General features: G+C 60.7%; 57 protein-coding genes and 1 tRNA gene (2 of these 58 running past the window's edge). 18 read left to right on the forward strand and 40 right to left on the reverse strand.

Annotated features, from left to right (window positions below; all coding sequences use genetic code 11):
* A protein-coding gene (locus ASD50_RS00715; RefSeq protein ID WP_056234739.1) for a M23 family metallopeptidase crosses the window boundary here: on the forward strand, positions 1–1,137 show its 3' portion. It extends 831 nt beyond the left edge of the window; the window shows 1,137 of its 1,968 coding nt (coding positions 832–1,968); its start codon lies beyond the left edge, outside the window; the stop codon is at positions 1,135–1,137.
* A 24-nt stretch (positions 1,138–1,161) separates the two neighbouring features.
* Here the strand turns inward: ASD50_RS00715 and ASD50_RS00720 are convergent, their stop codons facing one another.
* The 8 genes from ASD50_RS00720 to ASD50_RS00755 all read right to left on the reverse strand — a co-directional run bounded on the left by ASD50_RS00720 (position 1,162) and on the right by ASD50_RS00755 (position 14,335).
* Positions 1,162–2,727, reverse strand: a complete 1,566-nt coding sequence (locus ASD50_RS00720; protein WP_056234744.1) for an MFS transporter — start codon at positions 2,725–2,727, stop codon at positions 1,162–1,164.
* A gap of 83 nt (positions 2,728–2,810) precedes the next feature.
* The gene (locus tag ASD50_RS00725) at positions 2,811–4,271 is read right to left on the reverse strand and encodes a L,D-transpeptidase family protein (protein ID WP_056234326.1); all 1,461 of its coding nucleotides are present in this window, start codon (positions 4,269–4,271) and stop codon (positions 2,811–2,813) included.
* 378 nt (positions 4,272–4,649) lie between these two features.
* The gene (gene clpB / locus ASD50_RS00730) at positions 4,650–7,262 is read right to left on the reverse strand and encodes an ATP-dependent chaperone ClpB (protein WP_056234330.1); all 2,613 of its coding nucleotides are present in this window, start codon (positions 7,260–7,262) and stop codon (positions 4,650–4,652) included.
* A gap of 231 nt (positions 7,263–7,493) precedes the next feature.
* Positions 7,494–8,315: a DUF4167 domain-containing protein gene (locus ASD50_RS00735; RefSeq protein ID WP_056234333.1), complete on the reverse strand. Its 822-nt coding sequence runs from the start codon at positions 8,313–8,315 to the stop codon at positions 7,494–7,496.
* Positions 8,316–8,621: 306 nt separating this feature from the next.
* Positions 8,622–9,515 (reverse strand): peptide chain release factor N(5)-glutamine methyltransferase, encoded by an 894-nt coding sequence (prmC, locus tag ASD50_RS00740; protein WP_413813861.1) that lies wholly within the window; start codon positions 9,513–9,515, stop codon positions 8,622–8,624.
* Positions 9,512–10,588, reverse strand: coding sequence for a peptide chain release factor 1 (prfA, locus tag ASD50_RS00745; RefSeq protein WP_056234340.1), 1,077 nt, complete (start codon positions 10,586–10,588; stop codon positions 9,512–9,514). The genes prmC and prfA overlap by 4 nt, the downstream gene beginning before the upstream one ends.
* Positions 10,589–10,729: 141 nt before the next feature.
* A complete protein-coding gene (ptsP, locus tag ASD50_RS00750) occupies positions 10,730–13,000 on the reverse strand; it encodes a phosphoenolpyruvate--protein phosphotransferase (RefSeq protein ID WP_056234343.1) in 2,271 nt (756 codons plus the stop codon).
* Between the two features lie 81 nt (positions 13,001–13,081).
* Positions 13,082–14,335, reverse strand: coding sequence for an aspartate kinase (locus tag ASD50_RS00755; RefSeq protein WP_056234346.1), 1,254 nt, complete (start codon positions 14,333–14,335; stop codon positions 13,082–13,084).
* Positions 14,336–14,545: 210 nt separating this feature from the next.
* On the opposite strand from ASD50_RS00755, the gene ubiG reads away from it, so the two are divergent.
* Positions 14,546–15,295: a bifunctional 2-polyprenyl-6-hydroxyphenol methylase/3-demethylubiquinol 3-O-methyltransferase UbiG gene (ubiG, locus tag ASD50_RS00760; RefSeq protein WP_056234349.1), complete on the forward strand. Its 750-nt coding sequence runs from the start codon at positions 14,546–14,548 to the stop codon at positions 15,293–15,295.
* A gap of 3 nt (positions 15,296–15,298) precedes the next feature.
* Here the strand turns inward: ubiG and ASD50_RS00765 are convergent, their stop codons facing one another.
* The 5 genes from ASD50_RS00765 to ASD50_RS00785 all read right to left on the reverse strand — a co-directional run bounded on the left by ASD50_RS00765 (position 15,299) and on the right by ASD50_RS00785 (position 18,660).
* Positions 15,299–16,198, reverse strand: a complete 900-nt coding sequence (locus ASD50_RS00765) for a DMT family transporter (protein ID WP_056234352.1) — start codon at positions 16,196–16,198, stop codon at positions 15,299–15,301.
* An 81-nt stretch (positions 16,199–16,279) separates the two neighbouring features.
* On the reverse strand, positions 16,280–16,705 hold the full coding sequence (locus ASD50_RS00770) for a DUF1178 family protein (protein ID WP_056234357.1): 426 nt from the start codon (positions 16,703–16,705) through the stop codon (positions 16,280–16,282).
* Positions 16,702–17,565, reverse strand: a complete 864-nt coding sequence (locus tag ASD50_RS00775) for a carbon-nitrogen hydrolase family protein (protein ID WP_056234360.1) — start codon at positions 17,563–17,565, stop codon at positions 16,702–16,704. The genes ASD50_RS00770 and ASD50_RS00775 overlap by 4 nt, the downstream gene beginning before the upstream one ends.
* Before the next feature lie 9 nt (positions 17,566–17,574).
* On the reverse strand, positions 17,575–17,844 hold the full coding sequence (gene grxC, locus ASD50_RS00780) for a glutaredoxin 3 (protein WP_056234363.1): 270 nt from the start codon (positions 17,842–17,844) through the stop codon (positions 17,575–17,577).
* Positions 17,845–17,874: 30 nt separating this feature from the next.
* Positions 17,875–18,660 (reverse strand): ComF family protein, encoded by a 786-nt coding sequence (locus ASD50_RS00785; protein WP_056234367.1) that lies wholly within the window; start codon positions 18,658–18,660, stop codon positions 17,875–17,877.
* A 54-nt stretch (positions 18,661–18,714) separates the two neighbouring features.
* On the opposite strand from ASD50_RS00785, the gene ASD50_RS00790 reads away from it, so the two are divergent.
* Positions 18,715–19,593: a methyltransferase domain-containing protein gene (locus ASD50_RS00790; protein ID WP_056234370.1), complete on the forward strand. Its 879-nt coding sequence runs from the start codon at positions 18,715–18,717 to the stop codon at positions 19,591–19,593.
* Here the strand turns inward: ASD50_RS00790 and ASD50_RS00795 are convergent.
* The 6 genes from ASD50_RS00795 to ASD50_RS00820 form a co-directional block, all read right to left on the reverse strand.
* Positions 19,590–19,766: a Flp family type IVb pilin gene (locus ASD50_RS00795; protein WP_056234373.1), complete on the reverse strand. Its 177-nt coding sequence runs from the start codon at positions 19,764–19,766 to the stop codon at positions 19,590–19,592. The genes ASD50_RS00790 and ASD50_RS00795 overlap by 4 nt on opposite strands.
* 132 nt (positions 19,767–19,898) lie before the next feature.
* A complete protein-coding gene (locus ASD50_RS00800; RefSeq protein ID WP_056234376.1) occupies positions 19,899–20,210 on the reverse strand; it encodes a hypothetical protein in 312 nt (103 codons plus the stop codon).
* Between the two features lie 116 nt (positions 20,211–20,326).
* Positions 20,327–20,749 carry an 8-oxo-dGTP diphosphatase MutT gene (mutT, locus tag ASD50_RS00805; protein ID WP_056234379.1) on the reverse strand — a complete coding sequence of 141 codons (423 nt, stop codon included), beginning with the start codon at positions 20,747–20,749 and terminating at the stop codon, positions 20,327–20,329.
* Complete coding sequence (locus ASD50_RS00810; protein WP_056234382.1) at positions 20,746–21,552, reverse strand: GNAT family N-acetyltransferase; 807 nt, start codon at positions 21,550–21,552, stop codon at positions 20,746–20,748. Before ASD50_RS00810 ends, mutT begins: the two co-directional genes overlap by 4 nt.
* Positions 21,521–22,762, reverse strand: coding sequence for a bifunctional glutamate N-acetyltransferase/amino-acid acetyltransferase ArgJ (argJ, locus tag ASD50_RS00815; protein WP_056234385.1), 1,242 nt, complete (start codon positions 22,760–22,762; stop codon positions 21,521–21,523). The genes ASD50_RS00810 and argJ overlap by 32 nt, the downstream gene beginning before the upstream one ends.
* A gap of 174 nt (positions 22,763–22,936) precedes the next feature.
* Complete coding sequence (locus ASD50_RS00820; RefSeq protein WP_056234747.1) at positions 22,937–23,851, reverse strand: peptidylprolyl isomerase; 915 nt, start codon at positions 23,849–23,851, stop codon at positions 22,937–22,939.
* Positions 23,852–24,105: 254 nt separating this feature from the next.
* Here ASD50_RS00820 and secA point away from each other — a divergent pair, with 254 nt between their 5' ends.
* Both secA and ASD50_RS00830 read left to right on the forward strand, forming a co-directional pair.
* Positions 24,106–26,832 (forward strand): preprotein translocase subunit SecA, encoded by a 2,727-nt coding sequence (gene secA, locus ASD50_RS00825; protein ID WP_056234388.1) that lies wholly within the window; start codon positions 24,106–24,108, stop codon positions 26,830–26,832.
* Between the two features lie 358 nt (positions 26,833–27,190).
* Positions 27,191–29,347, forward strand: coding sequence for a diguanylate cyclase domain-containing protein (locus ASD50_RS00830; protein WP_056234391.1), 2,157 nt, complete (start codon positions 27,191–27,193; stop codon positions 29,345–29,347).
* Positions 29,348–29,374: 27 nt separating this feature from the next.
* Here the strand turns inward: ASD50_RS00830 and ASD50_RS00835 are convergent, their stop codons facing one another.
* The 7 genes from ASD50_RS00835 to ASD50_RS00865 form a co-directional block, all read right to left on the reverse strand.
* On the reverse strand, positions 29,375–30,253 hold the full coding sequence (locus tag ASD50_RS00835) for a 3-hydroxybutyryl-CoA dehydrogenase (protein ID WP_056234393.1): 879 nt from the start codon (positions 30,251–30,253) through the stop codon (positions 29,375–29,377).
* 103 nt (positions 30,254–30,356) lie between these two features.
* Complete coding sequence (locus ASD50_RS00840) at positions 30,357–31,286, reverse strand: electron transfer flavoprotein subunit alpha/FixB family protein (RefSeq protein ID WP_056234397.1); 930 nt, start codon at positions 31,284–31,286, stop codon at positions 30,357–30,359.
* 27 nt (positions 31,287–31,313) lie between these two features.
* Positions 31,314–32,063, reverse strand: coding sequence for an electron transfer flavoprotein subunit beta/FixA family protein (locus tag ASD50_RS00845; RefSeq protein ID WP_056234401.1), 750 nt, complete (start codon positions 32,061–32,063; stop codon positions 31,314–31,316).
* Positions 32,064–32,271: 208 nt separating this feature from the next.
* Positions 32,272–33,042, reverse strand: a complete 771-nt coding sequence (locus tag ASD50_RS00850) for a rhomboid family intramembrane serine protease (protein WP_056234404.1) — start codon at positions 33,040–33,042, stop codon at positions 32,272–32,274.
* A gap of 28 nt (positions 33,043–33,070) precedes the next feature.
* Entirely contained in the window at positions 33,071–33,652 is a 582-nt protein-coding gene (locus ASD50_RS00855; RefSeq protein ID WP_056234407.1) for a cob(I)yrinic acid a,c-diamide adenosyltransferase, read from the reverse strand.
* 31 nt (positions 33,653–33,683) lie between these two features.
* The gene (locus ASD50_RS00860; RefSeq protein ID WP_056234411.1) at positions 33,684–33,875 is read right to left on the reverse strand and encodes a twin transmembrane helix small protein; all 192 of its coding nucleotides are present in this window, start codon (positions 33,873–33,875) and stop codon (positions 33,684–33,686) included.
* Between the two features lie 22 nt (positions 33,876–33,897).
* Positions 33,898–34,767, reverse strand: coding sequence for an SDR family oxidoreductase (locus tag ASD50_RS00865; protein WP_413813858.1), 870 nt, complete (start codon positions 34,765–34,767; stop codon positions 33,898–33,900).
* Between the two features lie 45 nt (positions 34,768–34,812).
* Between ASD50_RS00865 and ASD50_RS00870 the strand changes: the two genes are divergently transcribed.
* Positions 34,813–35,667, forward strand: coding sequence for a YihY/virulence factor BrkB family protein (locus ASD50_RS00870; RefSeq protein WP_056234419.1), 855 nt, complete (start codon positions 34,813–34,815; stop codon positions 35,665–35,667).
* On the opposite strand, the gene ASD50_RS00875 is transcribed toward ASD50_RS00870, so the two are convergent.
* Positions 35,634–36,524 (reverse strand): DMT family transporter, encoded by an 891-nt coding sequence (locus tag ASD50_RS00875; protein WP_056234424.1) that lies wholly within the window; start codon positions 36,522–36,524, stop codon positions 35,634–35,636. The genes ASD50_RS00870 and ASD50_RS00875 overlap by 34 nt on opposite strands.
* Positions 36,525–36,794: 270 nt before the next feature.
* Between ASD50_RS00875 and ASD50_RS00880 the strand changes: the two genes are divergently transcribed.
* Positions 36,795–37,079, forward strand: coding sequence for a hypothetical protein (locus tag ASD50_RS00880; protein ID WP_056234751.1), 285 nt, complete (start codon positions 36,795–36,797; stop codon positions 37,077–37,079).
* Here ASD50_RS00880 and gluQRS read toward each other — a convergent pair.
* Positions 37,054–37,959, reverse strand: a complete 906-nt coding sequence (gluQRS, locus tag ASD50_RS00885) for a tRNA glutamyl-Q(34) synthetase GluQRS (protein ID WP_056234427.1) — start codon at positions 37,957–37,959, stop codon at positions 37,054–37,056. The two genes, ASD50_RS00880 and gluQRS, sit on opposite strands and share 26 nt — an antisense overlap.
* A 72-nt stretch (positions 37,960–38,031) precedes the next feature.
* On the opposite strand from gluQRS, the gene ASD50_RS00890 reads away from it, so the two are divergent.
* Both ASD50_RS00890 and ASD50_RS00895 read left to right on the forward strand, forming a co-directional pair.
* A complete protein-coding gene (locus tag ASD50_RS00890) occupies positions 38,032–38,673 on the forward strand; it encodes a DNA-3-methyladenine glycosylase family protein (protein ID WP_056234430.1) in 642 nt (213 codons plus the stop codon).
* A gap of 126 nt (positions 38,674–38,799) precedes the next feature.
* On the forward strand, positions 38,800–39,357 hold the full coding sequence (locus ASD50_RS00895; protein ID WP_056234434.1) for an HNH endonuclease: 558 nt from the start codon (positions 38,800–38,802) through the stop codon (positions 39,355–39,357).
* A 19-nt stretch (positions 39,358–39,376) separates the two neighbouring features.
* Here the strand turns inward: ASD50_RS00895 and ASD50_RS00900 are convergent, their stop codons facing one another.
* Both ASD50_RS00900 and ASD50_RS00905 read right to left on the reverse strand, forming a co-directional pair.
* Entirely contained in the window at positions 39,377–39,895 is a 519-nt protein-coding gene (locus ASD50_RS00900; RefSeq protein ID WP_056234754.1) for a disulfide bond formation protein B, read from the reverse strand.
* Between the two features lie 27 nt (positions 39,896–39,922).
* Positions 39,923–40,510, reverse strand: a complete 588-nt coding sequence (locus ASD50_RS00905; RefSeq protein ID WP_056234437.1) for a YqaA family protein — start codon at positions 40,508–40,510, stop codon at positions 39,923–39,925.
* Between the two features lie 176 nt (positions 40,511–40,686).
* On the opposite strand from ASD50_RS00905, the gene ASD50_RS00910 reads away from it, so the two are divergent.
* Together ASD50_RS00910 and ASD50_RS00915 are read left to right on the forward strand one after the other, a co-directional pair.
* Positions 40,687–40,771: transfer RNA gene (locus tag ASD50_RS00910), tRNA-Leu, on the forward strand.
* A 519-nt stretch (positions 40,772–41,290) separates the two neighbouring features.
* On the forward strand, positions 41,291–41,593 hold the full coding sequence (locus tag ASD50_RS00915) for a hypothetical protein (RefSeq protein ID WP_056234440.1): 303 nt from the start codon (positions 41,291–41,293) through the stop codon (positions 41,591–41,593).
* Between the two features lie 83 nt (positions 41,594–41,676).
* Here the strand turns inward: ASD50_RS00915 and ASD50_RS00920 are convergent, their stop codons facing one another.
* Genes ASD50_RS00920 through ASD50_RS00935 form a run of 4 tightly spaced genes read right to left on the reverse strand, consistent with a single transcriptional unit; the run spans position 41,677 to position 44,303 of the window.
* On the reverse strand, positions 41,677–42,324 hold the full coding sequence (locus ASD50_RS00920) for a CDP-alcohol phosphatidyltransferase family protein (RefSeq protein WP_056234443.1): 648 nt from the start codon (positions 42,322–42,324) through the stop codon (positions 41,677–41,679).
* Complete coding sequence (locus tag ASD50_RS00925) at positions 42,311–42,715, reverse strand: hypothetical protein (protein WP_200952362.1); 405 nt, start codon at positions 42,713–42,715, stop codon at positions 42,311–42,313. The genes ASD50_RS00920 and ASD50_RS00925 overlap by 14 nt, the downstream gene beginning before the upstream one ends.
* Complete coding sequence (locus ASD50_RS00930; RefSeq protein ID WP_056234448.1) at positions 42,712–43,662, reverse strand: phosphatidate cytidylyltransferase; 951 nt, start codon at positions 43,660–43,662, stop codon at positions 42,712–42,714. Before ASD50_RS00930 ends, ASD50_RS00925 begins: the two co-directional genes overlap by 4 nt.
* Before the next feature lie 2 nt (positions 43,663–43,664).
* A complete protein-coding gene (locus ASD50_RS00935; protein ID WP_056234450.1) occupies positions 43,665–44,303 on the reverse strand; it encodes a lysophospholipid acyltransferase family protein in 639 nt (212 codons plus the stop codon).
* Between the two features lie 263 nt (positions 44,304–44,566).
* Here ASD50_RS00935 and ASD50_RS00940 point away from each other — a divergent pair, with 263 nt between their 5' ends.
* The 7 genes from ASD50_RS00940 (at position 44,567) to ASD50_RS00970 (ending at position 51,030) form a co-directional block, all read left to right on the forward strand.
* Positions 44,567–45,763 (forward strand): ABC transporter substrate-binding protein, encoded by a 1,197-nt coding sequence (locus ASD50_RS00940; RefSeq protein WP_056234455.1) that lies wholly within the window; start codon positions 44,567–44,569, stop codon positions 45,761–45,763.
* A gap of 263 nt (positions 45,764–46,026) precedes the next feature.
* Positions 46,027–46,893, forward strand: coding sequence for a branched-chain amino acid ABC transporter permease (locus tag ASD50_RS00945; protein WP_056234757.1), 867 nt, complete (start codon positions 46,027–46,029; stop codon positions 46,891–46,893).
* Positions 46,894–46,897: 4 nt separating this feature from the next.
* The gene (locus ASD50_RS00950) at positions 46,898–47,881 is read left to right on the forward strand and encodes a branched-chain amino acid ABC transporter permease (RefSeq protein ID WP_056234458.1); all 984 of its coding nucleotides are present in this window, start codon (positions 46,898–46,900) and stop codon (positions 47,879–47,881) included.
* Complete coding sequence (locus ASD50_RS00955) at positions 47,878–48,657, forward strand: ABC transporter ATP-binding protein (protein WP_056234463.1); 780 nt, start codon at positions 47,878–47,880, stop codon at positions 48,655–48,657. Before ASD50_RS00950 ends, ASD50_RS00955 begins: the two co-directional genes overlap by 4 nt.
* 3 nt (positions 48,658–48,660) lie before the next feature.
* Positions 48,661–49,383, forward strand: coding sequence for an ABC transporter ATP-binding protein (locus ASD50_RS00960; RefSeq protein ID WP_056234466.1), 723 nt, complete (start codon positions 48,661–48,663; stop codon positions 49,381–49,383).
* A gap of 9 nt (positions 49,384–49,392) precedes the next feature.
* A complete protein-coding gene (locus ASD50_RS00965; RefSeq protein WP_056234469.1) occupies positions 49,393–50,148 on the forward strand; it encodes an aspartate/glutamate racemase family protein in 756 nt (251 codons plus the stop codon).
* A gap of 177 nt (positions 50,149–50,325) precedes the next feature.
* Positions 50,326–51,030: a GntR family transcriptional regulator gene (locus tag ASD50_RS00970; protein WP_056234472.1), complete on the forward strand. Its 705-nt coding sequence runs from the start codon at positions 50,326–50,328 to the stop codon at positions 51,028–51,030.
* Positions 51,031–51,060: 30 nt separating this feature from the next.
* Here ASD50_RS00970 and ASD50_RS00975 read toward each other — a convergent pair whose 3' ends face one another.
* From ASD50_RS00975 to ASD50_RS01000, 6 genes are all read right to left on the reverse strand, one after another.
* Entirely contained in the window at positions 51,061–52,083 is a 1,023-nt protein-coding gene (locus ASD50_RS00975) for a phosphatase PAP2 family protein (RefSeq protein ID WP_056234475.1), read from the reverse strand.
* 110 nt (positions 52,084–52,193) lie between these two features.
* Positions 52,194–53,477, reverse strand: coding sequence for a GNAT family N-acetyltransferase (locus ASD50_RS00980; protein WP_056234478.1), 1,284 nt, complete (start codon positions 53,475–53,477; stop codon positions 52,194–52,196).
* A complete protein-coding gene (locus tag ASD50_RS00985) occupies positions 53,477–54,880 on the reverse strand; it encodes a lipopolysaccharide biosynthesis protein (RefSeq protein ID WP_056234760.1) in 1,404 nt (467 codons plus the stop codon). Before ASD50_RS00985 ends, ASD50_RS00980 begins: the two co-directional genes overlap by 1 nt.
* A gap of 94 nt (positions 54,881–54,974) precedes the next feature.
* The gene (locus tag ASD50_RS00990; protein ID WP_056234481.1) at positions 54,975–55,271 is read right to left on the reverse strand and encodes a GNAT family N-acetyltransferase; all 297 of its coding nucleotides are present in this window, start codon (positions 55,269–55,271) and stop codon (positions 54,975–54,977) included.
* Between the two features lie 66 nt (positions 55,272–55,337).
* Entirely contained in the window at positions 55,338–55,637 is a 300-nt protein-coding gene (locus tag ASD50_RS00995) for a GNAT family N-acetyltransferase (protein WP_056234486.1), read from the reverse strand.
* On the reverse strand, positions 55,634–56,126 hold the 3' portion of the coding sequence (locus ASD50_RS01000) for an alpha/beta hydrolase (RefSeq protein ID WP_056234489.1). 137 nt of this gene lie beyond the right edge of the window; only the last 493 of its 630 coding nucleotides appear in the window; the start codon falls outside the window, past its right edge; the stop codon is at positions 55,634–55,636. Before ASD50_RS01000 ends, ASD50_RS00995 begins: the two co-directional genes overlap by 4 nt.

Raw genomic sequence — 56,126 nt, forward strand, 5'->3', positions numbered from 1 at the left:
CGCGATGACAAGAACATTACCGATGCCTTCGCCGACTCCGGCTACACCGGCGAAGACGCCACTGGCATGGCCAATGCGATCAGCAAGCTTCTGAACGCACCTGCGCTGAAGGCCGGAACGGTGCTGCGTGTCGGCATCGAGGTTCGCGGCGATGTTGCGACCGTGGTGCGCACAGGCGTGTACGACCGGACACGCCACATCGTTACCATCGCCCGCGACGACCGCGGCCAGTACGTACCGGCACAGGAACCGGAGACGAATCCGGAACTGGCGACCGCTTTCGATGATTCGCCGCCGGTCGTGGTCCGCGGCAACCTGCCCAGCGTTTACGACGGCATCTACCGCGCTGCCTATTCCTATGGCATGTCCAAGGAAATGACGCAGCGCCTGGTCCGGCTGCTTGCCTCCAACGTCGATTTCCAGTCCCGTTCCAGTCCGTCGGATCGTCTTGAAGTGCTGTTTTCGCAGCCTGACGGCGAAGACGAGGCTTCGGACGATTCGGAGCTTCTCTATGTATCGGCCACGATCGGCGGCTTTACCCGCAACTTCTACCGCTTCCAGTTGCAGGATGGAACTTTCGACTACTTCGACGAGAATGGCAGCAGCGCGCAGCAGTTCCTGCTCCGCAACCCGCTGCCCAATGGCAGGTTCCGTTCCGGCTTCGGCGCGCGCCGGCATCCGATCCTTGGCTATGTACGCATGCACACCGGCGTCGACTGGTCGGCGCCCGTCGGCACGCCGATCATCGCGGCCGGCAACGGCATCATCGAAAAGGCAGGCTGGGCCGGCGGCTATGGCAAGCAGATCATCATCCGTCATGCCAACGGCTATGAAACCTCGTACAACCACCAAAGCGCGTTCGCCAAGGGAATGGCACCCGGCACCCGCGTGCGGCAGGGCCAGGTTATCGGCTATCTCGGCCAGACCGGCCTCGCCACCGGTCCGCACCTTCACTACGAGTTGATGGTCAACGGCACCAAGGTGGACCCGATGCGGGTCCGCTTGCCGGTCGGCAAGGTTCTCAAGGGCGACGAACTTGTCACCTTCAAGCGCGAGCGCGAGCGCATCGACGATCTCCTGAAACAGGAAGACAAGGACCAGTTGAAGGTCGCGAGCGCCACCAAGACCGAAGGCTGATTCGCCAACTGAAGCGCGATCCGGCTAAGGATGGCGATCCTGCGCCCAATTTCGCCAAGGCAAGGCACTGCCCGGCACGCTGACCCAGGCGACAATGGCTGAGACGAAGCACAAGCCCGCCGTTGCCCACGCGACCGCCGAAAAAGCAAAATCGCTGGCAGCAATCCGCGCCGCGTCGAGACTTTCCCCAATGGCAGCGGTCAAAGGTTCCCCGAAGCCCGGCATGCCGGCAACGCCTTGCGGTCCGAGCGCCCAGCCATAGGCCCAGGCCGCGACCGAGCCCATGGCCGCGACAGCCATCAGACCGCCGATACGCGAAACCGCATTATTGATGCCGGAAGCCGCACCCGTATCCCGATCTTCGACCGAGGTCATGATCGCCGTCGACAACGGCGACACCACCAGCGCCATGCCGATGCCCATGACGACCATGAAGGGGAAGATGCCGAGCCAGAAATCGCGGATACCCATTCCAACCGTCACGGCCGAACCAGCAAATGCCAGTGCAACGAGCAGGCTGCCGGCAGCGATTGGAAAGCGTGGCCCGGCGCGATCCGACAGGTTCCCGACCGGACCCGACAGGATCGCAATTGCCACGGATAGCGGCACGAATGTGAAGCCGACCACGGCTGTGTTCAGCCCCCACCCGGCGATGAGAAGCATGGGCAGGTAAAACAGGATGGCGGACAGCGAAAAATACAGGAAGAAAGTCGCGATATTGGCGCCCGAGAACGCGCGGTTGGCAAACAGGCCAAGCTCGATCATCGGTTCGCGTTGGCGTCGTTCCCACCAGATGAATGCGATGAGCACGAGGAGCCCCGCCACCACCGCAGTGAGGCTATGGCTTGCCGCACCGCTTGCGCTTTCGCTGCTCATCGATGTCAGCCCGTAAGCCATCGAACCGAACGCCGCAGTCGCCAGCACCGCGCCGCCGAGGTCCAGCGAGCGCTTTTCCGTCGGCACGTCGTCCGGCACTTTCGTCAACAAAAGGAAGATCGCCAGGCCACCCAAAGGCAGGTTGATGGCGAAGATGGCGCGCCAGATGCCATCGCCGAACGCCGACAAAACCAGGCCGCCAAGGATCGGGCCGAGCGAAGTGGTCAAGGCCGAGGCGGCGGCCCATATTCCGATGGCCCTGCCCCGTTCCTTTTTCGGATACGCCTTGGCGATGATGGCGAGACTGCAAGGCACCATGATAGCCGCGCCGATGCCCTGAATGGCCCGGCATGCAATGAGCACGGCAGGATTGGGCGCCACGACGCAGGCCATGGACGCGGCAACGAAGAAGGCGATCCCCACCGAGAAAACGCGGCGCAGCCCGAATCGGTCACCTGCCGTGCCGCCTGCAAGAATGAGCGCCGACAAGGTCAGCGCATAGGCGTTGGAAATCCACTGCGCCTCGACAAGGCTGGCCCCGAGGTCGGCCCGGATCGCGGGGATGGCGATGGCCAGTACGGAGCCGTCAATGAACCCGAGCGCCGATGCCAGGATTGCTGCAATTAGTACGAACTTGCGCTGGCTCTGCGGGCAAAACGACCGTTCCGCCGAACCGGTCGGGGGTGAAACCGCATCAGTTGCAGGGGTACCGATTGCATCCCACACGATTAGCCCCTCAACGGTTCCCCGGCAATCAGGCCACATCCGGCAGGGGCCCGCATTTCCGGATAATTCGGTCAGTCCACGAACTCGACCGTAACGCCCGGCTTCACCAGCTTCGCCAGTTCCGTCGCATCCCAATTGGTCAACCGGATACAACCGTGGCTTTCGGTCTTGCCGATCTTGGAGGGTTCCGGCGTGCCGTGAATGCCATAGGTCGGCTTGTCGAGGGCAATCCAGATCGAGCCTACCGGGCCGTTGGGGCCGGGAGGAATGGTCAGGACCTTGTCGTTGTTGCCCTGCTTGAAATTGAGATTGGGGTTGTAGGTGTAGTTCGGATTCACGGCGATGCGCGAAACGGCGTGAATGCCGGAAGGCGACGGCGTGTCGGTCGAACCGATGGTTGCCGGATAGGCCGCGACCAGACTGCCGTCTTCGCCATAGGCGAAAACCTGCTTCTTGGCCTTGTCGGCCAGAATCCTTGCCACCGGCTTGCTGACCAGCCTGCCGAAATTGGCCACCTTGATGATCGTGCCGGGCCTGTTGAAATTCACTCCCGGATTGATCGCCTTCAGATAATTCTCGTCCATGTGGAAGCGTTCGGCGATCGCTTCGGTAACCGAGGTGAACGCCATGCGCTCAAGCTTGGCCTTTTCACTGTAGTCGTCTGGAACCGAAGCGACATAGGGGCCGGCGGCATCTTCGGGCGTGATGGTGTAGGAGGCAAAGGCATCGCCGCCGCTATTTGCCAGCGCCTCGGTGATACCGACCGCATCGGTGGATTTAAGCTGGTTGCCGGTGATTTCACGGTAAGCGGCAAGTGCCTTGTCGACATTGGAGCCGAAACGTCCGTCGATGACGCCGGGTGAGGCGCCGGCGCGGTCGAGCAGGACTTGCAAGGCAGCGATTTCTTCTCGCGCGCCGATCGACAGAGAAGAATCGACCTTGGCCGCCGAACCCGGTGCGATGGGCTCTGTTATTGTCTCTTCCGGTTGTGCCGGCTGGATGGATGCTTCTTCAAGCTGCTTCGGCTCGACGGGTTGCTCGCGCGTCACCTGAGGCTCATCAGGTTCCGTGGCATTTGGATAGGTCTGACGAGGCGCTTGCGGAAATACATCCACCGAGTCGTTGCCATAGGGATCGTATTCATCGACAGGCGGCGCGATCACGCGCCCCTCTTCTTCCAATTGACGACGCCGGAACCGCGCCATGTCCTCCGGATCATCGAGATAGTAACGATCTTCTCCGGGAGGTTCCCGGTCGAGCTGCCTCGCCTGCTGGCGTCGCAACGCGCGCCGGTCGAGCCGCGTCTGAGGGGGTTGAACCGCTACAACTTCGCCGGTGACGGCATCGACGATGACGCGGTTTCCACGGCCGTCATAATAGACTTCATAGTCGCCGTTCTGGGCAACAACGATGGCGCCGCCAGAATTCACGGGACCTGCGGTGCGCGGGTCATCGGCATTTTGCGAGGCGGTCGCACTGGTCGAAAAAAGCGCCGCAGCCACTGCTGATAGCGAAAAGATCATGCGCAACATGCAGGCCAAGCTCTCCGGTGCATTTCGTGCCGCTCAACTTGAGCGGTTAAAGAACTAGGTCGTGAACTCATAAATCTGGTCGAAATGGTGTGAGGCCATCTGTTCGGATATGCGAAGAAAGAGCGCAGGAAATGTCATTCATTTTCAAGCTCTTTCGACAAAGTAGCCGGACAGATGGACCACATCGCCTTTCGCGACTCTCCTCGCATCTTTTCGCCGTTCCTGGCGCCATTTCGATCACATTTATGAGTCCACGACCTAAGGTGAGCGAACACCTTAAAAACCAGCCATCCAGATTAAGGTTCCAACATGAACCGGGCATGAAGATGGCCGCATTGCTGCGGCCATCTGGTATGACATCACCTTGTTGCGCGGAGCTTACGCGGCCTTTTCGGCATCCTCGACCACGGTCGGCTTGGAACGGAAGTTCAGCCGGTCCGACCCCGCCGTCACCTTCACAGTCGAACCATCGAGGATATCGCCGCCGAGGATTTTCTCAGCGAGCGGGTCCTGCAACTCCTTCTGGAGGACTCGCTTGAGCGGGCGCGCACCGTAGACCGGTTCATAGCCCTTGCCAGCCAGCCAATCGATCGCATCGGCATCGAGGTCGAGATGGATCTTGCGATCGGCAAGAAGCGCCTCCAGCCGCTTGAGCTGGATCTCGACAATCCTGTCCATGTCCTTGCGGCGCAGCCGATGGAACAGGATGATCTCGTCCACGCGGTTGAGGAACTCAGGCCGGAACGACGCCTTGACGACGTTCATCACGTCGTCGCGCACGAGATCGACGTCCTGGTCTTCGGTCAGGTTGACCAGATACTCCGATCCAAGATTCGAGGTCATGACGATCAACGTGTTGCGGAAATCGACCGTGCGGCCCTGCCCATCGGTCAGGCGTCCGTCGTCCAGAACCTGCAACAGCACGTTGAAGACATCCGGGTGCGCCTTCTCGATCTCGTCGAACAGCACGACCTGATAGGGCCGGCGCCGGACGGCTTCGGTCAAGGCACCGCCTTCCTCGTAGCCGACATAGCCGGGAGGAGCACCGATGAGACGCGACACCGAATGCTTTTCCATGAACTCCGACATGTCGATGCGCACCATCGCGCTCTCGTCGTCGAACAGGAACGAAGCCAGCGCCTTGGTGAGTTCGGTTTTGCCGACGCCGGTAGGCCCGAGGAACATGAACGAGCCGATCGGCCGATTCGAGTCCTGCAAACCGGCGCGCGCACGGCGGACCGCCTTCGAAACGGCCTGCACCGCCTCGCCTTGGCCGACGACACGCTTGCCGATCTCGTCTTCCATGCGCAGGAGTTTGTCTCGCTCGCCTTCCAGCATCTTGTCGACCGGAATCCCCGTCCAGCGAGACACGATGTGGGCAACGTGGTCGGGCGTGACAACCTCCTCGACCATGCCGCCGCCCTGGCCGTCGCGCGCCTCGGCTTCCGTCAACTGCTTTTCCAGCTCCGGTATCCTGCCATAGGCAAGCTCGCCAGCGCGCTGGAACTCACCCTTGCGCTGGGCAATGGCCAGTTCGTTGCGTGCCTCGTCCAGTTCCTTCTTGAGATCGGCGGCAAGACCAAGCTTCTGCTTCTCCGACTGCCACTTGGAAGTCAGTGCGGTCGATTCTTCCTCAAGGCCGGCGAGTTCCTTTTCCAGCCGCACGAGCCGGTCTTTCGACGCCTCGTCCTTTTCGACCTTCAGCGCCTCGCGCTCAATCTTGAGCTGCATGATGCGGCGGTCGACCTCGTCCAGCGCTTCCGGCTTGGAATCAACCTGCATACGAAGCCGCGAAGCTGCCTCATCGACAAGGTCGATGGCCTTGTCGGGAAGGAAGCGGTCAGCGATGTAGCGATTCGAAAGCGTGGCCGCCGACACGAGCGCCGAATCGGAGATACGCACCTTGTGGTGCTGCTCATATTTCTCCTTCAGTCCGCGCAGGATCGACACCGTGTCTTCGACAGTCGGTTCATCGACAAACACCGGCTGGAAGCGGCGAGCCAGCGCCGGATCCTTTTCGACGTGCTTGCGATATTCATCGAGCGTGGTCGCGCCAACGCAATGCAGTTCGCCGCGCGCCAGGGCAGGCTTGAGCAGGTTCGACGCATCCATCGCACCGTCAGCCTTGCCCGCGCCGACCAGCGTGTGCATCTCGTCGATGAACAGGATGATGCCGCCAGCCGCCGACGTGACTTCGGACAAAACGGCCTTCAGCCGCTCTTCGAATTCGCCACGGTACTTCGCGCCGGCAATCAGCGCGCCCATGTCGAGCGCCATCAACTGCTTGTCCTTGAGCGATTCAGGCACGTCACCGTTAACGATGCGCAGTGCGAGACCCTCGGCAATCGCCGTCTTGCCGACGCCGGGTTCGCCGATAAGAACAGGGTTGTTCTTGGTACGCCGCGACAGGACCTGGATGGTGCGGCGGATTTCGTCGTCACGGCCGATGACCGGATCGAGCTTGCCCGCGCGGGCGTCGGCAGTGAGATCGCGCGCATATTTCTTCAGCGCATCGTAGCCCTGTTCCGCACTTGCCGAATCGGCGGTGCGGCCCTTGCGCATATCGTTGATGACCTGGTTGAGCGCCTGCGGCGTCACCCCGGCCTTGGTCAGGATGTCAGCCGTCTTTGCCGACTTCTCCATGGCCAGCGCCTGCAAAAGGCGTTCCACGGTCACGAAACTGTCACCGGCCTTCTTGGCGAGATCCTCAGCGGTCGAGAAAACCTTCGCGAGCGGCTGCGCCAGGTAAAGCTGGCCGTTGCCGCCTTCGACCTTCGGCAACGAATCGAGCGCCGCATCGCCGCTGACTTCAACGTCGCGTGCGCGGCCGCCGGCCCGCTCGATCAGCGAAGCCGCGAAACCTTCGTCATCGTCGATCAGCGCCTTGAGGATGTGTTCAGGGGTAAACTGCTGGTGATTGCGGTTGAGCGCATACTGCTGCGCGGACTGGATGAAGCCGCGCACGCGCTCTGAATATTTCTCTAGATTCATACTTGTCTCCTTCCATCACCGGCCCGCTTTGCGGCACCGGATCAGATTGCGGTGACGAACCCGCCCAATGGGCCGGGTCCAGTTCTCGACTGATATGGTACACGAACCCCGCCGCCTCAAGAAGCCGGCAGGCCCACGATGTGAAAATCTCGCCTGCGGCCGCAATGAAGCCTCAAAAACAAAACGGCGGGGATTTCTCCCCGCCGGATACGCTGTGCATATGCACGAAAATCAGGACTCGGAAACCGCAGCTTCAGGCTCGGCTGAGTTGCCGGCGGCTTCATCCGCGCTCACGCGCGGGCGGCGCGGGCGACGCGGACGGCGCGGCGCGGCTTCCTCGACGGGAGCCGCGTCATTGAGTTCCGCCTGGGCGGCCAATGCCGCCGGCCCGAGGTCCTCGACCACGACCGCCTCAACCGGCTGGGTTTCTTCGCCGGGTGCCGCCTCGGCTTCAGGCTGGGCTGCACTGCGTGGACCGTCCTGTTCATTGCGCTGGCGAAATTCACCGCGCTGGCCATTCTGGTTGTATCCGCCCGGGCGGCGCTCGCGGTGGCGTCCGCCGCCATTTTCGCGATTGCCGCGATTTTCGGCGGCGTTCTCGGAGTTGAGCGCGACTTCTGCCGGCGTGCCTTCGATGACGGGCTGAGGACCGGAACCGTTGTTGGCCGAAACCTGGGTTTCGTTGCCATTGACGTTGCCGTCGAATTCCTCGCGCTCATCTTCGCCGTCATCGTCGAAGTCGTCGCGGTTGTGCTGGACCTGCTGGATCGGCATCTGCGCCTGGGCAGCCGCGATGATGCGGTTGTAATGTTCTGCGTGCTGGAGATAGTTCTCGGCCATCACCCTGTCGCCGGAGCTCATCGCGTCACGGGCAAGAGCGGCATATTTCTCGGCGATCTGTTGGGCGGAACCGCGGATTTTAACGTCCGGGCCGTTGCTCTCGTAATTGCGGCTGAGAGGGTTGGGACCCTTGCGATTGTTGTTGTTATTGTTGTTGCCGCCGCCATTGTTGTTGCGACCGCGCATGCGTCTGTTCTGCTGTTGTGGCCTCATCAGACTCTCTTCAGTTTGAATATCTTGAAAAATCCATCGCGAAAGGCGGCGCTCATGCAGCCAGCCGTTTCGTCATCCCGCCGGTGTTCGCCCGCATCGATTGCGTTGGCGCCACGTGCCATCCTGTCCTGGTCACATAACACTTGCCGGACGATTCCCGCACGAAGCTCTAGCGTCACTTGCACAAGAGGGCAGCTATTTCCAAGGGAACCGAACCGCTAGGAGCACTGCCAGCTTCGTCTCATCCGGTTGCGGCGACCCTATATACATTCCCAAAGCTTGCCAAGCGTTATTTCGTCGCGGATATCAGCCTTTTTGCGGACGGGTAAACACCAGCACGCGATCATTTCCGCCCAGGTCGGCAAGCGCCTGAAACCCGGCGAAGCCGGCCTGTTCGAACAGCCGGGTTACATCCGCCTTCTGCTTGCTGCCGATTTCGACCGCGACGATCCCGTCCGGTTCCAGATGGTCTGCACTTTGCCTCGCAATGACGCGATAGGCCTCGAGACCGTCCGTCCCGCCATCCAGCGCGCGAAGCGGATCGAAGGCGCGGACTTCCTTTTGCAAGGTTTCGATTTCGCAGGACTCAATATAGGGAGGATTTGAGGCGATTACATGGTACCGCCCCGAGATTTCCTCAAACCAGTCGGACCTGACTGCCGTGAACCGGCCCGAAAAACCAAGCGCACTGGCGTTGGATCGGGCGGTTGCCAGCGCACCTTCGGAAATGTCCGCCGCGGTCGCTTCGGCCCGCGGTTCGGCGCTCAACAGCGCCAGCGCGATTGCTCCGGTGCCTGTGCCAAGGTCTAGAATGCGACACGTCCCCTCCCGCGCGGCAATCGCCTTCACGAACGGCAGCAAGGCATCGACAAGGGTCTCCGTATCGGGTCGCGGCTCCAGGGTGTCAGCCGACAACGAAAGACGAAGACCGTAAAACTCTCGAAACCCTAGTATGCGATGAACCGGCTCGCCTGCGATCCGTCGCTCCAGGGCATTATCGATCGCCGCAACGGCGTTCGCACCGATCCCACGATCGGGATCGACAATGGCGTCGGTGCGCGACGTGTCGGAAAAATGCTCGACCAGAAGCCGCGCATCCAGCGCCGCGTCATCGATCCCCGCAGCGGCGAGACGCGCGCGGGCCGCACGGTGGATCGCCGCCAGCGTCGCCGCGCTATTTTCGGGTAAGAACAGCGTCAGCCCTCGGAAATATCGGCAAGAAGCCTCGATTGATGGTCGGCGATCAATGCATCGACGATTTCGTCGATCTCCCCCATCATCACCCGGTCGAGCTTGTAAAGCGTCAGGTTGATTCGGTGGTCGGTCACCCGGCCTTGCGGGAAGTTATAGGTGCGAATGCGCTCCGAACGATCGCCTGAGCCAACCTGGGCCTTGCGCGATTCGGAGCGTTCCTCATCGGCCCGGCTGCGCTCCAGGTCGTAGAGGCGCGCACGCAGTATCTGCATGGCCCGCGCCCGGTTCTGGTGTTGCGACTTTTCCGCCTGCACGACCATGATGCCGGTCGGCAAGTGCGTGATGCGCACGGCAGAGTCCGTCGTGTTGACGTGCTGCCCGCCAGAGCCCGATGCACGCATCGTGTCGATGCGGATATCCTCGGGCCGGATATCGATATCCACTTCCTCCGCCTCCGGCAGCACGGCGACGGTCGCAGCCGATGTATGGATGCGGCCTTGCGCCTCCGTCTCGGGAACGCGCTGCACCCTGTGCGCGCCGGATTCGAATTTCAGATGGGCAAACACGCCCTTGCCTGACACCGCGGCAAAAATTTCCTTGTACCCGCCAACCTCGCCTTCGCTGGCCGACACCGTCTCGAAGCGCCAGCCTCTGGATGCCGCATAGCGCTCGTACATGCGATAGAGATCACCGGCGAAAAGCGCGGCTTCGTCGCCGCCCGTACCGGCGCGGATTTCCAGTATGGCGTTGCGGTCGTCGGCGGCGTCCTTGGGCAGCAGCAGGATCTGGATGTCCTTCTGCAACGCCTCGATGCGCTCTCGGACGCCCGGCAAATCGGCTTCCGCCAATTCTCGCATCTCCGCGTCCGTCGCCTTGTCCGCCAGCATTGCAGACAGGTCGGATTCTTCCTGTTCGGCTGCCCGCAACTCCCGGATCTTGGCGACGAGGTCCTGTATGTCGGCGTATTCCGACGCCATTTTCACATAGGCATCAGCCGCCGGGCCGGCAGCCATCTGCGCCTCGAGCATCTCCAAGCGCTTGACGACCTGGTCCATGCGGTCACGGGGTAGATTGGTCATGGCTTTGACATTTCGGCCAGATTCACGTCAGGGCGAGCCGAAAATGGCGAGTTTCGACAACCGGAGCGGAATGTACATGTTGGGTATATGAGCATCGGAAGCGCAGAAAGTCGCGATTTGCAGGCCGCCATCACGTGAATCTCAAAGAGGGATGGAGCGGTCGTCAGCGAAGGCCTGCAACAGCGCTCGCATCGGAATGCCATTTGCCGGTGCCGGCAGATTATCTTCGAAGAAGGCTTCCAGTTCGGCAATCGGCAATTCGCACAACATTGCCTTCACCGGGCCGATCGATGCCGGTGACATCGAAATCGAGCGGAAGCCCAGGCCAAGCAGCGCCATGGCCGAGATCGGCTTGCCCGCGAGTTCGCCGCACAGCGTCACCGGAGTATGGTTGCGCCGGCTGGCATCCGCGATCTGCTTCAGAACACGCAGGAACGGTATCGACAACGGGTCGAACCGATCCGAAACCTGGGTATTGCCGCGATCGACAGCCATGATGAACTGGAACAGGTCGTTAGACCCGACCGAGACGAAATCGACCGCCTTCATCAACTCATCGAGCTGGAAAAGAAGCGACGGCACCTCCAGCATGGCGCCGAGCTTCAGGCTGGTCGGCAAGAGATGGGCGAAGCGCGACAGGTGCCGCACCTCGCGGTCGATAATCTCGCGCGCCTGCACGATCTCACCGAGTTCGGTGACCATCGGCAGCATGACTTTCAATTCGCGTCCGCCGGCAGCCTTGAGAAGCGCGCGGATCTGCGTCCTGAGCAATCCCGGGCGATCTAGCGTGAGCCGGATCGCCCGCCAGCCAAGTGCAGGATTTTCCTCCTGCGCCGTGTTCTTGAAATAGGGAAGCACCTTGTCGCCACCGATATCGATGGTGCGGAAGGTGACCGGCTTGCCCCGCGCCGCATCGAGCACGTCGCGATAAAGTTCTTCCTGTGCTTCCGCGCGCGGGAAGGTCGAAGCCACCATGAATTGCAGTTCGGTCCTGAACAGGCCGATGCCGCTCGCGCCCGATTCGGCCAACTGCGGCAGGTCGACCATCAGGCCGGCATTCATCAACAGATCGACCGGAACGCCGTCCGCCGAAACGGAAGGCTTGTTGCGCAGTTCCCGGTAGAGTTCCTGCCGGCGCGCCCTGAACCGCACCTTTTCGGCATAGGCCGCCTCAAGGTCGGGCTGCGGCCGAAGATGCGCGGTGCCCTCCTCGCCGTCGACGATGATGGCATCGCCATTTTCGGCCATCGAGACCGCGCCCTTGACTTGCCCTGCCACGGGAATGCCCATGGCGCGCGCCACGATCACGACATGGCTGGTCGCCGCGCCGTCCTCCAGCACCAGGCCGCGCAGCTTGTCGCGCGGGTAGTCGAGCAGCTCTGCTGCGCCCATCGAGCGGGCCACGATGATCGCGTCCTTCGGCAAGGACGCGGCGACATCATCCGGCCCGCGTCCCATCAACTGGCGCAGCAGCCGGTTGGCGAGATCGTCGAAATCGCTCATCCGCTCGCGCAGGTACGGGTCGGTCATGTGCATCATGCGGGCGCGCATGTCGCTTTGCACTTTTTCCACCGCCGCCTCGGCGGTCAGGCCGTTGCGGATCGCTTCTTCCAGCCGGCGCACCCAGCCGCGGTCGTTGGCGAACATGCGGTAGGCTTCCAGCACCTCGCGATGCTCGCCCTCGAAGGCCACGTCGCGGCGTTCCAGCATGTCGTCGATGGAGAGCCTCAGCGAACCGAGCGCTGCCGCAAGGCGGCGCACCTCGTCTTCGCTGTCTTCGTTGAACAGGTTGGTGACGACGATGCGCGGCTCGTGCAGCACCACATGGCCAAGCCCGATCCCGTCGTTGAAGGAGACACCCCCAAAACTGGCCGGCCGCTTCAGGTCAAGTTCGAGTCCGGGCCGCGTCAGCCGGGCAAGATCGCCTGTGGCGATCATTTCCGCGATCACCATCGCAGTGGTTTCCAGCGCCTCGACCTCGTCGTCGCGATAGGTGCGCATGGTCTTGTTCTGGACGACCAGAACGCCAAGGGTGCGGCCAGCCCTCAGCACCGGAACGCCGAGGAAGGAGCTGTAAATCTCTTCGCCTGTTTCCGGCAGGTACGCGAAGGCCGGATGCTCCTGCGCATTGGACAGGTTGAGCGAACGGGCGCTGGCAGCGATGGTGCCGACAAGGCCTTGGCCGAGCCGCAGCTGCGCCAGGTGGACCGCTTTCGGATTAAGACCCTCGGTGGCGTAGAGTTCGAGCACGGAATCGGCGCGCAGCACATAGAGCGAGCAGACTTCGGCGACCATGTTCGAGGCGATGTCGCGGACAATCCGGTCAAGCCGCTCCTGCGGCTCGAGCGGCTCTTGCATGAGCTCGCGGAGCCGTTTCAGCAAAACGCGTGGGCCGACGGCCGTTTCACGCATCGCGGCACATTCTCCAATGGCTTCAACCCAGCGGGCGCCCCTGCCCGCCGGTAGTCAACGCAACAACAGACTCCTACGCCCTTATTGCTTATCTAGACCGTATACGGAATGGAGCGTGCGAACTGCAAGCTCTGTATAAGGTCCGTCGATCAGGATGGAGATTTTGATCTCCGACGTCGTGATGGCCCGGATGTTGATCGACTTCTCCGACAGCGCCTTGAACGCGGTCGCCGCAACGCCGGTGTGGCTCCTCATGCCGATGCCGATCACCGACACTTTCGACATGCCGTCGTCATGCTGGACAGCATCGAAACCGACCGTTTCCTTTACCTTTTCCAGAACGGCGAGCGCCTTGCCGATATCTCCCGACGGCACCGTAAAGGTCATGTCGGTCGATTTGCCGTCCTCGGAAATGTTCTGGACGATCATGTCGACATTGATGCCGGCATCTGCCAGCGGGCCGAATATGCCGGCGGCGACGCCCGGCCGGTCGGCCACGCGGCGCAACGAAATCTGTGCCTCGTCCTTGGCGTAGGCAATTCCTGTGACGACCTGCTGTTCCACGATTTCATCCTCGTCGCAAATAAGCGTTCCAGGCGGATTGATCAGATCCCCCATACCGGGCGCGTCCGGATCGTCGAAAGACGAACGCACGAAGGTGCGCACCTTGTGCACCATGGCGAGTTCGACAGAGCGAACCTGCAGCACCTTGGCTCCGAGCGAAGCCATCTCGAGCATTTCCTCGAACGAGATTTTCGCCAGCCGGCGCGCCTTCGGCTCGATACGCGGGTCCGTCGTGTAGACGCCATCGACATCGGTATAGATATCACAACGATCTGCCTTGACCGCAGCAGCGATTGCGACGGCGCTGGTATCGGAGCCGCCACGGCCAAGCGTTGCGATACGATTGTCGGGGCCTAGCCCCTGGAACCCGGCGACAACCGCAACCTGCCCCTCGCCGAACCGCTTGATCAGGAAAGAGCCGTCAATATCGGTGATGCGGGCTGCGCCATGCGCATTGTCGGTCCGGATCGGGATTTGCCAGCCCAGCCATGAGCGGGCATGCACACCCATGTTCTGCAAGGTGATCGCCAGAAGTCCCGCCGTGACCTGCTCGCCCGAGGCGACCACGGCGTCATATTCACGCGCATCGTGCATGGGCGACGCTTCACGCGTCCAGGAAACCAGTTCGTTTGTCTTGCCGGCCATGGCCGACACCACGACGGCAACTTCGTGTCCGGCATCGACCTCGCGTTTGACATGGCGCGCGACATTGCGGATGCGGGCGATGTCGGCGACCGAAGTCCCGCCGAATTTCATCACGATACGCGCCATAGAAGCGGAATGCCTTTGGATGCTGGGCCACAACGGCCACAAACTGAAAAATTGAGCGCCCACAAATCCGGACGCCGATGCGCGGCCTCCTTAGCCAAAACGGCCCCTGTGTGCAAGCGACAGGAGACCGCGCCCCGGACCTGAAAAATTGCTGCCTTGACTTTCGTCTTCTCACGCCCGACTTCCTATGGCTCCCACGGAGACCAGGACATGCCCGACACCCGACGATCGACCATCGATGCCGGTGAAGTGGAGCGCTTCTCGGCGCTTGCCGCCGAATGGTGGAACCCGAATGGCAAATTCCGCCCATTGCATAAATTCAACCCCGTCCGGCTTGCCTATATTCGCGATCAGGTCGCCCAGCGCTTCGGCCGCGATCCTCGCGAGGCAAGGCCGTTTGACGGTCTGCGCATCCTCGATATCGGCTGCGGCGGCGGGCTGTTGTGCGAGCCGATGGCAAGACTGGGCGCGGAGGTCGTCGGCGCCGACGCCTCGGCAACCAATATCGAAGTTGCAAAGCTGCACGCCGCCGAATCCGGTATCGATGTCGACTACCGCGCGACGACTGCGGAGGAACTGGCGGACGCCGGCGAGAAGTTCGACGTCGTGCTCAACATGGAAGTGGTCGAACACGTGGCCGACGTAGACCTTTTCGTCAGCAAATGCGGCGAAATGGTCAAGCCCGGCGGCATCATGTTCGTCGCCACCATCAACCGCACCCTGAAGGCGCTCGGCCTCGCCATAATCGGCGCGGAATATGTGCTGCGCTGGCTGCCGCGCGGCACCCACCAGTTCGGCAAGCTTGTGCGTCCCGAGGAACTGGAGCGCGCTCTGACGAACGCCAGCCTCGCCATCACCGACCGAACAGGCGTCATCTACAATCCGCTTGCGGACCGCTGGCAGCGCTCGAAGGACATGGACGTCAACTACATGGTGCTGGCTGAGAAGGCGGCTGCGTAACCTTTACTCCAGGCCTTTGTCCTGGCCCTGCGCCTTGGTTGTGACGACTACTCCCGCCGTGATGACCACCGCTCCCACCCAGGTCAGCCACTGGTAGTGCTCGCCCAGGAAGAAAAGCCCGGAAAAAAGACCAATAGCTGCAGCTACATAGCCGATCTGGCTGAGATAGACAGGACCTCCAACGGCCTGCAGCCGGAAGAAGAAAACGAACATCGTCGAGGCTGAAACGACCTGAGCGGCGACGACTACCGGAACCGCGGCCAACGAGGCAACTGCAGCGCCGCCGAGCAGGACAAGGATCGCAGCAAGCAGCATGACAGCGGCTGCGAGATGGCTGCCAACGGCCAGTTCGATCGGCCCGGTATCGCCCGGCCAGTCCCAGGTTCTGTAGATGTTTCCGATAGCCAGGCTGACCGGGATCAAAAGCCCGGCCGCGACCCAAAGCGGGTCGGCCGGCTGGCCCGCCTCTCCGCGCGTGACCGCCACCATGACGGCACCAGTAAAACCGATGATAATCCCGGCGACTCCCAGAAGATTGGGACGTCGTACCCCAAGCATAATCGACAGGAGCAAGGTGATAACCGGCGACAGGGTAAACATGATGCCGGTATATCCGGCTCCCAGATGGCTGATGGCCGAGAACATCAGAAGATTGGGTATGGCGTAGGAAACAAATGCGGTGATCGCGAAATAACGCAACTTGTGAACGGTGATCTTGATCCGCTTTCTACTTAGCAGCAGTGAGCACAGAAGAACGCTTCCTGCCCCGGCCGAGATCACGAAGGCCCACAAGATACCTTGGATACCCGCATCCGTCGCCGTCTTTCCAAACGGAAGCGCCAGGCCGAGCAAGGCACCCGTGATCACCAGCAAACCAGGTGCCGAATCCCAGATGGATTTCATGATTGCTCCGCCATTTCCGGCGCGTACTAGGCAGGAAACGCGTTGCCACGCGAATGCGCCAGTACCGGTAAAAGCAGAGGGTCAGTTCTGCTCGTCGGGGAAAACCGGCACAGGCATGAAATCGACGCCATCCTCCGCCAGGCTTTTGGCTTCTTCGAGCGTCGCTTCGCCATAGATGCCGCGCTGATCAGCCTCGCCAAAATGGATTTTGCGGGCTTCCTCGGCGAATTTGTCGCCGACATAGTCGGCATTGGCGCGGATCTTCTCGGCCATGGCCTTCATCTGCGTCATCATCCGGCGCTGTTCCTCGCCCATGGCAAGGGCAACCTTCTCCTGCTTGCGGGCAGTTGAAACCGCAGGCGCCATCAGCGCCTTCTCGACCTTATGCGAACCGCACGACGGACAATCGACGAAACCACGCTTCTTTTGCGTTTCGAAGTCGTCGCTGGAACGGAACCAGGCCTCGAACTCGTGCTCGCTGTCGCAGATGAGGGAAAAGCGGATCAAGAAGCCGCTCCTCTCAGTTTCACGTCGCTGCCTGCAACGCGCACGGAAAATTCCCGCGCGTTCTTCAGATTCGGGACCTTGCGCCGCACTGCAGCCGATTGCGACGGATCGATCTCGGCGACGACTACGCCCGGCTCGTCATGATCGGCTTCAGCAAGAATCCTGCCCCAAGGGTCGATGATCAGCGAGTGACCGTAGGTTTCGCGGCCATCCTCATGCAGTCCGCCTTGTGCGGCAGCAACCACAAACGCACCGTTCTCGATGGCGCGAGCGCGCAACAAGACATGCCAATGCGCTTCGCCGGTCTGGCGCGTGAAGGCTGCGGGAACTGTCAGCACTTCGGCGCCAGCAAGCGCTTCCGACCTGAAAAGCTGCGGAAAGCGCAGGTCGTAGCAGACGGCAAAGCCGAGCTTTGCCCCATTAACTTCCGAAACGACAGCCTGCGTGCCCGGTTCGTATGCGGCCGATTCGCGCCAACTCTCACCATTGTCGAGATCGACATCGAACATGTGGATCTTGTCGTAGGAAGCGAGTGTCTTGCCTTCCGGCGAAAACAGCAGCGCACGATTGGCGATCTTACCGTCGGCGCGCAGGATCGCGGTGGAGCCAATATGTACGAAGACACCGAGTTCACTGGCCAGCCGCCGCGCGGCCGAAACGACAAGATCGCGGTCTTCGGGCACGAACGAGGCAGCACGCGCTTCCTTGTCGCGCAGCAGTGCACCGGTCATCTCCGGCGTCTGGATATAGGTCGCACCCTGCGCAGCAGCCTCGCGGATCAACCGCGCCATATCCGCTACATTGCGCTCAACACTTGTGCCGGAGCGCATCTGGACAGCGGCAGCCTTGAAAACACCCATGGTCGAACCTCAAACAAACGTCCCGTTGGCAAGCAGTGTATCAAGTCTGCCTTCAGCTTCCAACGAGTGCAGATCATCGCAGCCGCCGACATGGGTCGCCCCGATAAAAATCTGCGGAAAGGTCGTGCGGCCATTGGCGCGCGAAATCATCTCCCGGCGCAAATCAGGCGAGAAGGATGCATCATGCTCGGTATAGGCAACGCCCTTCTTCTCAAGAAGCCGCTTGGCTGCCGAGCAGTAGCCGCACATTGCACGTGTATAAATCGTCACGTCGACCATGGGTCAACAATCCTGTCTTTGTTACAGGGCTTATATAAGGGTTGTTTCGTCGGCTCGGAAGTCCCCGGGCAGAACGCGCGCAAAAGTGAGAACGTCAACGGTCGCCGCACCGCCCTTCCTCAGCGCTCTGGTGGCAGCCCCTACGGTAGCCCCGGTCGTGTAGACATCGTCGACCAAAAGCACGCGCCGACCGGCAATAGTGATTTCCGCTTCCGGCGGCACGCGAAAAGCCCCGCGCACGTTGTCCTCCCGCTCCTTGCGTTCCAGGCCCACTTGTTGCCGCGTCAGCTTCAGCCGCTTCAAGGCGGCAGGTGCAAGCGGCACACCACTCAATTTGGAAACGGCTCGTGCCAGCTCCGCTGACTGATTGAATTTGCGGCTGAAGAAGCGCCGCCGGTGCAGCGGCACTGGAACGATTACATCGGCATCGGCAATGAGCTCGCCGCCGGCCCTCAGCATCCACCTTGCCATCCATCGAGCGAGATCGGTGCGGTCGTGATATTTGAGACCCTGCACCATCTCTCGCGCAACGTCGCCATAGACGACCGAGGCGCGCGCACGCTCGAAGGGCGGTGGATCGGCAATGGCTTCAGCAGAAAGAAACCCCTCGCCCATCTCGTGCTGGAACGGTGTTCCCATCACCGGGCACCATGGCCGCTCCAGCAATTTGAGCTTCGACCAGCATGCACCGCAAAGCACGCCAGGCTCGAGAACATGCCTACGGCAGCCGGCACAGATCGGTGGAAACAGAATGCGCACCGGCCATTTCAAAACCGCGTGAGCAAAACTCTTGATCTCAGGCATCGGATCGGCCATGCGACTTGGTACCGGCTTACCCTATAGCAGTCACCGGTTGAATCGAGACATTTCGTGCAGACGATCTTTGACATTCCGTTATGGCTGGCACGCAAACGGCGGGCCCTCGCTGCCCCCGTGTCCGGCGCCGACTTCCTCATCAACCGCGCCGCCGAAGAGCTCGCCGACCGCCTCGCCGCCGTACAACGCGAGTTCAACAAAGGCGCAGCCCTGTTTTGCCAAACCTCGGCGGGCGCCCGGGTGCTGGCTAAAAGCCAGAAAGTTGCCGAAGTCGTGCGAGTGGAGGCAGACGCGGCCCTCCTGCTCGGCGAAACGGGGCTCGTAGCGCCGCCAGAAACCGTGCCGCTCGAACCGGCCAGCCTCGATATCGCTGTTTCCCTGCTCTCGATGCAGGCAATGAACGACATTCCGGGTTTCATCATCCAGGTCCGGCGAGCACTGAAACCCGACGGGCTTTTTCTTGGCGCAATGGCCGGTGCCGGAACACTCAACGAGTTGCGCGAAAGCCTGCTGGCAGCCGAAAGCGAACTTTACGGCGGCATCAGCCCGCGCGTCAGCCCCTTCGTAGACGTGCGCGATGCCGGCGCCCTGCTGCAGAGAGCAGGCCTCGCCTTGCCGGTTGCCGATATCGAAACCGTGACGGTGCGCTATGACAACCTGTTTGCGTTGATGGGCGACCTGCGCGCCATGGGCGAAACCAGCGTGCTCAGCGACCGGTCAAGGCGACCCGGAACACGCCGCCTGTTCGCGCGCGCGGCTGAAATCTATGCCGAGCGCTTTTCCGATTCGGATGGGCGCATAAGGGCCACTTTCGCGATAGTCTGGTTATCAGGCTGGGCGCCAGACCCTTCGCAGCGAAAACCGCTCAAACCGGGCTCGGCAAAGATGTCGTTGGCAAAGGCTCTGGAAAATCCGGGAAAGCTGCAAGATTAGCGGAAGGCTTCGGCGAGTTTGCTGTTGTTGCCGTTCCAGAGCTCGGTCAAAGCATCCGCTGCATCACCCACGCCGGCTATGATGGCCAGCGAAAGAACCGCAACGATCAGGCCGTATTCGATCGCCGTCGCGCCGGTCTCGTCGTTCAGGAACCTCTGAAGAATTCGTGCCATAGCTGTCGATCCTCGTTGAACCGAACCTATCACCCAGCCATTAAGAAAGGTTAATGCAATACGCTTAATACCCAGTGAAGCGGCGGAGTAAAAATCGCGGACAATATTGCGGCTACAAAGCTGCGCAGGAAATCAGCAGTCGCCGCTTCTAGCGCCATTCTCGCGGATGATGCAGACCGCATTCGGCGATGTCTGCAGCACGCTGCGCCTGACGGTGTAGGTATTCGCTCCGATAGAACCCGTACTCATGAGATCGAGGCCGCCATATCTCGCCCCGGCAAACTGCTGGCGGTTTTGATCCGCCAGATATGGGGTAGCAAAAAGAGCGAGTGCGATGGCGGCCGACCCAAAAAGCAATGTAATCCGCAACAGGCCCATGCCGGCCTTGACGACGCGAACGCCGCGTTCCGGGCGGTCCAAGTTCCAATCGCTGTCGAAATTCATGTGAGACTTCCCGGAAATGCCGTTGCGCGGCCGATTCTGGCTTCGCTCAATTTTTCACGGCAAGATAAATCTTCCATTAACGCTCGTGGACGATGGCATTCCCGAAGCGGCACAACTCACAAGAGATCGATCAGGAAGGGAATGAGCGGCGCATCGGCCGGCGGCATTGGATAGTCGCGCAACTGGCGCGGCTTCACCCATTTCAGAGCCTGCGCCTCATGCGGCTGCGGAATTCCCGAAAAGCGCCGGCATACGTAGAGCGGCATCAACAGGTGGAAGTCGTCGTAGCTGTGGCTGGCGAAGGTGAGAGGCGCCAGGCAGTCGATTTTTGTGTCGATGCCAAGTTCTTCGCGCAGTTCACGAATAAGGCATTGCTCCGGCGTTTCTCCCGGTTCGACCTTGCCGCCGGGGAATTCCCATAGGCCGCCAAGCTGCTTGCCCTCGGGGCGTTGCGCGATCAGCACGCGCCCATCCGCGTCGATCAGGGCACAGGCGGTTACCAGAAGAAGGCGTTTTCCCGCGGTTTCCGTAGTAGTCATGATCCGGGAGGCCGCCTGTAGTGGTAGTGGTAGACTTCACGAAAGCCGAGTTTCTTGTAGAGAGCGAGTGCCGCGTCATTGTTTGCCTCGACCTGCAGCCAGGCCTCCTTGGCGCCGCGCAGCCGCGCCCACTTCAAGGCCGACAGGACAAGCTGGCGTGCATGCCCCTGGTTGCGCACGGCTTCATGCGTGGCGATTTCAAACAGGCCGGCGAGGTCCCCTTCATGAACGCAGATCATCGTGGCCAGAGGATCATCGCCGCTTTCCAGCGCAAACAGCCCGGCTTCCGGCTGTATCGCGCCAATGATTTCGGAAAGACCCGCGCGCAATGAAGGGTCGGCGTCATGCACCTTCATCGACGCTGTCACGAAGCGGCCAATGTCCTTCAGGGGGATCTGATCGATCGCCTCTTCGACCGGCGCATCCGACAGCGACATCCGCATGACCAGCGATTCATCGAAGCGCGACCAACCCTGCGCGTCGAAATATGCCGAGAGCTCCGGTCCTGACAGCGGCGAGACGCGAAAGGTCAGCGGCCGTCCATAGGCCTCGAAGCGACGACCGGCACGAGCGATGCGTTCCGGAATATCGGCAACATCGCCGGGGTCGAGCGGATTGATCGAATTCAGCCGCTTGGCCGGATGGCCTGCGGTTAGTCTGATGACCCATGTTCCATCATAATGGACGGCAGCGGCCGGCCATGACCGGAAACCTGCCGCTTCGTAGCGGCGGACAGCTGCCAGTTGTTCTGATGGATGGACCAAGGGCAAATCAGCTCCGATAATCGCCGTTGATGGCGACATATTCCTTGGTGAGATCGCAGGTCCAGACAGTCGCCTTGCCGCGGCCGATACCGATGTCAGCACGGATGCTGATTTCGTCGCGCTTCATATAGGCAGAAGTTTCCGCCTCCGAATAGGAGGGGTCACGTTCGCCTTCATGCGCCAGCCGATTTTTGCCGAACCAGATCGAGAGACGATCCCGGTCTGCGGGTTCGCCGGCCTTGCCGACAGCCATGACGACGCGGCCCCAATTGGCATCTTCACCCGCTACCGCCGTTTTGACCAGCGGCGAATTGGCGATCGCGAGCGCTATGCGCTTGGCCGAGCGCGCCGACTTTGCACCCGTAACCGTGACTTCGACCTGCTTGCGCGCGCCCTCGCCGTCGCGCACCACTTGCAGCGCCAGCGTCTTCAGGATTTTTCCAAGCGCCCGGCGCACGGCGGCAAGGCGCGGATCTTTTGGATCGTTGATCACCGGCACGCCGCGCTTGGCTGCAGCCCCAGTGGCAAACAGCAAAAGCGTGTCGCTGGTCGACGTATCGGAATCGACCGTTACCGCATTGAAGGTCTTGCCGACGCCACGCGACAGCAGGTCTTGCAAGACCGGTGCGGAAATCGGCGCGTCCGTAGCGACGAAGGAAAGCATTGTGGCCATGTCGGGAGCAATCATGCCCGCGCCCTTGGCAATGCCGTTGATGGTGATGTCGGCATCGCCCAGCTTGACCGTGGCGGTGGCCACTTTGGGATAGGTGTCCGTGGTCATGATGGCCTTGGCGGCTTCCGTCCACTGGTCCGCTTTGCCGTCGCGGACAAGCCCGGCCAGAAGATGGCTGAACTTGCCGGCGTCGAGCGGCTCCCCGATGACACCGGTAGATGCCAGGAACACCTCGCCCGAGGTGCACCCTGCCGCCTTGGCAGCCGCTTCGCCGGTCATGGAGGTGGTTTCGCGGCCGCGCTTGCCGGTAAATGCATTGGCATTGCCGGAATTCACCACCAGCACGCGCGCCTTGCCGACGGGCAGGTTCTGGCGGCAGAAGTCGACAGGCGCTGACGGGCATTTCGAGCGCGTGAAAACGCCCGCGACGGTTGTTCCAGTATCGAACACCATGGCGAGGAGGTCCGTGCGGCCCTTGTACTTGATCCCGGCCTCGGCGGTCGCGATGCGTACGCCGTCGATAGATGGCATTTTCGGGTATTTCTTGGGAGCAAGCGGCGAAATGGTTTCGGACATGGGGGCCTCGGGCAGATAGCGCGGAATTGGCCCGGTTTGCCCCATACGGCCACGCCACGCAAGGCGTTTTGAACCAGCCCGGCGCACAGAGCTAAACCGGAGCTAGATCGCAAGCGATCCTCAAAGAAAAAGGCCGGTCTCAGCGACCGGCCCTGATTTTGAGATGATGCAGACTTACTGCGCGCTGCTTTCAGCCGCGTCGATCGCCTTCTTCAGTTCGGCATCGGGGATATCCACCTTGGCGGCGGCACGGGCTTCCTTGACAAGGGCGAAGTACTTGTCGCGGATCAAAAGCAACTTGACCTGTTCCTTGACCTTGTCGAACGCCGGAGGCTGCTGCGCGCGCTTGTCCTCAACCTTGATGATGTGCCAGCCGAACTGCGTCTGCACCGGTTCCTTGCTATAGGCGCCGACTTCGAGCGCACTTGCAGCCTTTTCGAACTCCGGCACCATCTGGCCCGGACCGAAATAGCCAAGGTCACCGCCATTGGTCTTGCCGCTCGGATCGCTGGTGTGCTCGTTGGCAAGTTTCTGGAAATCGGCGCCGCCGTCGAGCTGCTTGATGATGGCGTCGGCTTCTTCCTTGGTTTTCACGAGAATGTGACGGGCATGAACTTCGTTGACCGGCGGAGCTGCGGCGATCTCCTTGTCGTAGCGCGCCTGGATTTCCGCGTCGGTGATCTTGCCGACAACCTCCTTCTCGACCATCCAGCCATGCAGTGCACGCTGCTGGAGGAAGGCAGCGCGGCGCTGGAAATCCGGGTCCTTGTCGAGCCCTTCGGCGGCAGCCTTGTCGGCCAGAACCTTGATCTCGATAGCTGCGGAAAGTGCTGCAGCGCGGCGCTGTTCGGGCGGAAGTTGCGCAAATTGCTGCGAAAGCTCGCCCTCCGCCAACGTAAGGTCGGCCTCGGTGATGGTCTGGCCGTTGATGGTGGCGACAACGGCATTCGGGTCGGCAGGCTTGGCAGCCTCGACGGCAGGTGTTGCCGGGGCGGTTTCCTGTGCCGCAAGCGGCGCCAGCGCAAGAGCCGACAGTCCGACTGCAATGCCGATACCGGCAAGCGAAACGCGGCGTGACGAAAATGACATGAAAAAGACTCCAATGGAGATTGTGAGGAGAGCGCCGGCTTTCAGATCAGTGAGAATGTGGCGGAATTTGGCGTGTTCCAGCAAAAGAGCGCAGCGTTGACATCAGTGATGCCCCCTCTTATCTGTCCAACGACTTTGCGTCCAGAACCGTTTTCCGGGCGCTTTTTGGTGTTTTCTTCGCTCGAAGGCGGATAAGACGGGGCCATCCGGCTCCAGTCGCAAATGTTCAGGATTGCAATCGAAAGGGCCATTATATGGTCAGTCTCGGCGGTCTCGCCCGCAAGGTTTTCGGCTCCTCCAATGATCGGCGCATCAAGTCGACCAGGGCGCGCGTCCAGGCGGTCAATGCCCTGGAAAGCGAAATCCAGGCACTTTCTGATGATGAATTGAAGGCACGCACGCAAAAGTTCCGCGAGGAACTTGCCAATGGCGCCTCTCTCGATGATCTCCTCGTTCCTGCCTTCGCGACGGTCCGTGAGGCTGCACGCCGGGTTTTGGGCATGCGCCCCTTCGATGTCCAGTTGGTCGGCGGCATGGTCCTGCATGGCGGTGGCATTGCCGAAATGCGTACGGGCGAAGGCAAGACGCTTGTCGCCACGCTTCCCGTCTATCTCAACGCAATTGCCGGCAAGGGCGTCCACGTCGTTACCGTCAACGACTACCTTGCCACCCGTGACTCGAGTTGGATGGGACGCGTCTATAAATTCCTCGGGCTGACGGTAGGCGTTATCGTCCACGGTCTTACCGACGAGGAACGGCGCGCCGCCTATACCTGCGACATCACCTACGCCACCAACAACGAGCTTGGCTTCGACTATCTGCGCGACAACATGAAGTATGAGCGCGTCCAGATGGTCCAGCGTGGCCACCATTTCGCGATCGTCGACGAGGTCGACTCGATCCTGATCGACGAGGCCCGCACGCCGCTCATCATTTCCGGACCGCTCGAAGACCGTTCGGAAATGTACAACACCATCGACGCCTTCATGCTCAAGCTGGTGCCGTCCGACTACGAAATCGACGAGAAGCAGAAGACGTCGATCTTCACCGAGGAAGGCACGGAAAAGCTGGAGAACATGCTGCGGGACGCCGGTCTTTTGAAAGGCACCTCCCTCTATGACATCGAGAACGTGGCCATCGTCCACCACGTCAACAACGCCTTGAAGGCCCACCGGCTGTTCCAGCGCGACAAGGATTACATCGTACGCAACGACGAAATCGTCATCATTGACGAATTTACCGGGCGCATGATGCCGGGCCGCCGCTATTCCGAAGGCCTGCACCAGGCGCTTGAAGCCAAGGAACACGTCACAATCCAGCCGGAAAACCAGACGCTGGCCTCGGTGACATTCCAGAATTACTTCCGCATGTACAAGAAGCTGGCCGGCATGACCGGTACGGCTCTTACCGAGGCCGAGGAATTCGGCAACATCTACGGCCTGGAAGTTACTGAAATCCCGACAAATCTGCCTGTGCAACGCATCGACGAGGATGATGAGGTCTATCGCTCTGTCGAAGAGAAGATCAAGGCAATCGTGCGCGAAATCAAGGAGGCGCACGCCAAGGGACAGCCGACGCTGGTCGGCACGACCTCGATTGAGAAATCCGAGCAACTGGCCGAGCGGTTGCGCAAGGAAGGCTTCAAGGATTTCGAAGTCCTCAATGCCCGCCACCATGAACGCGAGGCAGCGATCGTTGCCCAGGCCGGCAAGCCCGGCGCCATCACCATCGCCACCAACATGGCCGGTCGCGGCACCGACATCCAGCTCGGCGGCAACGCCGAGATGCGCATTGCCGAGGAACTGGCCGATATGCCGGAAGGTCCGGAACGGACGGCACGCGAAAAGGAAATCCAGCAGGACGTGGCGCGGCTGAAGGAAAAGGCGCTCGCCGCCGGCGGACTCTATGTCCTGGCTACAGAACGCCATGAATCACGCCGCATCGACAATCAGTTGCGCGGCCGTTCCGGCCGTCAGGGCGATCCGGGCCGCTCGAAATTCTTCCTGTCGCTGCAGGACGATCTCATGCGCATCTTCGGTTCCGAGCGCATGGACAGCATGCTCCAGAAGCTCGGCCTCAAGGAAGACGAGGCCATCATCCACCCCTGGATCAACAAGGCTCTCGAAAAGGCGCAGACCAAGGTCGAGGCGCGCAACTTCGATATCCGCAAGAACCTGTTGAAGTACGACGACGTCTCCAACGATCAGCGCAAGGTCGTCTTCGAGCAGCGGCTTGAACTGATGGACGGCGAGGGCTTGTCCGAGATGGTTGCCGAGATGCGTACCGGCGTCATCGAAGAGATCGTCGCCAAGGGCATTCCCGAAAATGCCTATCCAGAACAATGGGATATCGATGGCCTCAAGACCGAGGTCGTCGAATATCTCAATCTCGACCTTCCCATCGACGAGTGGGCCAAGGAAGAAGGCATCGCCGAAGACGATATCCGAGAGCGCATCACCGAAGCGGTCAACACTGCCGCCAGGGACCGAGCCGAGCGTTTCGGCCCCGACGTCATGACCTATGTCGAGCGTTCGATTGTCCTTCAGGCTCTCGACCATTTGTGGCGCGAGCACATCGTCAACCTCGACCACCTGCGCTCCGTGGTGGGTTTCCGCGGCTATGCCCAGCGCGACCCTCTGCAGGAATACAAGCAGGAAGCCTTCGAGCTGTTCCAGGCCATGCTCGGCAACCTGCGCCAGGTGGTCACCTCGCAACTCATGCGCGTCGAACTGGTCAGGCAGGCAGCCGAGGCTCCTCCTCCGCAAGCGCCCGAGACTTACGGCCAGCATATCGATGCAACCACGGGCGAGAACGACTTCGGTGAAACCGCGCTGCTGGTCCGGGCAGAGCAGAACGCCGTCGTGGCGCCGGAAGATCGCGATCCGAACAACCCCGCTTCATGGGGTAAGATCGGCCGTAACGAGCTCTGCCCATGCGGTTCGGGCAAGAAGTTCAAGCACTGCCACGGCACGTTCGCCTAAGCAGTATTTCCTAACGTGCAAAAGCGGGTGGTACCTTCAGGGTCTCGCCCGCTTTTCTTTACGGCCTGTTGAAACAGGCCCGCTACAAAAGCCCGCCAGCGGAAACAACCCGGGCACCGTTCTGAACGCACACTTTTCCTTAATCATGCCGCCAGATGTCGACATCCTGACGGCTCGTCGAACCTTGAGGGCAACTTTTCTTAAAGGCAGTTCCTGCACTGTCGAACCTCGTAGCTTTCGCTGACAATTCGGGGTTCTTGTGCTTTTTTTGGGGTTGAAGCCTTTTACATCGGGCAATTGGAGACGGACTGCTCTTCTTGCCGGTGGCTTCTTTGTAACGGGAGCAGCATCAATCCTGTTGTCGCGCCTGGGCGATGGCATAGCCGGCCTGTGGCTGCCGAACGCCTTCGCATTTGCCATGTTGGCGCGCCAGAAATGCACCATTTCCATTCATGACGCCGCCGTCCTGGTCCTGACCTCGCTGACGGTCAACATGGCCTTCGGATCAAGCCTGGAAATGGCGGCGCTCTACGCTGCGGCCAATCTGTGCCATATCGCCATCGCGATCCATCTCACCCGAAGGCTCGTCGGGAAGATTCGCCCTGAGAAGCTGGGCGCGCGCGATTTCGGCCTTGTACTGGGGACCGCTGGAGGAATTGCACCCCTGGTGGCAGGCTTTGCCTTTGCCGCCGTGACATTCTTTCTGAACGGGTGGCCTGTCACACCGACAGGCTGGGCCTGGTTTTCAGCCAACGCCTTGGGATTCGCGATTTTCCTTCCCGCAATGGCCTTCGCCACGCGAACCAAGCTTACCGCATTGCTCGATGTCGGCGCGCTCGCACGATTGCTGGCCATTTGCGCAGGTTGCATCGCGATTACCTGCCTTTCCCTGACTTCGGGTCATTTCCTGTTCGCAATCGCGATGCTGCCGCTGATGGTGCTGACACCCCGGCTCAGTGTCTTCGAACTGGCCTTGGTCTGCTCGGCAACCGGTGGCGCCGCCGTCGTCACGGCAATGTTAGGCTACGTCCCGGATCTTGGCGAAGGCATCGAAGCGTTCAGGAACGGCTTCCAGATCGCAGTTGCCATCACCGTTTCGACGCCATTTCTCGTCGGCCTTTTCGTCCGCCAGGTCATGGACGACAAGCAACGGATCGCCGAAACCGAGACGCGTTGGAACTTCGCGCTGGCCAGCGCAAAGCAAGGCGTGTGGGACGGCAACCTGCAGGAAGGCACTACGACTTATTCCGACACATGGCTCGAGCTGCTTGGCTATCGCCGAGGCGATAAGAAGCTTGATTCTGACCTCTGGCTCAAGCTTGCCCATCCCGACGACATCGAACGCATCAAGGCGGCCGATCAGGCCCATCTGGATGGAAAGGCCCCGTACTACGAGGTCGAGTACCGCATGCGCCACAAGAGCGGCAGGTGGATTTGGGTGCTTGATCGCGGCAAGGCAGTGTCGCGCGACGCACACGGCCATGCGGTGCGCGTCATCGGCAGCATCACCGATATCACCGCGCGCAAGGAAGTCGAACTGCGCCTTGCCCAATCCGCAGCCTTGCTGGCAGACGAGAAGGAACGGCTTAGGGTAACCCTACGCTCGATCGGCGATGCAGTGATCTGCACCGATGCCATGGGTACGATAACGTTCATGAACCCTCTGGCTGAAAAGCTGACCGGTGTGGATGGCACGACTGCGCTCGGCCAGCCACTGGAAGCCGTCTATTGCACCGTGGATGAGGAGAGCAGCCACGTTCTCGACCTCGCCCGCTCAATGGCCTCCGACCGAAAGTCGGCAGACCAGAACAACCGGGCCGTTCTGGTAAGGCACGACCGCACCCGCTGCAGCGTGCGGCAGGTGGTTTCGCCAATCATCAACGAGCGCGGCGAGTTCTCTGGCTCGGTCGTTGTCTTCCAGGACTTCACCGACGCCCGCGCCTTGCAGCGGCAACTTGCCTACGCAGCAACCCACGACGCCTTGACCGGGCTGGCCAACCGTTCGTTCTTCATCCAGAAAGTGACGGAACTGGTTGCGAAGACCCGTTCCGACACGGTCGGGCACCACTTCATGTTCATCGATCTCGACCATTTCAAGCAGGTCAACGATACCGGTGGCCATGCCGCTGGCGATGCGTTGCTGAAGCGTGTCGCAGCCATCATTCGCAATGGCTTCGGACCTGCCGACCTCGTTGCCAGGCTCGGCGGCGACGAGTTCGCGGTGGTCTTGCAGACGGGTTCAGCCGAGGCGGCGCAAGAGGCGGCAAGGGCCATCGTCACGGCCATCGCGGCATTGCAGTTCGAATGGAATGGCCGCACGCACTCCATCGGCACCAGCATCGGCGTCACTCCGATCGATGCCGGCTGCGCTGAAGTGGATGAGATCATCGCGCGGGCGGACATGGCCTGCTACGCGGCCAAGGCGGCTGGCCGAGGCTGCGTCTTCGTGGCGGCATCGCCAAAGACGTCAACAGAAGTCGAAACGAATTCGTTCAACGCCGCCAAGGCATCCTGATTTGAAGCACCCGGCTTGCGTCGCCGCTCAGCGCGTCGGAACCGGGGTCTCGCCGCGGTAGTCGTAGAAGCCGCGGCCCGTCTTGCGGCCAAGCCAGCCTGCCTCGACATATTTCACCAGCAGCGGGCATGGGCGGTACTTCGAGTCCGACAGCCCGTCATGCAGCACCTGCATGATCGACAGGCAGGTGTCGAGACCGATGAAGTCGGCAAGCTGCAGCGGCCCCATCGGGTGGTTGGCCCCAAGCTTCATCGCCGTATCGATTGCCTCGACCGTGCCGACGCCCTCATAGAGCGTGTAGATCGCCTCGTTGATCATCGGCAACAGGATGCGGTTGACGATGAAGGCCGGGAAATCTTCGGAGACTGTGATCGTCTTTTCGAGTTGCTTGACGTAGGTCTTGGCCACGTCGAAGGTCTGGTCGTCGGTCGCGATGCCGCGCACCAATTCGACCAGCTTCATCACCGGCACCGGGTTCATGAAATGTATGCCGATGAAGCGCTCCGGCCGATCGGTCTGCGCCGCCAAACGGGTGATCGAGATCGATGAGGTGTTGGTCGCGAGAATGGCGGTGGGGTTAAGCTGCGGGCAAAGCTGCGCGTAAATCTTGCGCTTGATGGCCTCGTCTTCCGTAGCCGCCTCGATGACGAGGTCGGCGGCAGCAAGGTCGGACATGGCGGGCGCGGCGGAAATGTGCTCCACCGCTGCCTTGCGCGCCTTCTCTTCGAGCTTGCCGGACGCCACTTGCCGGGCCAGGTTGCCGTTGATCGTGGCAAGGCCTTTTTCGATGCGTTCGGATGAGACGTCGTAAACCAGCACCTTGTAGCCAGCCAGCGCCGAAACATGGGCGATGCCGCCACCCATCTGGCCTGCTCCGACGATACCGATCGTACCGATCTTGCTCATTTGACAATCCCGTCCGCCTGCTTTTGTGCAGCGCAAACTAAAAGGGCGAGGCGACTTAGTCTACCCCGCCCTCCGACTATTTAATACGCTTAGCGAAACAGCGTCAAAGCGCCTTTTCAAGCTCCGGCAGGATGGTGAACAGGTCGCCGACGATGCCGTAGTCGGCCACTTGGAAGATCGGCGCTTCCTCGTCCTTGTTGATGGCGACGATGACCTTGGAGTCCTTCATCCCGGCAAGGTGCTGGATGGCGCCGGAGATGCCGCAGGCGATGTAGAGGTCCGGTGCCACGACCTTACCGGTCTGGCCAACCTGCCAGTCGTTCGGCGCGTAGCCGGCGTCGACTGCGGCGCGGCTGGCGCCAACGGCGGCACCTAGCTTGTCGGCCACCGGCAGGATGACTTCCTGGAACTTCTCCGAGGAGCCGAGCGCACGTCCGCCCGAGATGATGATCTTGGCAGAGGTGAGTTCGGGGCGGTCGCTTTCCGACAGCTTGTTTTCGACAAAGGTCGACAGGCCCGGATTGGCGGCTGCCTTGATAGCCTCGACCGGGACGGTGCCCCCTTCAGGCGTTGCCTGGAAGGAGGCCGTGCGAACCGTGACCACCTTCTTGGCATCGCCGGACTGCACGGTCTGGATGGCGTTGCCGGCATAGATCGGCCGCTTGAAGGTATCGGACGAGACGACTTCGATGATTTCGGAAACCTGCGCCACGTCCAGCAGTGCGGCAACGCGAGGCGACACGTTCTTGCCGGTCGAAGTGGCTGCCGCAATGATGGTGTCATAGGAGCCGGCCAGCGAAACGACCAGCGCTGCCAGCGGTTCGGCGAGACGCTCGGCCAGTTCGTCGGCCTCGGCCAGCAGGACCTTGCGCACGCCCTTCAGCTTCGATGCCGCATCGGCAGCGCCCTTGGCGCCCTTGCCTGCCACCAGAACGTCAACGTCGGAGCCGATTTTCAGGGCTGCCGACAGCGCCTTGGCGGTCTGGTCCGAGAGGCTTGCATTGTCGTGTTCGGCGATGAGGAGAATTGCCATATTTCTAACCCTTTCCCTGTCCGAACCTTAAAGCACGCCGGCTTCGTTCTTGAGTTTGTCGACCAGTTCCGCCACCGTCTTGACCTTCACGCCAGCCTTGCGGCCACCCGGTTCCTCGGTCTTGATGACCTTTAGCCGCGGCTTCACGTCGGCACCGAAATCGGCAGGCGCCTTCTCGTCCAGCGGCTTCTTCTTCGCCTTCATGATGTTGGGCAGCGATGCATAGCGCGGCTGGTTCAGGCGCAGGTCGACGGTGACGATTGCCGGCATCTTCAGCTCGACCGTCTGCAGGCCGCCATCGACCTCGCGCGTCACCTTGGCCTTGTCGCCGGCAAGTTCAACCTTGGAAGCGAATGTGCCTTGCGCCCAGCCAAGCAGCGCCGCCAGCATCTGGCCGGTCTGGTTGCTGTCGTCGTCGATCGCCTGCTTGCCGAGAATGACGAGACCCGGCTGTTCGGCATCCACGACGCCCTTCAGCACCTTGGCGACGCCAAGCGGCTCGACCGCCTCGTCGGTCTTGACCAGGATCGCGCGGTCGGCACCCATCGCAAGCGCGGTGCGCAGTGTTTCCTGGGCCTGCTGCGGCCCAACCGAAACCACCACGATCTCCTCGACCTTGCCGGCTTCCTTGAGACGGATCGCCTCTTCGACGGCAATCTCGTCAAACGGGTTCATCGCCATCTTCACATTGGCAAGCTCGACGGCAGAACCGTCCGCCTTCACCCGAACTTTCACATTCGCATCTACAACCCGTTTTACAGGGACGAGAACCTTCATCTCTTTTCACCTCTTGCGATGTTTCGGGTGCGCTATAGCAGCGCTTGCCCCTTCAGAGTTGTCGAATGCCGACATTTTCGCACAGAATTATGGTCTTCCACGGCCTGTTTGGTGGCGGGAAGGCTTCCGCAGGCGCGCGGAACCTAGTTGCGGGCTCCCGGAAGGTCAATATCCGTAAACGCGGGCTAATCGGTTGAATCGCTTTGTACTAGTGTCGTCCCCATCGTGGCGCAGGCTGCGCCTCGATTGGCTCGACGGCGCTCTTCTGCTCTACCTTCACCGAACGCGGCGTTACCACTTCCCTGTCCAGCAGCGGCACATCGCGGCGCTTCAGCAAGACGACGAGCAGCGCGCCTGAGATGATGCCGCCGATATGACAAGCCCACGAGACCTGGTCCTCGCCGCCTGCGGCAAACATGAAGAATTGCAGCCCGATCCAGAACACCAGCACGATGTAGGCCGGAATGCGCAGCGGAATACGGCCAAAGGCGAGGATCCATATCTTCACCCTTGGATGCAGGATCAGATAGGCAGCCACGACGCCTGCGATCGCGCCAGAAGCGCCGATCAGCGGCGCTTGCGATTCGGGGGCAACCATGCCGTGGAACAATGCCCCGCCTGCCGCGCACAGGAGATAAAAGATCAGATAGCGGACATGGCCGAGCGCATCCTCGACATTGTCGCCGAACACCCAAAGGAACAGCATGTTGCCGCCGAGATGGAAAATATCGGCATGCAGGAACGCATAGGTGATGTAGCTGAAATCTTCCGGAATGATCACGAACTGCGGCGAAAGCTCCGCCGTGTTGTGCACCACGGATGGAATGAAACCGAGGCCAAGCACGGCGGCATTGGAAAATGCCTCGCCGCCAAGCGCCGTCATGAAATAGCCGATGACATTTGCCGCGATCAGCCCGATCGTGACATATTGCAGCTTGATGTAGTGCAGGCTGTTGGAATCATGAAGCGGAATGAACATCTTGCCCCTCCGCTATCCGTTGGAGAATTCAGCGGTTCTTGCCTGGAACCCATAGCACATCGGCGTTTCCATTGTCATTGACCGCTCGCGCGGCCACGAACAGCAGGTCGGAAACGCGATTGATGTACTTGATGCCTTCGGCATTGACGTGCTCGTTTTCATCCTGCGCCAGCGCAACCATCGCCCGTTCGGCGCGGCGCGCCACCGTGCGCGCCAGGTGAAGGGCAGCCGCAGCAGGTGTGCCGCCGTTCAGCACGAAAGAGCGCAACGGCGACAGGTTCTTGTTGATGAGGTCGATGTCCTGTTCGATGCGCGCGACCTGGGACGCAATGATGCGCAGTGGTTCGTACTCCAGCGGCTTTCCCGTGTCCGGCGTCGACAGGTCCGCGCCAAGGTCGAACATGTCGTTCTGGATGCGGCCCAGAATTGCATCGATCTCGGGATGGCTTTCGGCTGTGTGGACGCGCGCGAGACCGATGCAGGCATTGGCCTCGTCGACGGTGCCATAAGCCTCCACGCGGGGATCGCATTTCAAGCGCCGCTCGCCGCTGCCGAGACCGGTCGTGCCCTTGTCGCCGGTGCGCGTATAAATCTTGTTCAGCTTGACCATAGGCCGCTCCCCTCGTCTCGAATATCGCCTGTTATTTGCGCGTGAAGTAGACGGCCAGCAGGATAAAGACCAGCGCCACGAACTGCAGCATCACGCGCGCCTGCATGAGCTTGTTCGACGTGTTGCTGGAGCCCCCTCGCATCATGTTGATGAGGCCTCGTATCAGCACCGCCACGACGGCGAGCATGAACGCGACGGCGAGAATATTGACAAAGGTTGCCATGGGCAAAATCCGGTTTGGTTTCTCAGGCGGTCCTGGCTAGCAAGCGATAGAGCAGCGGCGCTGGCAGGAGTCGCTTCAACAGGATACCGATTCGGGCTGGAACCGTTACCACATAGTGCGGGCGCGGGCTCCGCGACACAAGCGCATGCCGCAAGGCCCGGTACACGATTTCGGGATTTGCGCGCCGCTTGGCTGGAGCCGCCCGCAACCCCTCCAGTTGCGCGCGATAGCCTGCGCGATGAACCGAGTTTCCATAGTCCACATTCTTGAGGAACCAGGTCATCCCGTTCTTGTGGATGTTGGATGCCACGGGACCAGGCTCGATCAGTGACACATGGATGCCGCTCTCGGCCAACTCCTGCCGTAACGAAAGCATGAGGCCTTCGACCGCATATTTCGAAGCGCAGTAGGCGCCACGCAGCCCCGCAGGCATCAGCCCGAGTATTGACGAACAATGCACGAGGCGACCGTGGCCTTGAGCGCGCATGACGGGAATGACGCGGCGCGTAAGATCGTGCCAGCCGAAGAAATTGGCCTCGAACTGCTCGCGCAGCGCATCGACCGTCAGGTCTTCGACCGCACCCGCCTGGGCATAGGCACCGTTGTTGTATAGCGCGTCCAGCCGTCCACCGGTTCGCTCCAGCACCGCGGCAACCAAAGCCTCGATCGAGGCTGGCTCGCGATAGTCGAGATAAAAGCTTTCAATGCCGGCGGCTTCGAGTTCAGCAAGGTCGCTTTCCTTGCGGGCTGTAGCGAAGACCCTCCATCCGTCGGCCTTCAATGCGCGGGCACAATGTGCGCCGATGCCGGATGAGGCACCGGTGACAATGATGGTGCGCAACTCATTCGGGGTCAGGATCGTTGCTCCGGCAAGGCTTGTTATTTGTCGCAAACCCTTCCCATATTCGCGACTGGGATACAATTGCAGGACGGGTCATTGTTACGGAAGATCGTAGCCCTGAAGCGGGTGCTCTATGACGCACTTGGGCACTTCAATGCCGATGATGGCTGGGCAATGGCCAGTCATCTTGCCATCACCGCCTTGATGGCGCTGTTTCCGTTCCTGATTTTCGCCACCACGCTTGCCAGTTTCCTCGGCGCGCAGGCCTTTTCCGACACTGCGGTTCACATCGTATTCGACACATGGCCCGAACAGATCGCCAAGCCGATTGCGCGCGAAGTGCTGAACGTCTTGACCGTGCAGCGCACCGACCTCTTGACCTATGGCGTCCTTCTGGCAGCGTTTTTCGCCTCGAACGGCATCGAGGCGCTACGCACCTCGCTGAACCGCGCCTATCGCGTCACTGAGAACCGCGGCATCATCTATCGCCGGGTGCAAAGCATCGGCTTCGTCCTCATCGCAACGGCCGGGTTCCTCGCCATCAGCCTGCTTCTGGTTTTCGCGCCGCTGCTGGCCCGATTGGCTGAAGCCTATATGGAATGGATCAAGCCCTACACCGGCACCATCACGTTGTGGCGCTACATCATCGCCTCGTCAGTTATCGTCGGTGGCCTGATTGCGGTCCACTTCTGGCTGCCTGCCGGAAAGCGCAGCTTCGTCTCGATCATCCCTGGCATCATCTTCACGCTGGTCGCGTGGCTTATCGGCTCGACGGTATTCGCCACCTATCTCGACCATTTCTCATCCTACGTCACGACTTATGCCGGCCTGGCCTCGATCATGATCGCGGTCGTCTTCCTCTATATAGTCTCGGCGATCTTCATCCTCGGCGGTGAATTGAACGCCGCGATCAGCCGCTATCTCGAAGCCCGCGCCCGCGTCGGCACCTGAGCCGTCGCCAGCCCCACGCCGAATGTCGTGATCGCCATGCCGACGATCTGGATGAAATTGAGTTGTTCGCCAAACAACGCCCAGGCCATGACAGCAGTCACCGCGGGCACGAGGTAGAACAGGGAGCCTACCTTGGACATCTCGCCGCCGCGGATCATGATCATCAAAAGGAAGATCGCGCCGATAGATAGAACCAGCACCAGCCAGGCAAGCGCGAAGATGAGGTCCCCGTTGATGACGACCTCCCGCGTTTCGAGCAGGAAGGCGGCCGGCACGACGATGATGGCGCCGCCGACATATTGCCAGAACGTTCCGGTGACCAGATCGCCGCTCGAGCCGGAATGCTTCTGCCAAACCGTGCCCGCGCTCATGCCGACGACGGAGATCAGCGAGGCCAGAAGCGTTTCGAACGTAATACCGCTGCCCAGCGCGCCCAGCTTCGGCCACAGCACGATGACAACGCCGACGAAGCCTATCGCCAGCCCCAGCCAATGGCGCGGCAAGATCTTCTCACCCAGCACCTTGCCGGCCATCACCGCGGTGATCAGCGGCTGCAACCCGACGATCAAGGCGGAAAGACCTGCGGGCATTCCGCGATGGATCGCCCAGAACACGCCGCCGAGATAGACCCCGTGCATCAACATCCCGGCGATGGCCGCGTTGAGCGCTTCCTTGCGAGATGCCTTCTTCGAGCCAAGCACCACCATCAGCAGGATAAACAGGACTGCTGCAATGACGAACCTCGTGCCGAGAAACGTGAACGGTTCCGCCCACGGCATTGCGTACCGCGCGCCGATGAATCCGGTAGCCCACAACACGACAAAGGTCGCCGGGATAAATCTCTTGATTTCATGCATGCTGATGGGTCGCCGCGCCTTGGTGAAATTTTTCCTAATGCGCTCGCTCTAATGCCGTGATCGCGTTCAAGCAAAAGGAAACGGCTGAATCATATACTAAGCCTAATTGAATGGCCGGCGGCCTCAGACCGGCGCCAGCAGCGCATGCTCCGTCCAATTCAAACAGCTCACTAGCCGGAACATGGGCAAATTCAAGACTCTGGAGCGCGATAGGCGAACCGGAATTCTCCGCCAAATCTGTCGCGCGCTGAACTCTTGAAGGGAACGGCCATGTGGGACATGGATATGGGCGGGTTGGCGATCGGCCTCACGGTCGTCGCCGCGATAGCATTCTTGTCGGGTACGGTGCTCGACGCGGTTGTGAAAGAAAACGGATTCGGTCCAACCGGCAACGCCTTGCTCGTCACGGCCGGTTTCGTCACCGCCGTCTATCTGGCCAATCGCCAGGGGCTCATCTTTGCCGACCTGAAACTTGCGACTGCCTACGGCCTCGGCGGCGGCTTCGCGCTGTTCGCGGCGCTGGCGCTGATCAAGGCGGGACTGGCGCGCCGCTAGAATTGAAGCCGGCAAGGCGTTTCGCCTCAGCCGGCGTAATCCCCGCTTGCCGAAGATCGGCAAGACCCGTGTCCTGTTGGCTTTTCGACAGCTTGCGCCCATCCGGCCCCAGCACAAGACGGTGGTGGAAATAATGTGGCTGCGGCAATCCCAGCAATTCCTGCAACAGGCGCTGGATACCGGTGGCAAAATAAAGATCCATGCCGCGCACGACATGGCTGATCCCTTGCAAGGCATCGTCGACCACGACCGACAAATGGTAGCTGGTCGGGATTTCGCGCCGCGCCAAAATGACATCGCCCCAGGCTTGCGGCTGGGCGTCGACCACCCGTATCTCCGACAGGGCTTCGTTTGAGTATTCCGCCCATGTCAAAGACCGGCCAATTCGCGCGACCGCAGCCTCCACATCGAGACGCCATGCGAAAGGCATGCCATCGGCAAGGCGCTTGCGGCGCTCCTTCGGGCTGAGCGTCTTGTCGAGAGCCGGATAGAGCGGCACGCCGTCAGGGTCACGCGGCCATTTGCGGTCACCACCTTCGCTCGCGGCGATGAACGCACGGATTTCACCACGGCTCATGAAAGCCGGATAGACAAGCTCCTCTTTAATCAGCCGCGAAAGCGCCTGCTCATACTCGGCGAAATGTTCCGATTGACGCCGGACTTCGCCGTCCCACTCCACACCCAGCCAATGCAGATCCTCATAGATGCCTGCCTCGAAGGCGGGCGTGCAACGGGTCGTGTCGATGTCCTCGATACGCAACAGCATGCGCCCGCCATTTGTCTTCGCCAACGCATGATTGAGCAGCGCCGAATAGGCATGGCCCAGATGCAACCGGCCATTCGGGCTCGGAGCGAAGCGAAATGTCGGCAGTGTGAGCAAGCAAGTTGTTTTCGGGTTGTGTGGCGCTTGCGCCGATTGCTACCTTGGCGAGGCCCGCGACACAAGAAAGCCATGCAGCGCATAGAAACACTCGACCACATTGCCCTTGGGCTCGATGCGCTTTGCAGTCTTGATCCAAGATTGGAAAAAGTGCGCAGCATCGCCGGCGAGGTGCCACTGCGCCTATCCGAGCCGGGCTTCAGGAGCCTTGCCTCCATCGTCATTTCCCAGCAGGTTTCGCGCGCTAGCGCAGATGCCATTTTCGGCAGGCTGGTAAATCTGCTCGATCCATTGACGCCGCAAGCCGTTCTTGCTGCCGCAGAACAGGTGTTTCGCGAAGCAGGCCTGTCACGGCCCAAGCAGCGCGGTCTGCTCGCCGTCGCGCAAGCGGTGGAAGACGGCCTCGACCTGCACCACCTTTGCTCGCTCGACGCTACTGAGGCACTTCGCCTTTTGACGGCGGTGCCCGGCATCGGCCCATGGACAGCCGAGTGCTACTTGCTCTTCGCAGCAGGCCATCCCGACATCTTCCCTGCCCGCGATGTTGCCCTGCAAAGCGCGGTTGGCCACGCGCTGGAAATCAGCCCGCGCCCCGGTGAAAAAGCGCTGATCAAATTGGCCGAATCATGGAGCCCGTGGCGGGGCGTCGCGTCGCGGCTTTTCTGGGCTTACTACCGCGAAACCAGGGGCCGGGACGCCGCGCCACCCGCCTGACCGCAAAAAAGCGCTGAAATCATGCAGATTTGAGGGGTCGCACAGCGGACAATCCGCTTCACATCCCTGTCATGTCGGGCTTACAGTATCCGTGCCGTTGATGCTTGGGCGAAGGAGGCCAGAAACGTGACGGTTGGCGTATCTCCGGATGGGCTGCCTGCACTGGTGCTGAACGCGGACTACCGCCCGCTCAGCTATTACCCCTTGTCGCTCTGGTCTTGGCAGGACGCCATCAAGGCGGTGTTCCTCGACCGGGTCAACATCGTGGCCGAGTACGAGCACGCCGTCTCCTCGCCGACATTCTCGATGAAGCTTCCAAGCGTGGTCAGCCTCAAGACCTATGTAAAGCCTTCGCGCTATCCGGCTTTCACCCGTTTCAACGTCTTCCTGCGCGATCATTTCCGCTGCCAGTATTGCGGCACGCCGGAGGACTTAACCTTCGACCACGTCATCCCACGTCGTTGCGGCGGCGCGACGACGTGGGATAATGTGGTTGCCGCTTGCTCGCCCTGCAATCTGCGCAAGGGGGGCCTTCTGCCCGCAAAGGCCAAGATGTGGCCGCTGCAGAAGCCGTACCAACCTACCGTACAAGATCTCCACAACAACGGCCGTTCGTTCCCGCCCAACCACCTGCATGAAAGCTGGATGGACTATCTTTATTGGGACGTCGAACTGGAGCCTTGATCCCGGTTTTCCGGATTGCTCAGCGGCGCGACAGCGCTCCGCGAAACGCGACTGCCGCAAGGACCAGGCTGGCAATGGCGTTCCAGCCAGCCAGCGACAGGCCAAGGATGCGCAGCGCCGCCTTGTCGCAGGATGGCGGCACGAACTTGTCTAGCGCATCGAGCACGCCGTTGCCGCCGGTATCGACCGGACCAGCCACATTCGTGCAATCGGTAGGACCCGGCCACCAGGCCCATTCGACCCCGGAATGATAGATGCCGAGATAGAGACCGTAGGCCATCAAAAGGCCGACGATGATCAACAGCACGCGGGTCGTCCAGGCCGGCAACTTGATCAAAGAGGCCAACACGGCAAGCACCATCAAGGGAATGCCGACATAGTAGGGCATGCGCTGCTCGTAGCAGAGCTTGCAGGGGATGTAGCCGCCTATGTACTGAAAGCCGAGCGCCGAGCCGACGGTCACGGCCATGGCGACGCCAAGAAAAAGCGCCGTGCGCATCGGCCGGCGTCGGGTGTCGGGAACTGTAGTGTCGGTCATCTTGTCGGCCTTTGTAGTTTGCAACCGTCAATGGGCATATCTGACCAGCGCATAAAGCAAAATCAGGGCGGCGGCGGCGGCGGCGGCAATAGTGCCGAGCCGCTTTTCGATAAACTCGCGGATCGGCTCGCCATACTTGCGCAACAGCCAGGCCAGGAACAGGAAGCGCGCGCCGCGTGCCACGATTGCCAGAATGATGAACAGCAACAGATTGACGCCGATGACGCCGGACAGGATTGTCACCACCTTGATGGGCGGCAGATGGGCCAAGCCCGAGGTCACGAGCATCAGGATGATGAAGCCGACGCCCGAAGAAGTCCGCAGCGCCTCGAACTCGTCATACTTGCCGTAGAATTCGAGCACCGGCTTGGCGAATGCATCGTAGGCGTAGTGGCCAATGAACCACCCGGCAATGCCGCCCAGGACCGAGGCAACCGTCGCGACCAGCGCATAGCGATAGGCGCGTTCAGGCCGGGACAGCGCCATCGGCAGGTAGAGCACATCGGCGGGAACCAGAAACACCGAGCTTTCGACGAAAGCGATGAAGGCAAGCCACCACTCGGCGGATTTCCTCGCCGCGAGCGACAGCGTCCAGTCGTAAAGTCCGCGAAGCATGGGTCCCCCGAATTGCGTGCCGCCTGAATAGGAAGAGATTCGTGGCGGCACAATGACCGCTCGGTCACGAAACCGACAGATGGTGTTTTGCCCCATCTTTGGAAATAGCGAACTGGGCTGTTGACGAACCCCCCTTGGGCCGTATAGTCCGCGCCCATCGTGACCTCAGGGTCCGAGCCCCTATGGCGGAATTGGTAGACGCGCTCGACTCAAAATCGAGTTCCGCAAGGAGTGCTGGTTCGATCCCGGCTAGGGGCACCAACGGACTTTACGAAGAGCCCGGTTTCCTGCCCGTCTCCAGAATTTCCTGACATTCGCGGCAGGCACACCCAGCAATCCTGGTTGCTCTAAGCCGCATCGTGAACCGCCGCCGTCGCAGCGGTGATGGGCGAAGCCGCCTCCATTAACCTTTTTGTTACCCCTTTCAACACCGCGATTGAAACCTTGATGTCATCCTGACGTTACTTTCATATCATCAACAAAATAGAAAAGTTCCATGTTCACTCAGGTAATCAAGGAGACAAATCGCCAACAAGACTAGCTTTTGCACTGATCCTGATCGGTACGGCCTATTCACACACAGACGTTTGCAGCCTCCCGGCCAGCTCGCTTTCACGCGCGCAACTTATGAATATTCTGGAAAATGGTTGTACCATACCGCTTTCGGCGAGTAATACTGCCAATGCAACAACAGGCAGATCAAACGCTCCAGGCGGAACTTCCGGCTCTACTTCTCCCGGTAGTATCAATGTTGGCATTGGAGGCGCCACCCAAAACAACATGGGAGGTTTGAACCTCGGACTTGGCGGTAACGCCGCCTCTAGGAACTCCAGTGACATCAATGCAGGTGTCGGGACAGCGGCAGCCTCGAGAAACACCGGCGGTTTGAATGTCGGCTTTGGGCGTGATGCTGCTACCAACAACACCGGAGGCATTAATGCCGACGTCGGCGGGCCAGGGGCAGGCAGCGACAACGGCAACGGGTTGGGCGTAGGCATTGGCGGGCGTGACGGTCTTGGTGTCAGCGCCAGTTCCCGTGGCATCGGCGCAAGTCTCGGCGACGCACAGATCGGCAATCCGTAGCCACTTGTCTGAACTTCAGTGCAGACGACCCAGCTCAACCGCGGTCGAGCTGGGTCGTCCTCATTTGGTGATCTTCCAAAGCACTAGGTTGCACGATTTGCTCTCAGCCATCCGATCTGCCGGTAGGCGCGGCGAAGCGCAGTCAGGCCAGCGCCAATCACGATGATCCACAAGGCGAGCATCAGGATTTCGCCGTTGCCGTTCCACAGGAACTCGACCGATGACAGCAAGGCAGCAGTCGTCAGCAAAGCCATGCGATGCTGCTTGGCCATGGGTCCTGAGAAGTCGCTCGGCGCCCCGTTCGCACGCCCAAGCTCCCGCACATAGGCGGTCAGCAGCGCGAAGGTGGCTGCTGCCCAGCCGAGAGCCGGAAAAGCGATACCATATCCAAGTCCGGCCAGGATCATCATGTCCGCAATCCGGTCTGGAAACTCGTTCCAGAACGGTCCGTCGGCCTCCGCCTTGCCGCCTTCGACGGCCACCATCCCGTCAAGCAGATTGCAAAGCAGGCGCAGCTGGCAAAAAAGTGCTGCCGCGATCATCAGCAGGCTATGCGCCCCACCGCTTACCTCCCCCGCCGTCCAGAAAGCTATGGCAGCCAGCGCCGCCATCACCATGCTGGCCTGAGAAATCGCATTCGGCGTAACCGATAGCGCTGCCATGCGTCCGGCAATCGCCCGCGCCCATCGCGTGTCCCGGCTTGCCAGCGGCCTGCGGTCACCCTCTCCCATGGCTGTCCTCTCCCCTCCGGTAAATCGCGTAGTTGTATGTCGCTGCATATGTGGTGGAAACGGCAAGCGGCACCGCAATAGTGCGCAGGATTTCCGGCGTCCCGCTCACGGCATGCAAAGCAACAAGAATTCCAGACGTCGCAAGGCACGCCATTAGTGGGGGAGCCCAAAGGCGCAAACTCCCTTTGAAAAGGCGCGACAGGGCATCGACAATGGATTTCAGGCAGAGCGTCAGGATGGCCGATATGGAGCCTTGGACCAACCCAGCCAAAAGGGGCAACGGCATCGGATGCGAATAGTTTGCGAAAACGGCCCAGCCGCCCATCGCCACGAAAGCGAACGCGACATGCACGATGCCGCTGCCGGCAAGAGCGCGCAGCCGTTCGATCACGAAGCCGACCACCAGTAGCGGATGAGGTGGAAGAAGACCGGCGCCGAGAAGACCACGGAATCCAGCCGGTCGATCAGGCCGCCGTGGCCAGCGATGAGATGCCCCCAGTCCTTCACGCCGCGATCCCGCTTGATTGCGGACATCACCAGCCCTCCGAAGAAGCCCATCATGGTGATGACGAGCGCCATCAGACCGGCCTGAACCGGCGTGAAGGGCGTGATCCACCACAGCGCGGCACCGACCAGCGTTGCGCTGGCGACACCTCCGACAAACCCTTCCACGGTCTTCGACGGCGAAAGATTGGGGGCAATCTTGGTCCGCCCGAACAGCTTGCCCCACACATATTGAAGCACGTCGCTCGACTGAACCACGATGACGAGGAAAGCTATCAGAAGCACGTTGCGGTCTTCGTAGCCGGGAATTTCCAGGGTCAGCAATGCCGGCACGTGCGAGGCACAGAAGACGCAGATCATCAGCGCCCATTGCACTTCCGCGATGCGCACCAGGAAGTGCTGCGTGTCGCCACGCACCACAGCGATGATCGGCATCAGCAGGAACGCATAGACCGGTATGAAGATCGAAAATATGCCGTAGTTTTCGGTCCACAGCAGCACGTATTGAGCCGGCAGGACGATGAAGAAGGCGGTTGCGAGCGCCCAGTGGTCGGCGCGCCGCGTATTGGTGAGCGTCACGAATTCCCGCAGTGCCGCAAACGAGCAGAAGGCAAACAGGACAAGCACGCCGATACGCCCGGCGACACAGGCGAGTGCAATGAGGATCGCCATCACCCACCACGCCTTGATACGCGCATTCAAGTTCTCGATTGCCGCGTTCGAGCCTTCCGGGGACAACTTCAACTGCAGGATGTAGCCGGCGAGCGAGGCGACGAGCAGAACGCCGGCTATGCCGAGTAGCAGAAGAAGCATATCCGACTGGGTTGCGCTCATCTTCAACCACCCGCCTGTCTTGGGGCAAGCTCAAGCAGCGCCGCTTGCGCCCGCGCGAGGAATGCTTCCTTGCTTTCACCGCTCCCAAGGCGTGTCGGCGCACCGAAGGTCACGGTGCAAATCAACGGAATGGGAACGAACTCACCCTTCGGCATCACCCGGTTGAGATTGGCGATCCAGACCGGCACGAGATCGACCTTCGGGCAAGCCGTCGCCAGATGGAAAAGGCCGGACTTGAAGGGTTGCAGAGGCAAATCCGTCTGGTTGCGCGTGCCCTCGGGAAAGAAGATCAGCGAAGAGCCGCCACTCAGCGCCTTGGCCATGATCGTGACCGGGTCGTCCTCGCGCTCGTCGCAAACCCGCTGGATCAAAACGGCGTTGAAAACGTCTTTCCCGATGAAGCTCCTGAGCTTGGACTTGAGCCAGTAGTCGGCGCCCGCAACCGGCCGCACCCGTCGGCGCAGGCGGGGAGGCAACACCGCCCAGATCAGGATGAAGTCGCCATGGCTGGAATGGTTGGCGAAATAGATCGCCTGCCGGCGTGGCAACCCGCTTTCATCCCAGATAGCCCTGACAGCCGTAACCGCGCGTGCAAACAGCAGGACGACCGCTGCCACAAGCTTTGCAATGAAAGCCCTCATCCAGCTCCCCGCACTATATTCTCGTGCGAATTCCCCGTTCCAATCGAGTATCGCAAAGCGCACCAAAAGAACACTGCCCTAGGCAATCAGGCTCGATAAACTGACGCCAGTATTGCGCGAAAATGCAGGGTAATTTTACGGCCAAATATTTTGTATACAAAACTACCGCTGATATGTTGACAGAAATGTATACCCGTGTTTTCGTTACGTCACTCGCGCAGCCATAGAGCCGAAAAAAGCGCGATCATAAAAAGGGGAGTGAAATGATTAACAGACGCACTGCTTTGAAGTCCCTGGCACTCGGCGCGGCCTCCACACTTGCCATTGTCGGCGCTCTCTCTTCGGCACACGCCGAAAACAAGACCCTCAAGATCGGTTTCGTTGGCGTCACCAGCGGTCCGGCCGCTGCATGGGGAACGTCGAACGTTCGCTCCATGCAGGTTCGCGCCGACTGGATCAATGAAAAGGGCGGCGTCAAGATCGGCGACGACACATACAACATCGAACTGGTGACCTTCGACGACCAGAAGGACCCGAAGCGGGCCATCGCCGGCATGGAAAAAATGGCGCAGGAAGGCATCCACTATGTCGTCGGCCCGAACGTCGACGACGGCGCGGCCGCTGTCCGCCCGGTGGCGGAAAGCAAGGGAATCATCTACTTCCCATATGCATTCCCCAAGGCGCTCTACACACCGCCGGCCTCGAATGCCGTTCTGGGCATGGTCGCCAACTACCAGTCCGCCCCCGCGATCTATAAGTACCTCAAGGAAAACAAGGGCGTTAAGAAGATCGCCTTTGTTGCGGCCAATGAATCGGATCCGCTAAGCCAGCGCGACGGCGGTGTTGAAGCTGCCAAGGCGCTCGGGCTCGAAATCGTTGCGCAGAACGACACCTACCCGAACGATACCCGCGATTTCACGCCCGTGATGACGCCGATTGTCCAGCAGAAACCTGATCTTCTCGTGCTTTCGGGCGTTGCGCCGGCCAACGCGCCGCTGCTCATTCGTGCAGCGCGCGAACTTGGTTACGAGGGCCTGATTTCTGCTGAAACGGCACAGGACGCCACCGTGCTTCAGGAAGGCGCCGGCGAGCTTGCCAACGGCTTCATCTCCGTCGGCGGTGCGTCAACGCCAGAAATCAGATCGGCCGAGATGGAAGAATTCATCGACCGCTATACGAAGAAGTACGGCGAATACAACGATGAATCGAACACCAAGGTGTATGCACTCGACTACATTGTCGAAACACTGAAGGCCAATCCGGCGGCTATCGACAATGTCGAGGAATACAAGAAGACGATGGACACCTTCTCCGCGCCCAATCCTTTCGTGAAGGAAGGCACGTTGAAGTATGTCGGCCAGACCTCATTCACCCAGAAGCGCCAGATTTCGGTGCCGATGGTGGTGACCGAGTTCAAGGACGGCAAGTTCGAAACCCTGTTCGTCGGTGAAGTCGACTGATCGACCGATACCGAAGCCTGAACCGGTTTCGGCAGACATGTTGCGCAACGATGCTTTGGAGCGCCGCCACCCGTAGCAACGGGGCGCTCCAAAGCAGCACCTGATTGCCGCGCGTCCTATGAAAGGGGCGGCGGCCATGCACAGGCGCAGCGTTCAAGAGTGCGATCAAGCGCAAGACCGCATGTCATTTCTGCTGGTTGCACCGTAGAGTTTTCGAGACCTGGGACTTGGCCCAGTTCTCTTTCCGAACCGGATTCGACATCATGGAACAGGTAATTGCCAACGGGCTTTATCTCGGAGCCCAGTACGCTCTTATCGCGCTCGGTCTCACCTTGATCTTCGCGCTGATGAACGTGCTCAACTTCGCCCACGGGCAGATGTACGTGCTTGGCGGCTTCGTCACCTATGCCATCTATGGGCAATTGGGTCTGCCGTTTCCAGTAGCGCTGGCTGCCTCGAGCATAACCCTTGCCGTGGTCGGGGCGCTGATCGAAAAATTCCTGTTTCGCCCTGTCGTGCGACGAAGCGAGCGGGAGGAAAGTACCATGCTGCTTGCAGCGGCGGTCGCTTTCTTCCTGGACGCGGTCATCCTGCTTGCCTTCGGCGAGAAGCAGCGCGGCGTGCCGAAAATTGTCAGCGGCGTCTTTGTATCCGACGGCCTGATCATGCCCTATGATCGCATGGTCGTCGGCATTGTTGCGCTCGCCATGATCGCCGCCTTCGTTCTTTACATGCAGTACAGCAAGCCGGGGCGCGCCATGCGTGCGCTCGCCCAGGACCGCGTCGCCGCCCAGTTGATGGGCGTCAAGGTCGATCGCTACTCGATGATCGGTTTTGCGCTCGGCGCGCTTCTGGCCGGAGCGGTCGGCGGCCTGCTCGTTACCATCACCGGCGTCAATTCAGGCATTGGCGGCCCGATCTCGATAAAGGCCTTCCTCATGGTCATGATCGGCGGCGCGGGCGTGGTCGGCGGCGCAATCGCCGGCGGCTTCATCCTCGGCATGATGGAATCGGTCGGCCTGACCGTGCTGCGTGAATACGGCGACATCACCTACCTGGTGATCTTCGCCCTCCTGATGGTGTTCCTCAGCATCCGCCCGAACGGGCTGATGGGCAAGCCGTGGGGTTGAGGCCATGACCATGACAAAGAAAGCCACCCTTGCCGGAGCGTTCCTGCTCGTGCTGCTCATCGTGGTACCGCTGGCGATCGGCGCCAGCGGTCGCGAAGACCTCTACTACACGCTGACATCCGTGGCGCTGCTCAGCATCATCAGCGCCGGGGTCTGGATCACCTTCTACATCGGACGCATCAACATCGGTCAGGGCGCCTATGCCTTGATGGGCGGATACGTCTCCGCGGTGCTGGTCACCGCCTACGGAGTATCGTTCTGGTTGACCCTGCCATTGGCCGGTTTGTTCTGTGCGGTAGCCAGCATCCTGATCGGCCTGCCGATCCTCAGGTTGCGCGGCGTCTATTTCGCCATGGTTACGCTGGTCCTGACCGAAGTGGTGCGCCTCCTGGCGCTGGCGCTTCCGATCACCAATGGCGCCAAGGGCATCGTCAGCATCCCGCAGCCGGGCGGCATCAGCCTGTTCGGCATCACGCTGCTGCCCGACTTTGCCACGCTTACCAACCCGCGGCTGGCCTTCTACATCGTGTCCGTACTTTTGATGGCGCTGTGCTTTGCCGGGCTTTACCGGCTGAAGAACTCTCGCATCGGACAACTCTGCCAATCGCTGCAGCAGAACGAGGAACTGGCGTCTTCGATCGGCGTCAACATCACCTACCTACGCGTCCTCGCCTATGCGATCTCCTCATTCCTCGGCGGTGTCGGCGGGGCGATGTTCGCGGCCATCTCGCAATCGATCTACCCTTCGAGCTTCACCGTGGCGGATTCGGTCAACTTCATGCTGAACTGCTTCCTCGGCGGCTTGAGCTACGTGTTCGGACCGATCCTCGGCACCTTCGTGCTCTACTTCGGCTGGGACGTGCTGTTCCAGACCGGTGAGTTCCAGTTGCTCATCTTCTCCTCGATCCTCATCGCACTGATGCTCCTGCTGCCCAACGGCCTCTTGAGCCTCAGGTTCTCCAGCAAGGCGAAGGGAGCGGGCCGATGAGCGACATTCTCACCGTCTCGGGTGTCACCAAGCGCTTCGGCGGCCTGGTGGCGGTCAATGACGTCTCGTTCGCCGTTCGCGACCGGGAGATTCTTTCAGTGATCGGGCCGAACGGCGCGGGTAAATCCACGCTGTTCAAGCTGATCTCCTCGTTCCTTCGCCCCACAGAAGGCGAAGTCCGCTTCAAGGGCGAACGCATCTCGGGCCTTGCCGCGCACATCGTGGCGCGCAAGGGCGTGGTGCGCACGTTCCAGGAAACCACCATCTTCAAGGGCATGACGGTGCGTGACAACGTCATCACCGCGCACCATCTGCGCTCCAATGCCAGCCTCGCCGGCTTCTATTTCGGCAGTGCCACCGCCCGCCGCGATCAGGAAGAGTTCGGGCGCTCGGCAGACGAGATCATCAACTTTCTTGGCCTTGGCGAACTGGGTGGGGAAGTTGCATCGACCTTGCCGCACGGCCATCTGAGGGCGCTCGGCATCGCCATCGGCCTCGCCACCAATCCAACGGTACTCCTGCTCGACGAGCCCTTTGCAGGCATGAACCACGACGAGACCAAAAAGGCCGTGGAGATGGTCCGCAAGGTGCGCGATCGCGGCATTACCGTGCTCCTGGTCGAGCACGACATGCCTGCGGTGATGAACATCTCGGACCGTATCGTGGTGCTGAATTTCGGCCAGAAAATTGCCGAAGGCACGCCCTCGGAAATCCAGCAAAACCCCAAGGTCATCGAAGCCTATCTCGGCGCCGAAGACGAATCGATCGGGTTGTAGGCCATGGAACAACTGCTCAAATTCGACGATGTCGAGCTCTACTATGACCATGTTTATGCGCTGAAGGGCGTATCGCTGGAAGTCAACGAAGGCGAGACGGTCGCACTGATCGGCGCCAACGGCGCCGGCAAGTCTTCGATCCTTCGCGCGATCACTGGGCTGAAAAAGCCCCGCAAGGGCACGATCCATTTCAACGGCAAGCGCATCGATGGCGCCGGTCCAGACGAGATCGTGCGCATGGGCATCTCGATGGTGCCGGAAGGCCGCCGCGTCTTTCCCTACATGACCGTTCGCGACAACCTGCTGATGGGAGCCTTCACGCGAACCGACAAGGGGGAAATTGCCCAAAGCCTTGAAATGGTGATGACGCGCTTTCCCCGCTTGAAGGAGCGCTATTCCCAGCAGGCAGGCACGATGAGCGGCGGCGAGCAGCAGATGCTGGTGATTGGCCGTGCCCTGATGTCGCGGCCGAAGTTGCTGCTTCTGGACGAGCCGTCGCTCGGCGTCGCGCCGAAACTGGTCCAGGACATCGCCCGCTCCATCGTCGCCATCAACCGCGACGAGAAGGTAAGCGTCCTTCTTGTCGAGCAGAACTCGCGCATGGCGCTGCGCATTTCACAGCGTGCCTATGCGCTGACCACCGGTTCTGTCGCGCTTAGTGGAAACTCGCCCGAATTGCTGACGGACGAGCGCGTCAAGCGGCTCTACCTCGGCGGAGAAGTCTAGGATTATCGTATGCGTATCCTTGTCATCAATCCAAACACCACCAGATCCATGACCGGCAAGATCGGCAAGGCAGCCTCCTTGGCTGCCGGTGCCGGCACCGAGGTAATGGCGGTCAATCCAGAGGACGGACCGCCCAGCATCGAAGGCTATTTCGACGAAGTTTTCGCTATTCCCGGCATCATCGCCGAAATGCACAGAAACCCGGGGATGGATGCCTATGTCATCGGCTGTTTCGATGACACCGGTCTGGATGCCGCGCGCTGCGCCACGGAAGCGCCGGTCATCGGCATCGGCGAGGCAGCCTTCCATATGGCCAGCCTGATTTCCGGCAAGTTCAGCGTCGTCACCACGCTTGCCCGATCCGTTCCTGCCATCGAGCACAATCTGGTCAAGTACGGACTTTCGTCGCGCTGTGCCAAGGTCAGGGCCTCCGACGTGCCGGTACTCGATCTCGAGAAGCCGGATTCGGATGCACGCCACAAGATTTCCGACGAGATCGCCCGCGCGCTGCATGAAGACAAGGCCGAAGCCATTGTGCTCGGCTGTGCTGGGATGGCCGATCTTGCCAACCAGCTCGCCCATCAGCATGGCGTGCCCGTGCTCGACGGCGTCGTATGCGCCGTGAAGCTCGCCGAATCGCTGCATATGCTGGGGCTCAGGACCTCGAAGGTCGGAAGCTATGCTGCCCCCTTGGCAAAGCGTTTCTCCGGCTTTTATGCACCGCTATCCCCTTCCGGACATATCAAGGACAGTTCTGCAGCATAGTTGGCCTCAATAGCCGAGAATCGAAACAAACTGCTTTTTCCTCCACCTTTGTGCGCAAATTGGAGGGATTGACCAATACGCGGGCAATGTGAGATTTCAGACTGAATTGGTTGGATTGGCCGGCTTGTAGTCCCATATCGGTGGGGAGCTAAAGAGCTATCGCCGGAAAAGAAAAGAATGCTGACTGTACTAAGGCCGGTTGATGAAGGGGAAAAGCCGGCGTCGCGCTGGACCAGCCTCCATCAGGGCCTCAAGGACGCCATCATCGGTCGTCGCCTTATGCCGGGTACCAAGCTGCCCGAGGACGAACTCGCGGCCATCTATTCGGTGAGCCGTACGGTCGTGCGCGCGGCGCTCCAAGCCCTGTCACATGAACGTCTTGTTCGCCTGGAACCCAATCGCGGCGCGTTTGTCGCGCATCCGTCGAAGAAGGAAGCCCTCGACGTCTTCCAGGCGCGCGCGCTGATCGAATCCGAGGTGGCAGCCATCGCCGCGATGCGCGCGAAGCCGGAGGACATCGCGCTGCTGCGCCAGCATCTGGAGCGCGAGCACGAGGCGCTGCATGCTGGACGCGACAGCGAGGCCATCATCCTGTCAGCCCGTTTCCACGTCGGCCTGGCAGAAATCGCCGACCAGTCCGCGCTGATCAACATCGTCCGCGATCTCGTATCCCATTCCTCGCTCATCATCACGCTTTACTGGTCACGGCGGGAAACCACCTGCCACACCCATGCGCACAACGAATTGGTCGATGCGATCGAAGCGCATCGCGCGAGCGAGGCCTCGGAACTTATGAAAAGCCATCTGGCTGATCTTCTCGCCGGCCTCGACCTCAGCCTCGGCGACAAGAAACCGAACAAGCTCTCGGATATCCTCCGCTAAGAGGCAGGCTCACGCCATGCCCCACGCACATCAAGCATCACGGTCTGCGGCCGATGCGGGTCGAAGAATGAAGCGTCCGGTCAGCCACCAGATCAGCGAGACCACGGCAATCGAAACATAACCGTCCATTGCGTAGTGCATTCCGGTATAGACCGAGCTGAACAGTATGAACGCGGCATAGGTCCAGCCAAACGCACCAAGCCAGCGGTTGAGCGACGACAGGAAGTAGGCGTTGAGCACCACCAGTGCCACATGAACGCTCGGCATTGCCGAAATGCCGCTGCCGAGATCCGTCTTGTCCGCCCGATAGAGCATCAAAAGATAGTCCGAATATTCACGGATACGGTAGCTGTATTCCTGGTTGTCGAGAGCCATCTGTAGGCCGCGGAAACGATCGCCGCCAAGGATCTGATCATAGAAAATCGGGCCGACCGAAGACAACCCCATGGCAAGCATGCTTCCGATGATCGCGAATGTCAGAAGCAGCGCCCACAGATATCTGATCCGTTCGATGTGCCGTGGCCACATCGCAACGAAAAGCACAGTCCCGAACCACAGGCCAAACCAGACCTTCTTGTAGCTTTCGAAGATGACAAGCCCGAATATATCGCTGTCGTACCAGTGAGCCAGCTGCCAAGGCTGGATGCCATGCAGCCATTCGTCCAGGCTGGCGAGCCAGGGATCGGCATAGAATGGCACCACCGAGGGAATGGCCGTCTTGTAGGTCGAAAAGGCCGTCAGGCCGAGGAAGAAGAAAAAGAAGACGGGCGCATAGAGCCGCCAGCGCTGGGTCAGCATGTTGATGGCGTAGCGCGTCGGCTCGGAACCGCCATAAATGAGCCCGGCTGAAAAGATTCCCAGCGTCAACAGGATAGGAACGTTGACGGCAAACTTCATGCCGTACATTTGGCTCAGCGTCAGGAACGACCCCGGCCAGAAACAAAACGCCCCGGCAACGTATAGTCCGGTAGCCCAAACCAGCCTGATGGACCATTTGTATGCATGGTCCGAACGCGGCACCGCAAAAGGTGCAGCGGCATTCACCAGCGTCATTGCTACCCCCACTTCAAATCAATCATGAACGACTGGAGCCGCATGGTTGTCCTTGCCATAGCAGACAATGGTTTCCGTACGGATAACGCGGACACCCTTGCTGCGCGCCGCTACCGGCGCTTGAGAAGACCGCGAACACGGTTGCGCAGCACCTTCGCCATGTTGCGGGTTTCCCGATAGAGATGCAGTTGAGATGCGGCCTGGCGCGCTGCCCGGTCGGCATCCGGCGAGAGCCCGATGACGAAGGTTCCAACCGTCTTGCGTTCCGACCACAGGCGGCTCATCACCGGGTGGTCCGGCACTGCACAGGAATCGGTGAAGAGAATGTTGGGGTCTTCGAGATGCTGTCTCGTTACCTCGATCATCAAAAGCGTGCCGGGCGAGAAAGCCGCCAGGCTCTCGTCATAGGCAGTCTTCCAGGTATAGGCGACGCCCTGCTCGACAAAGACGATCAGGCTGGCGATGGTGCGCCCATTGAGCGACAGGGTGTGGATACGGCACATGTCCTGCTCGGCCAGCCGATGCACCGCCTCGCGGGCAAAGGGCGCCTGGAAGCGGTCGATGGCCATTGCCGTGCGCTCGCGGCCTTTCCAGCCATCCGCTTCAAGCGCGAGAAAGCTTTCGGTGGCCTCGCGGATCTCATTCGCGCTTCGCGCCACCGTGTGTTCCAGCTTGCCCGTGTCTGCCAGCCTGCGCCATAGCCGTCGAAACTCCCGATAGTGGTGGGACCGTAGCGACGCCTTCAGGTAGGCGTCGCCGTCGAGATCGCTCTCGAGCACCGGTCGCTCCAGCTTGCCGGTCGTAACCAAGGTGAGATGCCGTGCCTCGGCAACGGCGGTGAGCAGGCTCGCCATACCGCCGTCAAGCCAAAGATCCGGCAATACCAGCACCTTCGGCAGCTTGAGATGCGGGCGTGACATCATGTCGAGGAAATCTTCGAGCACCCCCAGCGGATCGTCGCGGTCGATAAGCGGAGTGCCGGTCGGTCCAAACGGGTTCGACCAAGTCCGCATGATCGACTGGCCGAGCGGCACCGTCGAGCGCTCGACGGAAAACGGCACCAGAAGCCGCAGCCGCGAGCGGTATTCATCGCCGTCGCGAATGACGGCCAGCCGCACTTCGCGATCTTCCAGGCGCGGCATGGCGGGCGCCAGGAAACGCGGATTGAAGAAGATGTTCGGCTCGACGGTGCGCACGCACAAATGGTCAAGTTCCTCGACCAGGTCGAACCCTGCGGAAGCCGGATAGATGGCAAGCCGCCGCTCCGGCCGCCCGCTTGCCAAAAGTTCCATCTCGGCAAGTTCGGCGGGGTCGCGCGCCAACCCGGCAAGGCCGGACACCATCGCGCCGGCAGGGCCGCCGCTGGTTTCCTGGATCAATGGAACGGCGGCCATCAGGCAGCACTCCGAACCGGGATGAGTATCGACATGACGATGCCAAGCCGCCGCCACACCGTGAAGGAAAGCGCTACGGCTTCGAACATCATCGCCAACGCCGTTGCAGCGGCCGCACCCCACAGTCCGAACAGCGGCAGCAAAAGCATGTTGAGCCCGATGTTGAAAGCCAGCGTCGTCGCATTGACGGCGGCACAGACATTCTGGTTGCCGCTCATGGTGAGCAGGCTTTCGCATGGGCCGACCGACGCACGCGCCACCACGCCTACGACGAGAACGAACAATAACGGGTAACCGTCGACGAACTCTTCGCCGAACAGGGCCAGCATGGGCTCGCCGAGGATCAACACGACCGCTGCCATCGCGAGCGATGGCCAGAATGTCCATGACACCGTTTCACGGGCAAAGCTGGCCAGCCGGGAAGCATCGCCACCATGCATGAACTGGGCGTAGCGCTGGGCGACGCCTGCTTTCACGGCAAAATAGACGAAATGCACCAGCGCCAGCGTCTTGACCGTGGCGAAATAGACCGCCACCTGGTCGGGGTCGAGATAAAGGCCAACCATCAGCACATCGGCGTTGGTCAAAAGGTAGAAGAACCCGTCGACAAGAAAGATGGGCAGCGAGACAGCGAGCCAGTAGCGCAGATTCACCCGCATCGGTCCTGTCGGGATCAACGTGTCCAGCCGCGCAGTCAGGCTGGCCAGTTGCAGCACCGCTGTCAGGTATGTTGCCGCAATCGCAGACAGGATCGCGGTCTTGGCGTCAGGCGGGAAACCGAACCAGATCGCCAACGCCATGAAGACGAGGATCAGGATCGGCCGCGTGATGAAGGTCGGAAACAGCGCCGACAGCGCCCATGAATAGGCTCGCGACATGCCTTGCATCAGGTCGGTCAAGGCAATCATCGGTATGCAGAAGATGCCGAGCAGGAACGGCACGAAGTAGTAGTCTTCGATCCATGGTGAAAACAGCCAGGCGCCGAGTGCGCCAACACCTGCAATGGCCGTAGACGCGGCAAGCACGAAATAGCGGCTGGACAAGACGATGCCGCGCAATTCCTCCAGCATCGCCCGCTCGCGAAATTCAGGAATGAAGCGGATGACCGAGGTGCTGAAGCCGAGGCAGGAGATGCTGCCGATGATCAGCATCGTCACCCACACCAGCACGAAGATGCCGTACTCGAAGCTCCCCATCCAGCGGGCCATCATGACCTGGCTGATGAAGGCGATGGCGGCGCTGATGACACGTATCGTGAACGCGATCAGCGACATCCGCCCGGCTTCGCCCCGCTCGTCCGCGCTGAAAAGAATGTCGTCGATGCGCACAAACAGCGGGCGCACGCGCGATGCCAGACGCTGCGGCAAAATCCGGTCGGCGGTCGCGGCCGCGGAAAAGCGCACCCTGTCCGTCTCCGTGTTTGCGCAAAACTCGCTCTTGTCTAGCCAAAACACCTTAAGAAACGGTGGGAGATGCGGACGCTCAAGCTGCCGCCATCTATCGCGCCAGCACGTCGGCCCACTCGCCGTGTCGTCGGAATTCGGCGGCAACATAGCCGCACACGGGCGTAATCCTTGTGCCGGTATCACGCGCATCTTGAACTGCGTAGGCGACGAGCCTTGCCGCCACACCGCGCCCACGCGCCAATGGCGGCACAAAGCTGTAGTCGATCACGATGTGCGATGGACTGGAGCGCACGAAGGTCAGATAGGCCTCTTCGCCGCCCGGCATCCCAAGCACGTAGCGGCCCCTGCCCTCGCGCTCCTCCTTGCGGATATCGACATGCGCGTCCATTAGCGTCCTCGATAAAAAACTTCGTCCAAGATACTGGAAGCGTAGCTTCCAGGACCAGCCGTGCCGCTACTGCTTGAGCACGTCAGCCCATTCCGGGTGACGGCGAAACTGCGCCGCAGCGAATGGGCAAAGCGGAATGATCTTCTTGCCGGAAGCGCGCGCATCTTCGATCGCCCTTGTCACCAGCCTCAGGCCGGCGCCCTGGCCGCGAAAGACATCCGGCACTTCGGTATGATCGATGATGATCTGCTTTTCGCCGACCTTGGTGAATGTCATTTCGGCTTCCGCCCCGTCCGGGCCGTGCAGGACGTAGCGTCCCTTGGTGCCCTTGTCCTCGAGTTGCACTTCCGGCAATTGCTCGTTCATTTCGCTATTTCCTTTCCAGATACAGTCGCGAGGAACCGGCGCGCCGCCTCGATTTCATTGGGGCGCACCTCATGGCCGCCTTCATGCCATTCAACGGTCACCTCGGCCCCAAGATCACGCAAATACGCTTCCAGCCGCGTGGTCAAGTTGGGCGGACAGATCGGATCGCGCCGCCCCGCCGTGACAAGAACCTGCCGACCGGCAAAGCCGCCCGCCACTTGCGGTTCAAACGGGATCAGCGGATGCATCAGCACGGCCGCGTTGAACAAATCAGGCGCGCCGAACAGCACCGAGGCCAATATGTTGGCGCCGTTTGAATAGCCGAGGCCCATAACCCGCGATGGCTTGGCATCGGTGATGTGCGCCTGCACGAAACCGGTCATCTTTTTGGTCGCGCGCGCCAAATCAGCCATGTCGTAGACACCTTCGCCTGTGCGGCGGAAGAAGCGCGCTGCGCCCATTTCCGATACGTCGCCGCGCGGCGAAACG

It is taken from the genome of Mesorhizobium sp. Root552, assembly GCF_001427285.1.
GTDB lineage: Bacteria > Pseudomonadota > Alphaproteobacteria > Rhizobiales > Rhizobiaceae > Mesorhizobium.

Bases quoted from the DNA above. Each gene is read 5' to 3' on its own strand.
- ASD50_RS00725 (WP_056234326.1), bottom strand. From the start codon at position 4,271: ATGTTGCGCATGATCTTTTCGCTATCAGCAGTGGCTGCGGCGCTTTTT.
- clpB (WP_056234330.1), bottom strand. From the start codon at position 7,262: ATGAATCTAGAGAAATATTCAGAGCGCGTGCGCGGCTTCATCCAGTCC.
- ASD50_RS00735 (WP_056234333.1), bottom strand. From the start codon at position 8,315: ATGAGGCCACAACAGCAGAACAGACGCATGCGCGGTCGCAACAACAAT.
- prfA (WP_056234340.1), bottom strand. From the start codon at position 10,588: ATGACCAATCTACCCCGTGACCGCATGGACCAGGTCGTCAAGCGCTTG.
- ptsP (WP_056234343.1), bottom strand. From the start codon at position 13,000: ATGCGTGAAACGGCCGTCGGCCCACGCGTTTTGCTGAAACGGCTCCGC.
- ASD50_RS00755 (WP_056234346.1), bottom strand. From the start codon at position 14,335: ATGGCGCGTATCGTGATGAAATTCGGCGGGACTTCGGTCGCCGACATC.
- ubiG (WP_056234349.1), top strand. From the start codon at position 14,546: ATGCCCGACACCCGACGATCGACCATCGATGCCGGTGAAGTGGAGCGC.
- ASD50_RS00765 (WP_056234352.1), bottom strand. From the start codon at position 16,198: ATGAAATCCATCTGGGATTCGGCACCTGGTTTGCTGGTGATCACGGGT.
- ASD50_RS00775 (WP_056234360.1), bottom strand. From the start codon at position 17,565: ATGGGTGTTTTCAAGGCTGCCGCTGTCCAGATGCGCTCCGGCACAAGT.
- grxC (WP_056234363.1), bottom strand. From the start codon at position 17,844: ATGGTCGACGTGACGATTTATACACGTGCAATGTGCGGCTACTGCTCG.
- ASD50_RS00785 (WP_056234367.1), bottom strand. From the start codon at position 18,660: ATGGCCGATCCGATGCCTGAGATCAAGAGTTTTGCTCACGCGGTTTTG.
- ASD50_RS00795 (WP_056234373.1), bottom strand. From the start codon at position 19,766: ATGGCACGAATTCTTCAGAGGTTCCTGAACGACGAGACCGGCGCGACG.
- ASD50_RS00800 (WP_056234376.1), bottom strand. From the start codon at position 20,210: ATGAATTTCGACAGCGATTGGAACTTGGACCGCCCGGAACGCGGCGTT.
- mutT (WP_056234379.1), bottom strand. From the start codon at position 20,749: ATGACTACTACGGAAACCGCGGGAAAACGCCTTCTTCTGGTAACCGCC.
- ASD50_RS00810 (WP_056234382.1), bottom strand. From the start codon at position 21,552: ATGTCGCCATCAACGGCGATTATCGGAGCTGATTTGCCCTTGGTCCAT.
- argJ (WP_056234385.1), bottom strand. From the start codon at position 22,762: ATGTCCGAAACCATTTCGCCGCTTGCTCCCAAGAAATACCCGAAAATG.
- ASD50_RS00820 (WP_056234747.1), bottom strand. From the start codon at position 23,851: ATGTCATTTTCGTCACGCCGCGTTTCGCTTGCCGGTATCGGCATTGCA.
- secA (WP_056234388.1), top strand. From the start codon at position 24,106: ATGGTCAGTCTCGGCGGTCTCGCCCGCAAGGTTTTCGGCTCCTCCAAT.
- ASD50_RS00835 (WP_056234393.1), bottom strand. From the start codon at position 30,253: ATGAGCAAGATCGGTACGATCGGTATCGTCGGAGCAGGCCAGATGGGT.
- ASD50_RS00840 (WP_056234397.1), bottom strand. From the start codon at position 31,286: ATGGCAATTCTCCTCATCGCCGAACACGACAATGCAAGCCTCTCGGAC.
- ASD50_RS00845 (WP_056234401.1), bottom strand. From the start codon at position 32,063: ATGAAGGTTCTCGTCCCTGTAAAACGGGTTGTAGATGCGAATGTGAAA.
- ASD50_RS00850 (WP_056234404.1), bottom strand. From the start codon at position 33,042: ATGTTCATTCCGCTTCATGATTCCAACAGCCTGCACTACATCAAGCTG.
- ASD50_RS00855 (WP_056234407.1), bottom strand. From the start codon at position 33,652: ATGGTCAAGCTGAACAAGATTTATACGCGCACCGGCGACAAGGGCACG.
- ASD50_RS00860 (WP_056234411.1), bottom strand. From the start codon at position 33,875: ATGGCAACCTTTGTCAATATTCTCGCCGTCGCGTTCATGCTCGCCGTC.
- ASD50_RS00875 (WP_056234424.1), bottom strand. From the start codon at position 36,524: ATGCATGAAATCAAGAGATTTATCCCGGCGACCTTTGTCGTGTTGTGG.
- ASD50_RS00880 (WP_056234751.1), top strand. From the start codon at position 36,795: ATGTGGGACATGGATATGGGCGGGTTGGCGATCGGCCTCACGGTCGTC.
- ASD50_RS00890 (WP_056234430.1), top strand. From the start codon at position 38,032: ATGCAGCGCATAGAAACACTCGACCACATTGCCCTTGGGCTCGATGCG.
- ASD50_RS00900 (WP_056234754.1), bottom strand. From the start codon at position 39,895: ATGACCGACACTACAGTTCCCGACACCCGACGCCGGCCGATGCGCACG.
- ASD50_RS00905 (WP_056234437.1), bottom strand. From the start codon at position 40,510: ATGCTTCGCGGACTTTACGACTGGACGCTGTCGCTCGCGGCGAGGAAA.
- ASD50_RS00915 (WP_056234440.1), top strand. From the start codon at position 41,291: ATGGGAGGTTTGAACCTCGGACTTGGCGGTAACGCCGCCTCTAGGAAC.
- ASD50_RS00920 (WP_056234443.1), bottom strand. From the start codon at position 42,324: ATGGGAGAGGGTGACCGCAGGCCGCTGGCAAGCCGGGACACGCGATGG.
- ASD50_RS00930 (WP_056234448.1), bottom strand. From the start codon at position 43,662: ATGAGCGCAACCCAGTCGGATATGCTTCTTCTGCTACTCGGCATAGCC.
- ASD50_RS00935 (WP_056234450.1), bottom strand. From the start codon at position 44,303: ATGAGGGCTTTCATTGCAAAGCTTGTGGCAGCGGTCGTCCTGCTGTTT.
- ASD50_RS00940 (WP_056234455.1), top strand. From the start codon at position 44,567: ATGATTAACAGACGCACTGCTTTGAAGTCCCTGGCACTCGGCGCGGCC.
- ASD50_RS00945 (WP_056234757.1), top strand. From the start codon at position 46,027: ATGGAACAGGTAATTGCCAACGGGCTTTATCTCGGAGCCCAGTACGCT.
- ASD50_RS00950 (WP_056234458.1), top strand. From the start codon at position 46,898: ATGACCATGACAAAGAAAGCCACCCTTGCCGGAGCGTTCCTGCTCGTG.
- ASD50_RS00955 (WP_056234463.1), top strand. From the start codon at position 47,878: ATGAGCGACATTCTCACCGTCTCGGGTGTCACCAAGCGCTTCGGCGGC.
- ASD50_RS00960 (WP_056234466.1), top strand. From the start codon at position 48,661: ATGGAACAACTGCTCAAATTCGACGATGTCGAGCTCTACTATGACCAT.
- ASD50_RS00965 (WP_056234469.1), top strand. From the start codon at position 49,393: ATGCGTATCCTTGTCATCAATCCAAACACCACCAGATCCATGACCGGC.
- ASD50_RS00970 (WP_056234472.1), top strand. From the start codon at position 50,326: ATGCTGACTGTACTAAGGCCGGTTGATGAAGGGGAAAAGCCGGCGTCG.
- ASD50_RS00975 (WP_056234475.1), bottom strand. From the start codon at position 52,083: ATGACGCTGGTGAATGCCGCTGCACCTTTTGCGGTGCCGCGTTCGGAC.
- ASD50_RS00980 (WP_056234478.1), bottom strand. From the start codon at position 53,477: ATGGCCGCCGTTCCATTGATCCAGGAAACCAGCGGCGGCCCTGCCGGC.
- ASD50_RS00990 (WP_056234481.1), bottom strand. From the start codon at position 55,271: ATGGACGCGCATGTCGATATCCGCAAGGAGGAGCGCGAGGGCAGGGGC.
- ASD50_RS00995 (WP_056234486.1), bottom strand. From the start codon at position 55,637: ATGAACGAGCAATTGCCGGAAGTGCAACTCGAGGACAAGGGCACCAAG.